The sequence below is a fragment of the Burkholderia sp. AcTa6-5 genome (assembly GCF_017815075.1).
Classification (GTDB): domain Bacteria; phylum Pseudomonadota; class Gammaproteobacteria; order Burkholderiales; family Burkholderiaceae; genus Burkholderia; species Burkholderia sola.
The window spans coordinates 171104-227722 of record NZ_JAGIQE010000011.1 but is presented as its reverse complement, the minus strand read 5'-3'; the positions used below and the strand labels follow the sequence as shown (position 1 = coordinate 227722).

At 68.6% G+C, this 56619-nt stretch carries 53 protein-coding genes and 1 pseudogene (1 of these 54 running past the window's edge); 34 read left to right on the top strand and 20 right to left on the bottom strand.

Going from position 1 to position 56619, the window contains the following annotated elements; genetic code table 11:
* Positions 1 to 343 precede the first annotated feature (343 nt).
* Positions 344 to 1225, top strand: a complete 882-nt coding sequence (locus J8I33_RS17330) for a Dyp-type peroxidase (protein WP_209938308.1) — start codon at positions 344 to 346, stop codon at positions 1223 to 1225.
* 105 nt (positions 1226 to 1330) lie between these two features.
* On the opposite strand, the gene J8I33_RS17325 is transcribed toward J8I33_RS17330, so the two are convergent.
* Positions 1331 to 1732, bottom strand: a complete 402-nt coding sequence (locus J8I33_RS17325; RefSeq protein WP_069618571.1) for an OsmC family protein — start codon at positions 1730 to 1732, stop codon at positions 1331 to 1333.
* Positions 1733 to 2279: 547 nt separating this feature from the next.
* On the opposite strand from J8I33_RS17325, the gene J8I33_RS17320 reads away from it, so the two are divergent.
* The 6 genes and pseudogenes from J8I33_RS17320 to J8I33_RS34505 all read left to right on the top strand — a co-directional run.
* Positions 2280 to 3341: a helix-turn-helix domain-containing protein gene (locus J8I33_RS17320; protein ID WP_209924737.1), complete on the top strand. Its 1062-nt coding sequence runs from the start codon at positions 2280 to 2282 to the stop codon at positions 3339 to 3341.
* Positions 3290 to 4606, top strand: a complete 1317-nt coding sequence (locus J8I33_RS17315) for an Nramp family divalent metal transporter (protein WP_209938306.1) — start codon at positions 3290 to 3292, stop codon at positions 4604 to 4606. Before J8I33_RS17320 ends, J8I33_RS17315 begins: the two co-directional genes overlap by 52 nt.
* Positions 4607 to 4686: 80 nt before the next feature.
* A complete protein-coding gene (locus J8I33_RS17310; protein ID WP_050017370.1) occupies positions 4687 to 5277 on the top strand; it encodes a phosphatase PAP2 family protein in 591 nt (196 codons plus the stop codon).
* A 305-nt stretch (positions 5278 to 5582) separates the two neighbouring features.
* On the top strand, positions 5583 to 6371 hold the full coding sequence (locus tag J8I33_RS17305; protein WP_050017369.1) for an SDR family oxidoreductase: 789 nt from the start codon (positions 5583 to 5585) through the stop codon (positions 6369 to 6371).
* A gap of 37 nt (positions 6372 to 6408) precedes the next feature.
* Complete coding sequence (locus J8I33_RS17300) at positions 6409 to 7425, top strand: NADP-dependent oxidoreductase (protein ID WP_124553944.1); 1017 nt, start codon at positions 6409 to 6411, stop codon at positions 7423 to 7425.
* Between the two features lie 84 nt (positions 7426 to 7509).
* Positions 7510 to 7623, top strand: a pseudogene (locus J8I33_RS34505) (thioesterase); the annotation flags it as partial.
* A 43-nt stretch (positions 7624 to 7666) separates the two neighbouring features.
* On the opposite strand, the gene J8I33_RS17295 reads toward J8I33_RS34505, so the two are convergent.
* The 4 genes from J8I33_RS17295 to J8I33_RS17280 all read right to left on the bottom strand — a co-directional run bounded on the left by J8I33_RS17295 (position 7667) and on the right by J8I33_RS17280 (position 12144).
* Positions 7667 to 8719 carry an AI-2E family transporter gene (locus J8I33_RS17295; RefSeq protein ID WP_050017367.1) on the bottom strand — a complete coding sequence of 351 codons (1053 nt, stop codon included), beginning with the start codon at positions 8717 to 8719 and terminating at the stop codon, positions 7667 to 7669.
* Between the two features lie 232 nt (positions 8720 to 8951).
* Entirely contained in the window at positions 8952 to 9536 is a 585-nt protein-coding gene (locus J8I33_RS17290; RefSeq protein WP_050017366.1) for a YSC84-related protein, read from the bottom strand.
* 64 nt (positions 9537 to 9600) lie between these two features.
* Entirely contained in the window at positions 9601 to 9987 is a 387-nt protein-coding gene (locus J8I33_RS17285) for a DUF883 family protein (protein WP_011548207.1), read from the bottom strand.
* Positions 9988 to 10272: 285 nt separating this feature from the next.
* Positions 10273 to 12144: an ExeM/NucH family extracellular endonuclease gene (locus tag J8I33_RS17280; RefSeq protein WP_209938305.1), complete on the bottom strand. Its 1872-nt coding sequence runs from the start codon at positions 12142 to 12144 to the stop codon at positions 10273 to 10275.
* A 206-nt stretch (positions 12145 to 12350) separates the two neighbouring features.
* Here J8I33_RS17280 and J8I33_RS17275 point away from each other — a divergent pair, with 206 nt between their 5' ends.
* From J8I33_RS17275 to J8I33_RS17240, 8 genes are all read left to right on the top strand, one after another.
* Positions 12351 to 12704 carry a YciI family protein gene (locus tag J8I33_RS17275; protein ID WP_209938299.1) on the top strand — a complete coding sequence of 118 codons (354 nt, stop codon included), beginning with the start codon at positions 12351 to 12353 and terminating at the stop codon, positions 12702 to 12704.
* A gap of 125 nt (positions 12705 to 12829) precedes the next feature.
* A complete protein-coding gene (locus tag J8I33_RS17270; RefSeq protein ID WP_011548204.1) occupies positions 12830 to 13249 on the top strand; it encodes a YciI family protein in 420 nt (139 codons plus the stop codon).
* 26 nt (positions 13250 to 13275) lie between these two features.
* Entirely contained in the window at positions 13276 to 13692 is a 417-nt protein-coding gene (locus J8I33_RS17265) for a VOC family protein (RefSeq protein ID WP_050017363.1), read from the top strand.
* Positions 13689 to 14957 (top strand): RNA polymerase sigma factor, encoded by a 1269-nt coding sequence (locus tag J8I33_RS17260; protein ID WP_209938297.1) that lies wholly within the window; start codon positions 13689 to 13691, stop codon positions 14955 to 14957. Before J8I33_RS17265 ends, J8I33_RS17260 begins: the two co-directional genes overlap by 4 nt.
* Positions 14958 to 15221: 264 nt before the next feature.
* Complete coding sequence (locus J8I33_RS17255) at positions 15222 to 15644, top strand: rubrerythrin family protein (protein WP_006479492.1); 423 nt, start codon at positions 15222 to 15224, stop codon at positions 15642 to 15644.
* A gap of 122 nt (positions 15645 to 15766) precedes the next feature.
* Positions 15767 to 17104: a heterodisulfide reductase-related iron-sulfur binding cluster gene (locus J8I33_RS17250; RefSeq protein WP_050017361.1), complete on the top strand. Its 1338-nt coding sequence runs from the start codon at positions 15767 to 15769 to the stop codon at positions 17102 to 17104.
* Between the two features lie 28 nt (positions 17105 to 17132).
* Entirely contained in the window at positions 17133 to 17714 is a 582-nt protein-coding gene (locus J8I33_RS17245) for a DUF3501 family protein (RefSeq protein ID WP_209938295.1), read from the top strand.
* 725 nt (positions 17715 to 18439) lie between these two features.
* The gene (locus J8I33_RS17240) at positions 18440 to 19381 is read left to right on the top strand and encodes a transposase (protein WP_050017951.1); all 942 of its coding nucleotides are present in this window, start codon (positions 18440 to 18442) and stop codon (positions 19379 to 19381) included.
* A 123-nt stretch (positions 19382 to 19504) separates the two neighbouring features.
* On the opposite strand, the gene J8I33_RS17235 is transcribed toward J8I33_RS17240, so the two are convergent.
* On the bottom strand, positions 19505 to 21046 hold the full coding sequence (locus tag J8I33_RS17235; RefSeq protein WP_124553952.1) for a mannose-1-phosphate guanylyltransferase/mannose-6-phosphate isomerase: 1542 nt from the start codon (positions 21044 to 21046) through the stop codon (positions 19505 to 19507).
* Between the two features lie 431 nt (positions 21047 to 21477).
* Between J8I33_RS17235 and J8I33_RS17230 the strand changes: the two genes are divergently transcribed.
* From J8I33_RS17230 to J8I33_RS17185, 10 genes are all read left to right on the top strand, one after another.
* Positions 21478 to 22851, top strand: coding sequence for an undecaprenyl-phosphate glucose phosphotransferase (locus tag J8I33_RS17230; RefSeq protein ID WP_050017977.1), 1374 nt, complete (start codon positions 21478 to 21480; stop codon positions 22849 to 22851).
* A gap of 74 nt (positions 22852 to 22925) precedes the next feature.
* Positions 22926 to 24338, top strand: a complete 1413-nt coding sequence (locus tag J8I33_RS17225) for a UDP-glucose/GDP-mannose dehydrogenase family protein (RefSeq protein WP_124553954.1) — start codon at positions 22926 to 22928, stop codon at positions 24336 to 24338.
* Positions 24339 to 24368: 30 nt separating this feature from the next.
* Positions 24369 to 24812 (top strand): low molecular weight protein-tyrosine-phosphatase, encoded by a 444-nt coding sequence (locus J8I33_RS17220; RefSeq protein ID WP_006482944.1) that lies wholly within the window; start codon positions 24369 to 24371, stop codon positions 24810 to 24812.
* Entirely contained in the window at positions 24806 to 25984 is a 1179-nt protein-coding gene (locus J8I33_RS17215) for a polysaccharide biosynthesis/export family protein (protein WP_050017954.1), read from the top strand. The genes J8I33_RS17220 and J8I33_RS17215 overlap by 7 nt, the downstream gene beginning before the upstream one ends.
* A gap of 51 nt (positions 25985 to 26035) precedes the next feature.
* The gene (locus tag J8I33_RS17210) at positions 26036 to 28261 is read left to right on the top strand and encodes a polysaccharide biosynthesis tyrosine autokinase (protein WP_050017955.1); all 2226 of its coding nucleotides are present in this window, start codon (positions 26036 to 26038) and stop codon (positions 28259 to 28261) included.
* Positions 28262 to 28323: 62 nt separating this feature from the next.
* A complete protein-coding gene (locus tag J8I33_RS17205) occupies positions 28324 to 29283 on the top strand; it encodes a glycosyltransferase family 2 protein (RefSeq protein ID WP_089489122.1) in 960 nt (319 codons plus the stop codon).
* 43 nt (positions 29284 to 29326) lie between these two features.
* Positions 29327 to 30472, top strand: coding sequence for a glycosyltransferase family 4 protein (locus J8I33_RS17200; RefSeq protein ID WP_050017957.1), 1146 nt, complete (start codon positions 29327 to 29329; stop codon positions 30470 to 30472).
* Positions 30473 to 30482: 10 nt separating this feature from the next.
* Positions 30483 to 31949, top strand: coding sequence for a glucose-6-phosphate isomerase (locus tag J8I33_RS17195; protein ID WP_050017958.1), 1467 nt, complete (start codon positions 30483 to 30485; stop codon positions 31947 to 31949).
* Positions 31946 to 33130: a glycosyltransferase family 4 protein gene (locus tag J8I33_RS17190; RefSeq protein WP_209938291.1), complete on the top strand. Its 1185-nt coding sequence runs from the start codon at positions 31946 to 31948 to the stop codon at positions 33128 to 33130. The genes J8I33_RS17195 and J8I33_RS17190 overlap by 4 nt, the downstream gene beginning before the upstream one ends.
* Positions 33130 to 34296: a glycosyltransferase family 4 protein gene (locus J8I33_RS17185; RefSeq protein WP_050017960.1), complete on the top strand. Its 1167-nt coding sequence runs from the start codon at positions 33130 to 33132 to the stop codon at positions 34294 to 34296. Before J8I33_RS17190 ends, J8I33_RS17185 begins: the two co-directional genes overlap by 1 nt.
* A gap of 133 nt (positions 34297 to 34429) precedes the next feature.
* Here J8I33_RS17185 and J8I33_RS17180 read toward each other — a convergent pair whose 3' ends face one another.
* Complete coding sequence (locus tag J8I33_RS17180; RefSeq protein ID WP_209924744.1) at positions 34430 to 35665, bottom strand: MFS transporter; 1236 nt, start codon at positions 35663 to 35665, stop codon at positions 34430 to 34432.
* Positions 35666 to 35817: 152 nt separating this feature from the next.
* Here J8I33_RS17180 and J8I33_RS17175 point away from each other — a divergent pair, with 152 nt between their 5' ends.
* A complete protein-coding gene (locus J8I33_RS17175) occupies positions 35818 to 36288 on the top strand; it encodes a helix-turn-helix domain-containing protein (protein WP_124631283.1) in 471 nt (156 codons plus the stop codon).
* A gap of 162 nt (positions 36289 to 36450) precedes the next feature.
* Here the strand turns inward: J8I33_RS17175 and J8I33_RS17170 are convergent, their stop codons facing one another.
* Positions 36451 to 37224: an AraC family transcriptional regulator gene (locus tag J8I33_RS17170; RefSeq protein WP_124553961.1), complete on the bottom strand. Its 774-nt coding sequence runs from the start codon at positions 37222 to 37224 to the stop codon at positions 36451 to 36453.
* A 25-nt stretch (positions 37225 to 37249) separates the two neighbouring features.
* On the bottom strand, positions 37250 to 37591 hold the full coding sequence (locus J8I33_RS17165; RefSeq protein ID WP_209938283.1) for an FKBP-type peptidyl-prolyl cis-trans isomerase: 342 nt from the start codon (positions 37589 to 37591) through the stop codon (positions 37250 to 37252).
* 593 nt (positions 37592 to 38184) lie between these two features.
* Between J8I33_RS17165 and J8I33_RS17160 the strand changes: the two genes are divergently transcribed.
* Positions 38185 to 39102 carry a metal-dependent hydrolase gene (locus J8I33_RS17160; protein WP_209924747.1) on the top strand — a complete coding sequence of 306 codons (918 nt, stop codon included), beginning with the start codon at positions 38185 to 38187 and terminating at the stop codon, positions 39100 to 39102.
* Between the two features lie 445 nt (positions 39103 to 39547).
* A complete protein-coding gene (locus tag J8I33_RS17155) occupies positions 39548 to 41038 on the top strand; it encodes a sigma-54 dependent transcriptional regulator (RefSeq protein ID WP_050017964.1) in 1491 nt (496 codons plus the stop codon).
* A gap of 28 nt (positions 41039 to 41066) precedes the next feature.
* On the opposite strand, the gene J8I33_RS17150 is transcribed toward J8I33_RS17155, so the two are convergent.
* The 3 genes from J8I33_RS17150 to J8I33_RS17140 all read right to left on the bottom strand — a co-directional run bounded on the left by J8I33_RS17150 (position 41067) and on the right by J8I33_RS17140 (position 43309).
* The gene (locus J8I33_RS17150) at positions 41067 to 41453 is read right to left on the bottom strand and encodes a GtrA family protein (protein ID WP_089489124.1); all 387 of its coding nucleotides are present in this window, start codon (positions 41451 to 41453) and stop codon (positions 41067 to 41069) included.
* A gap of 582 nt (positions 41454 to 42035) precedes the next feature.
* Positions 42036 to 42419 (bottom strand): hypothetical protein, encoded by a 384-nt coding sequence (locus J8I33_RS17145; protein ID WP_209938281.1) that lies wholly within the window; start codon positions 42417 to 42419, stop codon positions 42036 to 42038.
* A 107-nt stretch (positions 42420 to 42526) separates the two neighbouring features.
* A complete protein-coding gene (locus J8I33_RS17140) occupies positions 42527 to 43309 on the bottom strand; it encodes an ABC transporter substrate-binding protein (protein WP_050017967.1) in 783 nt (260 codons plus the stop codon).
* A 234-nt stretch (positions 43310 to 43543) separates the two neighbouring features.
* Between J8I33_RS17140 and J8I33_RS17135 the strand changes: the two genes are divergently transcribed.
* Both J8I33_RS17135 and J8I33_RS17130 read left to right on the top strand, forming a co-directional pair.
* Complete coding sequence (locus J8I33_RS17135; protein WP_124593257.1) at positions 43544 to 43963, top strand: MbcA/ParS/Xre antitoxin family protein; 420 nt, start codon at positions 43544 to 43546, stop codon at positions 43961 to 43963.
* A 29-nt stretch (positions 43964 to 43992) separates the two neighbouring features.
* Positions 43993 to 44661, top strand: coding sequence for an RES family NAD+ phosphorylase (locus tag J8I33_RS17130; protein ID WP_089489125.1), 669 nt, complete (start codon positions 43993 to 43995; stop codon positions 44659 to 44661).
* Positions 44662 to 44680: 19 nt separating this feature from the next.
* On the opposite strand, the gene J8I33_RS17125 is transcribed toward J8I33_RS17130, so the two are convergent.
* Positions 44681 to 45412, bottom strand: a complete 732-nt coding sequence (locus J8I33_RS17125) for a metallophosphoesterase (protein ID WP_124680563.1) — start codon at positions 45410 to 45412, stop codon at positions 44681 to 44683.
* Between the two features lie 135 nt (positions 45413 to 45547).
* On the opposite strand from J8I33_RS17125, the gene J8I33_RS17120 reads away from it, so the two are divergent.
* The gene (locus J8I33_RS17120) at positions 45548 to 46201 is read left to right on the top strand and encodes a DUF1345 domain-containing protein (protein ID WP_050017971.1); all 654 of its coding nucleotides are present in this window, start codon (positions 45548 to 45550) and stop codon (positions 46199 to 46201) included.
* 6 nt (positions 46202 to 46207) lie between these two features.
* Here the strand turns inward: J8I33_RS17120 and J8I33_RS17115 are convergent, their stop codons facing one another.
* Positions 46208 to 46876 (bottom strand): glutathione S-transferase, encoded by a 669-nt coding sequence (locus J8I33_RS17115; RefSeq protein WP_209938328.1) that lies wholly within the window; start codon positions 46874 to 46876, stop codon positions 46208 to 46210.
* Between the two features lie 97 nt (positions 46877 to 46973).
* Positions 46974 to 47681 (bottom strand): class I SAM-dependent methyltransferase, encoded by a 708-nt coding sequence (locus J8I33_RS17110; RefSeq protein WP_124639104.1) that lies wholly within the window; start codon positions 47679 to 47681, stop codon positions 46974 to 46976.
* A 313-nt stretch (positions 47682 to 47994) separates the two neighbouring features.
* On the opposite strand from J8I33_RS17110, the gene J8I33_RS17105 reads away from it, so the two are divergent.
* On the top strand, positions 47995 to 49647 hold the full coding sequence (locus J8I33_RS17105) for a DUF3459 domain-containing protein (protein ID WP_209938321.1): 1653 nt from the start codon (positions 47995 to 47997) through the stop codon (positions 49645 to 49647).
* Positions 49648 to 49721: 74 nt separating this feature from the next.
* Here the strand turns inward: J8I33_RS17105 and J8I33_RS17100 are convergent, their stop codons facing one another.
* From J8I33_RS17100 to J8I33_RS17080, 5 genes are all read right to left on the bottom strand, one after another.
* A complete protein-coding gene (locus J8I33_RS17100) occupies positions 49722 to 50306 on the bottom strand; it encodes a thiamine phosphate synthase (protein WP_209938279.1) in 585 nt (194 codons plus the stop codon).
* Positions 50307 to 50328: 22 nt separating this feature from the next.
* Positions 50329 to 51672 carry a hemolysin family protein gene (locus J8I33_RS17095; RefSeq protein ID WP_050017974.1) on the bottom strand — a complete coding sequence of 448 codons (1344 nt, stop codon included), beginning with the start codon at positions 51670 to 51672 and terminating at the stop codon, positions 50329 to 50331.
* A 76-nt stretch (positions 51673 to 51748) separates the two neighbouring features.
* A complete protein-coding gene (locus J8I33_RS17090; protein WP_050017975.1) occupies positions 51749 to 52528 on the bottom strand; it encodes a HAMP domain-containing sensor histidine kinase in 780 nt (259 codons plus the stop codon).
* Positions 52529 to 52595: 67 nt separating this feature from the next.
* Positions 52596 to 53519, bottom strand: a complete 924-nt coding sequence (locus J8I33_RS17085) for a DMT family transporter (protein WP_050017976.1) — start codon at positions 53517 to 53519, stop codon at positions 52596 to 52598.
* A gap of 37 nt (positions 53520 to 53556) precedes the next feature.
* On the bottom strand, positions 53557 to 54414 hold the full coding sequence (locus J8I33_RS17080; protein WP_124631286.1) for a LysR family transcriptional regulator: 858 nt from the start codon (positions 54412 to 54414) through the stop codon (positions 53557 to 53559).
* A gap of 113 nt (positions 54415 to 54527) precedes the next feature.
* Between J8I33_RS17080 and J8I33_RS17075 the strand changes: the two genes are divergently transcribed.
* On the top strand, positions 54528 to 54911 hold the full coding sequence (locus J8I33_RS17075; RefSeq protein WP_050018281.1) for a tautomerase family protein: 384 nt from the start codon (positions 54528 to 54530) through the stop codon (positions 54909 to 54911).
* Between the two features lie 139 nt (positions 54912 to 55050).
* Positions 55051 to 56619 carry the 5' portion of a CHAD domain-containing protein gene (locus J8I33_RS17070; RefSeq protein ID WP_209938263.1) on the top strand. It continues 81 nt past the right edge of the window, so the window shows 1569 of its 1650 coding nt (coding positions 1–1569); the start codon lies at positions 55051 to 55053; its stop codon lies beyond the right edge, outside the window.

Genomic DNA, 56619 nt, shown 5'->3' with positions numbered 1-56619 from the left:
AGCCGGCGCGGACGGCGGGCTGGATCAGCTGCGCCGCGAGACCACGTTCGGGAAGGTTGCTGGCATTCGGAACATCTGCACCTCCCTGAAGTGAACGGTTGAATGAAAGGACGCCGAAAAGACGTGCAGCGATTTTATCAGGACAGTCGCGCGCGCCGCAACGTCTGACGAATACGGCGTTGCTGCGTCGATACGGTGAGTATTCCGGGTTTTGGCCCCTTTTCGCGTACGTTGCGCGATGGCGGGTGCGGAGCCGGCGCGCGCATCGATTACACTTCCGCGTCCGCGGCGCGCGACGACGCGCGGCCGCCCGGATTCACTCCGAACCATTCCCGAGGATACGATGAGCGACGTTCAGCAAGGCATCCTGGCTCCGATCGATACGGTAGCCCGATACCTCACTTTCACGATGTCGAACGACGGCAATATCGCCGCGGCGCTGGCCGCGCTGCGCGAGATCGTCGACGGACGCGACACGGTGGTCGGTTTCGGACACGCGCTGGCCGCCTGGCTCGGGCACCCGGTGCCGGGCCTGACCGACTATCCGGCGTTCTCGGTGAACGACCGTACGCTGCCGATGACGCCGGCCGACGTGTGGGTCTGGCTGCGCTCGGACGACCGCGGCGAGATCGTGCTGCGCGCGCGGGCGATCGAACGCGCGCTCGCGCCGGCGTTCGCGCTGCAGGAGGCCGTCGATGGCTTCCGCTATTCGAACGATCGCGACCTGTCCGGCTACGAGGACGGCACCGAGAACCCGGAAGGCGACGACGCGGTGGCCGCGGCGATCGTCACGGGGCAGGGCGCGGGGCTCGACGGCTCGAGTTTCGTCGCGGTGCAGCAGTGGGTGCACGACTTCGACCAGATGGAGCGCATTCCGTCGGGCGACATGGACCACATCATCGGGCGTCGCCGTTCGGACAACGAGGAACTCGACGACGCGCCCGAATTCGCGCACGTGAAGCGCACCGCGCAGGAAAGCTTCGCGCCCGAGGCGTTCATGCTGCGCCGTTCGTCGCCGTGGTCGGACACGCGCCGGGCGGGCCTGTACTTCGTCGCGTTCGGCTGCTCGTTCCGCGCATTCGACGTGCAGATGCGCCGGATGAGCGGCGCGGAAGACGGGATCGTCGACGGCCTGTTCCGCTTCACGCGGCCGCTGACGGGCGCGTATTTCTGGTGCCCGCCGATGAAGGACGGCAAGCTGGACCTCGCCGCGCTCGGACTGTAAGCGCCGGGCGGGATCGACGAACGGGCGGGTCGCGCCGGAATGCGCGGCCCGCCCGTTTCGTTTTTCAAGCTTTCAAGCGGCAGTGCGTGCGGACTGCCGCGTGCGTCAGTTCAGCGTCGTGTCGATCCGCGTGCCGCGCTTGATGAACTGCGTCACCGGGGTTTTCTCGCAGATTTCCGCGAGACGCTGGCGCTGCGCGTCGTCGAGCGGGCCGTCGAGCGTCACGACGCGGCGCACGTACTGCACGCCTTCGCGATCGGCATGCAGCTCGGTGCGCACCGCGATGCGCGCGGCCGGCCACGTCTTGCGCTGCATGTACATACGCAGCGTCGCCGCCGTGCATTGCGCGAGCCCGGCCAGCACGAACTCGTACGGCGCCGGCCCGCGATCCTGGCCGCCTTCGCGCGGCGCTTCGTCGCCGGTCAGCGCATGCGTGCCGGCCTGCAACTGGACGACGTAGTCGGGCGCGTCGGCATCGAGGACGGCGGCGGCGTGGATCAGGGACATGGCAGGTCTCCGGGAAGCAAATAAAGGAAAGCGGGCGCCGCGTGGCGGCGTGCAGCCGTCAGCATACCGTTCCGGCCGCGCGGGCGCGCGCAGCGCGCTACGCGTCGGCGATGCCGGCGCTGCTGCGCACGCGCGCGGCGATGCGTTCGCACGCGTTCGATGCACGTCGATGCCGTTCGCGTCGATACGCGAGCGTTCGCTTTGCCGATGTAACGCAATCGAACACGCACGTCATTAAGCATGACGGCTGCAATAATCGGCCGCATCGCATACGCGATTCTGTATCGGCATACCAGCGGCATGCGGCAGCCTGTAGTAATCCGCCATCATGCTGTCCCCGTCGGCCATTTCGCGCCAAAGGCGCTACCCGTTCGGCTAAGATGCCGTCGCTTCATATTTCGGGATAGCCGTCCTGTCGCACGCATTCAAACCAAATATAAGCCTGACAGTTCGACGGTATTAGAAGAAGTCGAACAAGTCGGGGGCTTGGCCAGTGAATGCAGCAGATCAGCGGTGGGTCATTATCTATTTGAGTACGGGGTTTTCGTTGGCCCAGGCCGCGCGTCTCGGCGAGGCCTTCAACCTGGCGAATCGCCTGCATGGGTACGGCGTGGATTACCAGCTCAAGTACGTATCCGAAAGCGGAGGACTGTTGCAGTCGTCGTCCGGCGTGAGAATCGCGGCCGATCCGCTCGGCGACGAACACAGCCGCCGCGCGCTCGCGTTCTTTCATCTTCATGGCGACCGCGCGGCCGTCAACTGGGACGACGCATTGCAACGGCGCCTGGCCGACATTCGCCAGCATGCGCGCTGGATCGTCGACGCGATGGACCTGCCCGCGCTCGCCGCCACGCAGCGGCCGTCGTCGATCGACGCGCGGCCGGGCAGCGCCCGGCGCCGCGCCGCCACGACCATCGAATCGCGGGCCGGCGAGACCGACGTGTTTGCCGCCGCGCTCGACATGTTCCGTGCGGACCTCGGCGATGGCGCCGCGCGGGAGATCGCCAGCAACATGGCGCGGCCGGTCGAGCAGCGCTATGTTCAGTCGATGTGGGCGTTCCGCGAACTGAGCGCGAGCCCGTCGATCCGGATGTCCGCGCAGCGGCTGCGCGCGCAGAGCGTGAACCGCATCTCGATCGCGAACGCCGCGCAGGCGGCCGCGATGAGCGAGCGCAATTTCCTGCGGCGCTTCAAGAAGGAAATCGGCGTGACGCCGACCGAGTTCGTCCAGCACGTGCGGCTCGAACGGGCGTGCCACATGCTGATCCATACGACGCTGCCGGCCGACAAGGTCGCGCGGCGCACCGGGTTCGGCAGCGGCGAGCGGCTCGCGAAGCTGTTTCGCCAGCGCCTGCTGATGTCGCCGACCGAATTTCGCGTCGCCGAGCGGGAAAAAATCCTCGCGCACGACGCGGCGTCGCCCGACCCGGATGACGGGCCGGCCGCTGCGTGCTGCGTCGGCGAGGGGGCGGAATGCGACGCGTGCGCGACCGCGCGCGGGAAAACGGGACGGATACCCGTAGAATCGTCGTGTCGCGACCTCGATTCCCGGTTTCCATGCCCTTCCTCCCCTCTACCGCCACCGCCCCTTTCTGCCCGTCGGAAGTAAAGGGCAGCATCACGATCGACGCGGCCGCGCCGCGCTGGCAGAAGCTCAAGCGTTTCTTCGGCCCCGGCCTGCTGGTCGCGATCGGCTACATGGATCCCGGCAACTGGGCGACCGATATCCAGGCGGGCTCGCAGTTCGGCTATTCGCTGCTGTGGGTCGTCGCGTTCTCGAGCCTCGCGGCGATCTTCCTGCAGATGCTCGCGGCGCGGCTCGGCCTCGTCGCGGGCAAGGATCTCGCGCAGGCCAGCTACGACCGCTACGGCCGGTTCGGCCGCGTCGTGCAGTGGATCACCGCCGAAGTGTCGATCATCGCGTGCGACATCGCGGAAGTGCTCGGCTGCGCGCTCGCGTTCAAGCTGCTGCTCGGCGTGCCGCTCGCGTGGGGCGTCGTGCTCACCGCGCTCGACACGGTGATCGTGCTCGGCCTGCAGGGCAAGGGGTTCCGGCAGATCGAGGCGATCGTGCTCGGGCTGATCGCGACGATGGCGTTCTGCTTCGTCGCGCAGGTGGCGATCACGCCGCCCGACTGGCACGCGGTGATCGGCGGGCTCGTGCCGGGCGACCCGGGCCGCGATCGCAAGGACGCGATCGTGCTCGCGCTCGGCATCGTCGGCGCGACGATCATGCCGCACAACCTGTATCTGCATTCGTCGGTCGTGCAGACGCGGCATGTGGTCGGCGGCGCGCGCGGCGTGATCCGCGACACGCTGGGCCTCGTGCGCATCGATACCTGCGTGTCGCTGTTCGTCGCGATGCTGGTCAACGCGGCGATCCTCGTCGTCGCGGGCGCCGCGTTTCATGCGACGGGCCAGCACAACGTGACCGACATCGAACAGGCGTACCGGCTGATCACGCCGATCGCCGGCGGCGCGGCCGCGCTGTTGTTCGGCATCGCGCTGCTCGCATCGGGGCAGAGCTCGACGCTGACCGGCACGATCGCCGGTCAGGTCATCATGGACGGCTTCCTGCATACGAAGATCCCGTGCTACCAGCGCCGGCTGATCACGCGCGGGCTCGCGCTCGTGCCGGCGCTGATCGGCGTGCTGTGGCTCGGCGACGGCTCGGTCGGGCAACTGCTCGTCTGGAGCCAGGTGCTGCTGAGCCTGCAGTTGCCGTTCGCGATGTGGCCGCTGATCCGCTCGGTCAGCGACCGCAACACGATGGGCGACCACGCGATCGGCCGCGGGATGCAGGCGGCCGCATGGGCGCTGTTCGCCGTGATCACCGGCACGAACCTGCTGCTGATTACCGGTGTCGCGGGCTGATACAGCCTGTCACAGGCTGACACAGGCGTGCGGCGCGCATGCGGTAAACTGCGGCCTTTCGATCGACCCCGAAGTCCGTTATGTGGAGTGAAATCAGCAATATCGGCGATGCCGCGCTGACCTTGCCGATCGCGCTGACCTGCGCGGCATGGCTCGTGCTGACCGACTGGCGCCTCGCCGTTCGCTGGGGCGTGCTGCTGGCCGCCGGCATGGGCGTCGTCGGCGCGACGAAGATTCTCTATGCCGGATGCGGGATCGAGCTTCCGCAATTCGATTTCCGCGTGATCAGCGGCCATACGATGCTGTCGACGTCCGTGTGGACGGTCGCGCTGTCGATGCTGTGGCAGGCGTTCCGGCCGGGCAGGGCGCCCGGCATCGCGGCCGGGCTGGCCGTCGGCGCGATCACGGCCGTCGCGCGCGTGTTCGATCATTCGCACACCGTGCCGGAAGTCGTCGCCGGCTGGATGCTCGGCGCGCTGGTCGCGCTGGTGTTCCTGCGCGGCTACGACGGCGCGCGGCAGCGCGCATTCTCGCCGCGTGTCGCGGCGGCCTGCCTGCTGCTGGTGTCGGGCATCGCGTACGGGCACCGCGCGCCGTTCCAGCAGATGATCGACACGCATTCGCCGCAGCTCTGCGCGTTCGTGCGCGCGCCGTCGGGCGACCGGTTCTGACCGGTGCCGATGGCGGGTGCGCCGGCGCCGCCTTTCTGCCGCTGGGGTTCGTCCGGCTCATCGATCGGGTGCATTCGCGTACGCTGGCCGTCGTTCAACCGCGGACAGCCTGCCCGGCCGGGCACGCGTGCGTCGCGTTCGTCGCGTTCGTCTCGATATACTCGCGGAAACCGTGTGGCGCGTCGTCATGTCGGCGCACCGGCCATCGGCGCACGTCGGCCGGCAGCGGCACTGAAGGCGCGGAAAGCACGCACACCCCGTCGCAGCAGCGTTCCGCGACGACGATTCAAGACAGGAGCAGACACATGACAATCGTTTCTCCGCGCCTCGCCGGCAAGTGCGCATACATCACGGGCGCCGCGGGCGGCCTCGGCCGGGCGATCGCGCGCCGGATGGTCGAGCAGGGCGCGCGCGTGTTCGTGACCGATATCGCGGAAGCGGCGGTGCTCGACGCGTTCGCGCAGGAGCTCAACGCGGGCCACGCGACGCCGGTCGCGTTCGCCGCGACCCAGGACGTGCGCGACGAAGCGCGCTGGCAGGCGCTGCTCGTGCAGGCGACCGATGCGATGGGCGGCCTGTCGGTGCTCGTCAACAATGCGGGCGTCGGCTCGATCGGCTCGCCCGCGCAAATCGAGCTGGACGAATGGCGCCGCGTGATGGCGATCAACGTCGAGAGCATCGTGCTCGGCTGCAAGCATGCGCTGTCGTATCTGGCCGAGAGCCATCCCGCATCGATCATCAACATTTCGTCGGTCGCCGCGTTCAAGGTCGAACCGGATTTCACCGCGTACAACGCATCGAAGGCGGCGGTCGCGTCGCTGACGAAGTCGGTCGCGATCGATTGCGCGCGCCGCGAGATCGACGTGCGCTGCAATTCGATTCACCCGGCGTTCATCCGCACGGGGATCGTCGAGCCGCTGTTCCAGTCGCTCGGCGAACGCGACGCGACGCGCAAGCTCGCGCGCGGCATTCCGCTGCGCCGGCTCGGCGAGCCGGACGACGTCGCGCATGCGGCCGTGTATCTCGCGTCCGACGAGAGCCGCTTCGTGACGGCCGCCGAACTCGTGATCGACGGCGGCATGTGCGCGGTCTGACGCGCATCCCGAACCACAACGATTGGAGGAGAACAGCATGTCGACACCCGTGAACCGCCAGCTGCTATTGAAGACGCGCCCGGAAGGGCGGGTCGGCCGCGAACATTTTTCGCTCGTCGAGACGCCGGTGCCGGCGCTCGCCGACGGCGAGGTGCTCGTGCGCGTGCTGTATCTGTCGATGGACCCGACCAACCGCGTATGGATGAGCGACGTGCCGCAGTACCTGCCGCCCGTCGCGATCGGCGAGGTGATGCGCGCGCTCGGGATCGGCCGCGTGATCGCGTCGCGTAACGCGGGGTTCGCGGAGGGTGACCTCGTGCAGGGGCTCGTCGGCTGGCAGGACTACGCGGTCGTGCCGGCCGAGCAGGCCGCGCAGCTCGTGAAGCTGCCCGCGCAGTCGGGCCTGCCGCTGCCGACGCTGCTCGGCGCGTGCGGGATGAGCGGGTTGACCGCGTACTACGGGCTGACCGACATCGCGCCGGTGCAGCCGGGCGAAACGCTGGTCGTGTCGGCGGCGGCCGGCTCGGTCGGCTCGATCGCCGGGCAGATCGGCAAGATCCACGGCGCACGGGTGGTCGGCATCGCGGGCGGCGCGGACAAGTGCCGCTACCTGACCGAGACGCTCGGCTTCGACGCGGCCGTCGACTACAAGGCCGACGATTTCCGCCAGCAACTGAAGGCGGCGACGCCGGACGGCGTGCACGTGAACTTCGAGAACGTCGGCGGCGAGGTGATGCGCGCGGTGTTGTCGCGGATGGTGATCGGCGGGCGCGTCGCGCTGTGCGGCGTGATCTCGAACTACAACAGCGGCCGCGCGGCCGACGACGTCGGCGTGCTGATCTCGAAGCGGCTGACGATGCGCGGCTTCCTGATCCTCGACTACCGCAAGAGCCGCGAAGCCGTGCAGACGCTCGCGGGCTGGCTGCGCGACGGCCGGCTCAAGGCCGAGGAAACCGTGGCCGACGGTCTCGAAAACGCGCCCGACGTGCTGAATCGCCTGTTCGACGGCGACCATCGCGGCAAGCTGGTGCTGCGCGTCGATCCGGACGCGTGACGGGCGTGTCCCGCCTGTCGGATCGGGCCGCGGGCGCGTATCGAGCGAGCCAAGTTCGATCAATCCGGCCGCAGTTGCACATGGCTGACGCCGGGCCGCGCGCATCGCGTCGGCCCGTATGGCGGCGTGATGACGGATGCGGCGGATGAAGCAACGGGCGCCGTGGCGCCCGTCGTGATCCCTATCCGTCATCCTTGACCGGCGAGGTCCGCACGCATGCGGATCGCCGGCCGGCCGCGCGTCATTCGCCCTGTTCGGCGCGCGCGTAGATGTCCCAGCTCGCCATGAACAGCGCGGCGACGAGCGGCCCGATCACGAAGCCGTTGATGCCGAACAGCGCCATCCCGCCGAGCGTCGAGATCAGCACGACCCAGTCGGGCATCTTCGTGTCCTTGCCGACGAGGATCGGGCGCAGCAGGTTGTCGACGAGGCCGATCACGCCGACGCAGAACGCGACGAGGATCACGCACTTCCATACCGCGCCGATCATCAGGAAGTAGAGCGCGGCCGGCACCCACACGAGGCTCGCGCCGATCGCGGGCAACAGCGACAGGAACGCCATCAGCGCGCCCCACAGCACGACGCCCTCGATCCCGAGGATCCAGAAGATCAGCCCGCCGAGCGCGCCCTGGACGAGCGCGACCGCGATGTTGCCCTTCACGGTCGCGCGCACGACCGTCGTGAATTTCGCGAGCAGCAGGTTCTTGTGCTCTTCGTCGAGCGGCAGCGCGCGGCGCACGCGGCGGCCGATCTCGCCGCCGTCGCGCAGCAGGAAGAACACCATGTACAGCATCACGCCGAAGCTCACGACGAACTGGAACGTGTTCTGGCCGATGCTGAGCGCCTGGGTGGCCGCGAACTGGCTGATCTGCGCGGCGCCGTCGGTCAGCTTCTTCTGGATGCCCGGGATGTTGGTCAGCCCGTATTTCTGCAGCAGGTTCTGGATCGACGTCGGCAGCGCGTGGATGATGTCATGGAAGTACTGCGAATAATTCGGCTGCGCATCCTTGAGTTCCTGGTACACGTACGCGATTTCCTGTACGAGCGTCGCCGTGACGAACACGAGCGGCAGGATCACGATCAGGATGATCAGCGACATCGTGACGAGCGCGGCCAGATTGCGCCGCTTGCCGAAGCGTGCGGCGAGCCAGCGCTGCACGGGCTGGAACAGGATCGCGAGAATGGTGCCCCAGAAGACGGCGCCGGAGAATGGCGCGAGGATCCAGCAGAGTCCGACGGTGACCGCGAACAGCAGGAAGTAGAAGAATTTTTGGTGATCGTGTCCGCTATCCATGGGTACATTCGCGCAGATTGATGCGTGGTTTGATTGAATCTCGTTGCCCCGCGCGCGATCGGTTCGCGAACGTCAGGTTCGCGGCGCAATGCGCGGCCGGGCGGCCCATGCGGAGTATGCCCGCAAAGGTGCCGCCATCATAGCCGCTGCGTGAGACACATGCGAAAACGCCGCGGCCGGGGCCGCGGCGCTGCCGGGAAGCGAACGCGGCGCGAGGCCGCGTGCCGGATCGTCAGATGTTGAGCTTGGTGACCTTCGTGCCGTTCACCGACAGGTCGCCCATCAGGCCCGCGTTGGTCAGGACCAGCACTTCCACCGGTGCGGTAGCCGTGTTGGAGTCGACCGCGCCGTTCGCGCCGACCTTCACGACCGCGACCGACGCGTCGGCGCCGGCCGACCAGCCGTCCGACTTGCGGAACGAGTCGAGCGCATCCTGCGTCATGAACAGGAACACGACCGCCTTCGATTGCGCGCCGGCCTGCAGGCCGACCGACAGCGACGACGTGTTGTAGTAGCCGACGGTGCTGCCGCCGACGCGCAGCGCGCCGTTGCCGGACTGGGCGCCGACGATGAAGCCGGCTTGCAGCACATTCGGGAACACGAGGACGCCGCGTGCTTTCGAGACCAGGTCGCGCGAGCCGGGCACCGTCGAATACAGGCGCGACAGCGTCGCATTCACGCTGGCGTCGATCGACTCGCGCTTCGACGCGCTGGCCGCGGCGCTATCGGGTTTGCCGGACGTGGTCGTGCAACCGGCGAGGGCGAGGCTGCCGAGCATCACGGCGGCGGCGGCTTTCATGGCGAGGGATTTCTGCATGGCGTTTCTCCTTCGTTGTCTGATGGGTGACGGGCGAGGCGGGCGGCGGTACACGCCGCCCCGTTCAACGGCGGGAAAGGAGCAGGCCCGCAACGAACGCAAGGCCCGCGACGACGCCGGCGGTTTGCCACGGGTTCTCGTGCACGACTTGCGACACGCGTTCGGCCGAATCGCGCAGCCGGGCGGCCGCGCTGCCCGACGCATAGTCGAGCGCGCCGCGTGCTTCATCGAGGCGGGATTGCACGCGCTTGCGCAGTGCGGCGATATCGCCATCGCCATCGTTTTTCAGCAGATCTTCCAGTTCGTCGACTAGCCCGCGCAGATCGTCGGTCACGTCGGCATGCAGATCGCGGGCAGCCGCGCGCGTCGTGCGGCCCACGCGTCGGCCGGTGCGACGGATATCGGACAGCCCGCGGTCCAGCTTGTGTTCGATCGAGTCGGTAAGCGCCATGATGTTTATCCTCCTTTGATTCCAGGCAATTTGAAGATAAGACGAATCGCTGCAACTGATGTGATTCACTTGATCCGATTGAGTTTCGAGACAAATTTTCAATTCGTCGGCAGGATCGCCGGGAAACCCCGTCGCGCGGGGCGGCGCTGCGGTTGAAAAAATTTCGCGCGTCGGGGCGATACAGCGTGTCGAGCAGCGGATCGCAGTGAAGGTGCGGTAAATATGGCGCCGCCACCGGCATCAGGTAAATAGTGCCGTTGCAGGTTGAGCGCTGATGCAAATGCACTACTCGACGCCCGGTCGAGGCGCACGATTCGTGCCTGATGCCGGCTGCGGGCCGGTATCGTTCAGTGCGACGTCGATGACGACGGGATCGTGGTCCGACGAGCGGTAGGCGTCCGGTGCGTAATAAGCCGACCGTCGCGTGCGCGTTTTGTAATCGGGCACGGATTGCAGCGCGACCGGTTCGTCCGCATTGATGTGCCAGAACCGCACGGCCTTCACGCGCGCGGCGAGCGGCGGCGTGGCGAGCGCGTGGTCGAGATTGCCGGCTTCGCCGCGAAATACGTAGCTGTACGCAGTATCGCCGACGAAGTGCGCAACCAGGTTCGCGTAGCCGCGCGCTTCGAGCGTGCGGACCGGGTCTTCCTTTGCATAACTGTTCAGATCGCCGATCAGCAGCACGCCGTCGGCCGCGACGCCCGTCGGCGACGTGGCGAGCCAGTCGGCGACGCGTGCGGCCGCCCGCGTGCGCGCCGCATTCCAGCAGCCCTGGCCGTCCGACTGGTCGAGATCGGCGCCGCTCGCGTGCGGGCAGTTCTTCGACTTCAGGTGATTGACCGCGACCGTGAACGCACGCGTGCCGCCGATGCGCCGGAATGTCTGCGCGAGCGGCGGGCGGTGCCGGCCGCCGAGCGAGACGGTGGCGGCGCGCCCGACCGGCTCGATCGTGCGGCTGTCGTACAGCAGCGCGACCGCGATCGCGTCGCGGCCCAGGCGCGCGGTGCCGGGATCGACCGCGCGCCAGCCGTCGCCGAGTTGCGCGGCGAGCCGACGGATGGCGCTCGCGTCGCCGTGGCCGTTGTTCGCGATTTCCATCAGCCCGATCACGTCGGCGCGCAGCGCGCGCAACGCCGCGACGATCTTCGCTTCCTGCCGCGCGAACGCGGCGGGCGTTTTCGCGCCGCGGTTGGCCGGCGCGTCGAATCCGCCGCCACGGCCGTCGCCGTTGAAATAGTTGAAGACGTTGAACGACACGATGCGCACGTCGGCATCGGGATGCCGGGCCGGCGCCGCGGTGCGCGGGTTCGCGGCGGCATTGAATACGGGCGCCGCGCCGGCCACCGGTTGCAGCCGCCATGTACCGTAGCGCAACTCGAGCACGCCTTCGACGCCGCGTACCGTGTAGCCCGCGCGCAGCGTGTTGGCGGCGTTCAGCGCGGGCGGCGGATAGCGGACGGTCGCCGGGTCGCGGCGGTTCGAACCGTCGTCGAGCACGAGGCGATTCAATGCGTTGGCCGCTGCCTGCGCGGCAGCGTCGGCCGGCGGCGCGACCTGGGTCGGCACGCGCAGCCGGCCGTTGCTCAGCACGATGCTGCCGTAGCGGCCGAGTTCGTAGGTATCGCTGACCGTCAGCGTTTGCGGCAGGCGTACGCGCATGGCTTCGTGCGCGGCGAGGACGGCGGGCGACGCAACCGGCAGCGCGAGCGCGGCCGGCGTGACCGTCTGCCCGCGTGCGCAGACGGCCACGCGGCCCGACAGCGTGAGCTGCGTCCGGCCGTATTTCTCGTCGACCTTGCCGGTCAGACGCACGAGATCGCCGGGTTCTGCGCGCGCATTCGGTGCGTAGACGAACAGGCCTTCCGGAACGCCCGGCCGGTGTTGCCGTTGCGCGTCGGCCTGCTGGACGAAGAAGCCGCCGAGGCCGTCGGCGCCGCCGAACGCCGCGGTGACGACCGCTTCGATCGACGTCGTTTGCCCGGCGAGCCGCGACGGACCGCCGGTGCGGCGGATCTCGGCGATCGCCGTGGCGGGGCCGCCGCAACCGCTGCCGACCGGCAGCGCGGCGGGGGTCGACCGCGCGCAGAAGGCCACGGACAGCACGGCGGACAACACGAGGAACAGCGCGACGGCAAGCAGGGGGAGCGGGCGTGACATGGGAAGGTCCACAGGATGAAAATCCGACAGTTCGGGACCGCATCTTGAAGGCAAAATGTCAGGCTGCGGCCGAAATGGCCGTTCGGCCATTGCCGGTTGGCCAACGATGCGGCAAGCCGCCCCGCGGCTGTTACGCTTTCGCACCGGGCGTCGTGTGCCGCTCGTCCGCTGCATGTCGCCGCACCCCGTTCCCACAGGAGAAATCCATGTCTTACATGCTGTTGATTGTCGAACCGACCGAGCAGCGCGCCGAGCGCACGCTCGACGAAGGCCAGGCGCTCTATGCGCGGATGGTCGATTTCGCCGAGTCGCTGAAGGCGCGCGGCGTGCTGCGCGGCGTCGAGTCGCTGGAACGGTCCGAGCGCGGCACGCGCGTGCAGGTGCGCGACGGCGAGACGCGTCTGCTCGACGGGCCGTTCGCGGAGGCGAAGGAGATGGTCGGCGGCTTCTTCCTCGTCGACGTCGACACGCGCGACGAAGCGATCGAAATCGCGCGCCAGTGCCCGGCCGCGCAATGGTGCACGGTCGAGGTGCGCGCGGTCGGCCCGTGCTTTCTGTGAGCGTCGCGACTCGGTATTTACCCTGATTTGTCGTGGCGCGTGTCGATCCGGCCGTCTTCCGCCCGTCGTCCGGGTAAGGCGCCACGGAACGGGCGCCGCTTTCCACCGACGACAAGGAGTGAACGATGCGATTCATGATCATGATCCGGGCGAATGCCGTCAGCGAATCCGACGCGTTGCCGGACAACCGGCTGGTCGAGGCGATGACGGTCTATCACGAGGAACTGGCGAAGGCCGGCGTGCTGCTCGACGCCAACGGCCTGAGGCCGAGCGCCCACGGCTGGCGCGTGCGCTACACGGGCGGCAAGGGCACGGTGATCGACGGCCCGTTCGCCGAAACGAAGGAACTGATCGCCGGCTACACGCTGATCCAGGTGCGCTCGCGCGACGAGGCGCTCGAATGGACGCGCCGGTTCCCCGCGCCGTTCGGCGCCGAGCTCGATTGCGAGATCGAGGTGCGGCCGCTGTTCGAGCTCGACGACCTGACGCCGAGCGACGCGGTCGAGCGGTTCCGCGATCTCCACGTCGGCCGCAGCCACGCCTGAATCCAATCTCACCGGGAGCACCCGTCATGCACAAGATGGTTTTCATCAACCTGCCGGTAGCCGACCTGCCGCGCGCGAAGACGTTCTACCAGGCGCTCGGCTTCGAGGTCGTGCCGGCCTATACCAACGAGCAGGCCGCCTGCATCAAGATCAGCGATGCGATCTTCGCGATGCTGCTCGTGCGGCCGTTTTTCCAGACCTTCACCGACAAGACCATCATCGATCCGGCGACGCACATCCAGGTGCTGTCGTGCCTGTCGTGCGATAGCCGCGCCGAAGTCGACACGCTCGTCGCGAAGGCGCTGGCGGCCGGCGGGGCCGCGCCGCAGGCGCCGCGCGAGTACCCGAACATGTACGGCCACGGGTTCACCGATCCGGACGGCCACACGTGGGAACTGATGGCCATGCCGCTGGAGGCGTCCGCCCAGGGGCAGGCGTCGTGACGCATGAGGCGACGCATCGTGCGATCGAAGCGGTCTGGCGAATCGAGGCGCCGAAGATCATCGCGCGCGCCGCGCGCGTGGTGCGCGACGTCGGCGTGGCCGAGGAACTGGCGCAGGACACGCTCGTCGCGGCGCTCGAGCACTGGCCCGTCGACGGCGTGCCCGACAACCCGGCCGCCTGGCTGATGACGGCCGTGAAGCGTCGCGCGCTCGACCGGGTCCGGCAGGAGTCGCTTCATTTGGCCAAGCGCGACCAGCTTGGCCACGAGATGGACGCGCTCGAAGCGCACGTCGTCCCCGACATCGCCGATGCGCTCGCCGACGCGCGCGACGACGACATCGGCGACGATCTGCTGCGGCTGATCTTCACGTCGTGCCACCCGGTGCTGTCGACCGACGCGCGCGTCGCGCTGACGCTGCGGCTGCTCGGCGGGCTGACGACGGGCGAGATCGCGCGCGCATTCCTGACGCCGGAGCCGACGATCGCGCAGCGGATCGTGCGCGCGAAGCGCACGCTCGCGGCCGCGCACGTGCCGTTCGAGGTGCCGGCCGCCGATGCGCGGCCCGCGCGGCTCGCGTCGGTGCTCGAAGTGATCTATCTCGTGTTCAACGAAGGCCATGCGGCGACGGCGGGCGACGACTGGATGCGCCCGGCGCTGTGCGACGAGGCGTTGCGGCTCGGCCGCGTGCTGGCCGGCCTCGCGCCGGACGAAAGCGAAGTGCTCGGGCTCGTCGCGCTGATGGAGTTGCAGGCGTCGCGCATGCATGCCCGCGTCGACGCGCAGGGCCGGCCCGTGCTGCTGCTCGACCAGGACCGCAGCCGCTGGGATCCGTTGCTGATCCGGCGCGGCCTCGCGGCGCTGGAGCGGGCGACGAAGCTCGGCGGCGTGCGCGGGCCGTATGCGCTGCAGGCCGCGCTTGCCGCGTGCCACGCGCGGGCGCGGCACGCGGCGGACACGGATTGGGCGCAGATCGTCGCGCTGTATGACGCGCTCGCCGAAGTCGCGCCGTCGCCGGTCGTCGAGCTGAATCGCGCGGTCGCGGTGGGGATGGCGTTCGGGCCGGCCGCCGCGCTCGAACTCGTCGACGTGCTGCGCGACGATCCGGCGCTCGCGCGCTATCACTGGCTGCCGAGCGTGCGCGGCGATCTGCTCGCGAAGCTCGGCCGCGCCGACGAGGCGAAGCTGGAATTCCGCCGCGCGGCGGAACTGACGCGCAACGAGCGTGAGCGCGAATTGCTGCTGAAGCGCGCGATGGATGCGTGACGCGTGACGCGCGCGGCGCCGCCGCGCACCGCACACTACCCGCCGTCCCGTCCGCTCCCGCGCACCGCATGGCGCCCGTCTTCCCGCCATCCGCCGCACACCGCCCCCCGACACTATCGCCCGCATTGAAAAAGCCTATTGGGGGATGCGAACGCGAGCGCCTAGATTGAAGAGCACGACGCGCGCCCGGCGCACGCATCGTTCCCCACATATCTGATCGGCCCGGCGTCGCACGCGGCCGCGCCGACTCGAACGGAGGCGCAAATGGCTCAACTCAAGGGCAGCAAGACCGAAGAGAACCTGAAGGCCGCATTCGCGGGCGAATCGCAGGCGAATCGGCGCTATCTGTATTTCGCGTCGAAGGCCGACGTCGAGGGGCAGAACGACGTCGCCGCGCTGTTCCGCTCGACCGCCGAAGGCGAAACCGGTCATGCGCACGGCCATCTCGAATACCTGGAAACCGTCGGCGATCCGGCCACGGGCCTGCCGTTCGGTTCGTCGCGGCTGAATCTCGAATCGGCGATCGCCGGCGAAACGCACGAATACACCGACATGTATCCGGGCATGGCGAAAACCGCGCGCGACGAGGGGTTCGACGAAATCGCGAACTGGTTCGAGACGCTCGCGAAGGCCGAACGCAGCCACGCGAACCGCTACACGAAGGCGCTCGACAGTCTCGTCGACTGACGGGCCGCCGCGGGCCGTACGGCATCGCCGTGCGACCGGCACGCGGCCGGCTGTTCGTTCATCGCCGCCCGCATCGTGCGGGCGGTGCGCTTGCGCACATGCGCGTCATGCGGGAGCGCCCCATGCCCCACAAGGAAGGCAGTCTCGAAGCGCCGACCCGGCATCCGCTCGACTGGCAGTCCGAAGCGTTCTACGACCAGGCCGAGATCGATGCGGAAATGACCCGCGTATTCGACATCTGCGCCGGCTGCCGGCGCTGCGTGTCGCTGTGCGGCGCGTTTCCGGCGCTGTTCGACCTGGTCGACGACACGCCGATGGGCGACGTCGAGGACGTGCCGAAGGAAGCGTTCGGCAAGGTCGTCGACCAGTGCTATCTGTGCGACCTCTGCTACATGACGAAATGCCCGTACGTGCCGCCGCATGCATGGAACGTCGACTTCCCGCACCTGATGTTGCGCGGCAAGGCCGCGCGTTACAAGCGCGGCGAAGCGACGCTGCGCGACAAGGTGCTGTCGAATACCGATGCGCTCGGCCATTTCGCCGGCATTCCGGTCGTCACGCAGACGATCAACGCGGTGAACCGCACGCCGCCCGCGCGCCACGCGCTCGAAGCGGCGCTCGGCGTCGATCGCCATGCGTGGCTGCCGGAGTTCGCGCCGCGCACGTTCCGGCGCGCAGCCGAGCGCTCGGCGAACCCGCCCGTGCGCGACGGCGAACGCACGCCCGGCAAGGTCGCGATCTACGCGACGTGCTACGTGAATTTCAACGAGCCGGGGATCGGCCACGACCTGCTCGCGATCCTCGCGCACAACGAGATCCCGTACGAACTCGTCACGCGCGAAGCGTGCTGCGGGATGCCGCTGCTGGAGCAAGGCAACCTCGCCGGCGTCGCCGCGAAGCAGGCGGTGAACATCCCGGTGCTCGAACGCTACGCACGTGAAGGCTATGCGCTGATCGGCGCGATCCCGAGCTGCGTGCTGATGTACAAGAGCGAGCTGCCGCTGATGTTTCCCGCCGACCCGGCCGTGCGCGCGGTGGCCGACGCGTTCTGGGACCCGTTCGAATACGTGATCGCGCGCCATCGCGACGGGCTGCTGAAGACCGATTTCAAGACCGGCCTCGGCAGTGTGTCGTATCACGTGCCGTGCCATGCGCGCGTGCAGAACATCGGCCGCAAGACGGCCGATGCGCTGTCGCTCGTGCCCGATACGCGCGTGACCGTCGTCGAGCGTTGCTCGGGCCACGCGGGCACGTTCGGCGTGAAGAAGGAATTTCATGCGGACGCGATGCGGATCGGCACGCCGGTGTTCAAGGCGATGGCCGAGCCGCGGCCGGACGTCGTGTCGTCCGACTGCGCGCTCGCCGGCCATCACATCGTGCAGGGCATCGACGAGAACGGGCTGCCGCCGGCGCCGCTCGCGCATCCGCTGACGCTGCTGCGGCGCGCGTACGGCATCTGAGCGGCGGCCGACCATCACGAGGACTTCCATGACGCTGACCCGCGACTCCCTGCTGACGCTCGAAGCGTACGCGAAGATCCGCAAGGCCGAACACGCGCGACTCGTCGCGTACAAGCGCCGCCGCGCGGTGGCGCTCGGCAACCACCTGCGTTTTATGTTCGAGGACGAGACGACGATCCGTTATCAGATCCACGAGATGCTGCATATCGAGAAAATCTTCGACGAAGCCGGCATCGAAGGGGAACTGGAAGCGTATCTGCCGCTGGTGCCCGACGGCACCAACCTGAAGGCGACGATGCAGATCGAGTACGAGCACGAGATCGAACGGCGCGCGGCGCTCGCGCGGCTGATCGGTGTCGAGGATCGCGTGTACCTGCGGGTCGACGGGCACGCGAGCGTCTACGCGATCGCCGACGAGGATCTCGAGCGCGACAACGCGGAGAAGACGTCGGCCGTGCACTTCGTCCGCTTCGAGTTCGATGCGCCGATGCGCGCGGCGCTCAAGGGCGGGGCGGCGCTGTCGATCGGCTGCGATCATCCGGCCTACACGATGCCCGCGCAGCGCATCGACGCGGACGTGACCGCGTCGCTGGCAGGCGATCTGCGCTAGCGCCGCCGTCGTCGCGAGCCGCGCAAGCCGGCTTCCCCCTTTCCGTTCGGACCCGAAACAGCCGCGTCGCAGCCCTGCGGCGCGGCCGCTTGCCGGTTGCGGCGAAAATGTAACAAGCGTGACGGATTTGCATGCGGGGACAGAGTGGGCGCGCGGCGTCAGCGTATTTTCATTCCTCGCAGCGAAACAATAAAAAGATTGTGCATCGAGATAATTTGATTCAGGTCAAATTGAATGATTTACCGATTCGTGAATAACTTGTTACGAATTTTTCCCTGATTTACCGATTCCCCGTAACCCTTCCGGAAGAGCTTGCCGGCTAGGGTCGGAGCAGGCGGAAACTGCCGTTTCAGCGCATTCTTCAGACGCTGCGGAGCCCCGCCAGACGGGCCTTTGCAGCCGTCGGCATAAAGATCCCGCAAAAAAATTCAAGCGTAAATGGATTGCTCGCCGATGGCAGGTTGTTTCAGTGCGTAACATTAAGTCATTGTCATATTGAGATAAACCCTGAGGATGGTATGCTTCGTGCACAAAAATTCCCACATTGGAGTGAGACCGCGATTTGTGCGCCATTGCCGGGAATCGCGGCACCGTGAAAGTGCGGTGTCGCCCGGTATGCACAACGCCGGATAACCATAATGTGCAACCTGGCCGCCCCGCGACGCGATGTGTCGTGACGGCGCCGCCAATCGCAGCCCCGGCCTGGCTGCGTGGAGAGATTGACTATGTTCTTCGATGAGCTTAACGATGAAGAGTGGTTTCGCCTTTCAGCGCTGATCGCCGATGAACCCATCAGGCTGAACCGTCGTGGGCGTCCACGTGCCGAACCGCGCGTCGTCGCGAACGCGGTGCTCTGGATCCTGACGACCGGCGAAGCCTGGTCCAAGCTGCCCGGCCGCTATCCGTCCGGGCCGACGTGCCGCCGTCGCTACGAGGAGTGGCTCGCGAACGGCACGCTGCTGAAGATGATCGACGTGCTGACCCAGTTCAGCGGGCGCACGTTCGCGTATATTCCGCCGCCGCCGGAGGCCGTCGTGCCGGCCCGCCGCGCGGAGCCCGCGCCCGACAACGACCGTCTGCGCGGCGTGTTCTGGCAGAACCCCGAGTCGTGGCAATTGCCAGGCGCGCAGGCAAACGTTTGGCAGGGCGAGGGTGCGTCGCTGAGCGCGATGGCGGACGACCCGATGGACGGCCGCGCCGACGTGTCGTTTACCGTGCCCGGTGCGCCGGCCGCGGAGTTGCGGCATGCGCGGGCGTCGGCCGCGAGCTTCGCCGCGGCCGAGCCGCAGGTCGACGAGTATCGCGGCTATACGATCAGCGGCATCGCGCAGCCCGTGCAGAACCTGATGTATCGCGCGTGGGCCGAGATCTCGCAGGACGACCGTCGGGTCGAACGCTCGGGCCTGATCGGCCCGCGCTTCACCGACGCCGAGGCGGCCGAGCAGTACGCGCTCGACTGGGCGCGCCAGTGGATCGATCGCCACGGTGCGAGCGACGCACCGGCGCGCGAGCCGCAGGGCGAAGTGCTGGCCGGCTTGTCGGCGCTGGCGCGCGCGGAATCGGACATCAAGCGCTTCATCGCCGAGCGTCGCGCGGGCGCGTTGTCGGAAAGCCGCAACGATCCCGTGCAGGCGGAGCGTCGCGAGTACGCGTACCGCGTGGGCTGATCGCCGTTGCCGTGTCACGCGCGGGCCGTCGTGTGCCACGACGCCCGCGCGGAAGTCCCGTGTCTCCATGTCTGCCTTGCTCGGGCGCCGCTGTGGAAGCGGCGCCCTTTATTGCATGACGCGTTACTGCCGGCCGTAGGTATCGTCGAAGCGGACGATGTCGTCCTCGCCGAGATACGCCCCTGATTGCACCTCGATCAGCTCGAGCGGCATCTTGCCCGGGTTTTCCAGGCGGTGCGACACGCCGAGCGGAATGTACGTCGATTCGTTTTCGGACAGCAGGAACGTTTCGTCGCCGCGCGTGATGCGCGCGGTGCCGCGCACGACGATCCAGTGTTCGGCGCGGTGGTGGTGCATCTGCAGCGACAGTTGCGCGCCCGGCTTCACGACGATGCGTTTCACCTGGAAGCGCTCGCCCGTGTCGACCGAGTCGTAGTGGCCCCACGGACGATGCACCTTGCGGTGATCGGTCGCTTCGGTGCCTTGTCGCGCCTTGATGTGCCCGACGATCTTCTTCACGTCCTGCACGCGCGATTTATCCGCGACGAGCACGGCGTCGGGCGTTTCGACGACGACCAGGTTTTGCGTGCCGACGCACGCGACGAGCCGGCTTTCCGAATGCGCGAACGTCGAGTCGGCGCCTTCGAACAGCACGTGCCCGCGGCCGACGTTCCCGGCGTCGTCCTTCGGCGAGATCTGCCAGATCGCGTCCCACGAGCCGACGTCCGACCAGCCCGCGTCGAGCGGCACGACGACGCTTTCGCACAGTTGCGGCAGGCTCGCGAGCGGTTCCATCACCGCGTAGTCGATCGAGTTCGACGGCGACGCGGCGAACGCATCGCGATCGACGCGGAAGAAATCGCCGTCTTCCTTGCCCTGTGCGACCGCCTGTTCGCAGGCCGCGTAGATCTCGGGTTCGAGCTGCCGGATCGCCTTGAGCCAGACCGACGCGCGCACGATGAAGATCCCGCTGTTCCACCAGTATTCGCCCGACGCGACGTACTGCTGCGCGAGTTCGAGATGCGGCTTCTCGACGAAACGGTCGAGGCGGCGTACGTCGAGGCCGCCCGTGCCGGCGTCGCCGAGCGGCGCGCCGACGCGGATATAGCCGTAGCCGGTTTCCGCGTGCTTCGGCACGATGCCCATCGTCGCGATCTTGCCTTGCGCCGCGCAGTGCACGCCGGCCGCGACGGCCGCGTGAAAGCGCGGCACGTCCGCGACCGCATGGTCGGCGGGCATCACGGTCATCACCGCGTCGTTGCCGCCGGCGACGAGCCGCAACGCGGCGAGCGTCAGCGCGGGCGCGGTGTCGCGGCCGAGCGGCTCGAGCATGATGGTCGCGTGCTTGGCCGTCAGGCGCAGCTGTTCGGCGGTCGTGAAGCGGTGATCCTCGCCGCACACGATCAGCACGTCGTCGTTCAGCGGGTGATCGGCGATCAGGCCGTCGAGGCGCAGTGCGGTGGACTGCAGCAGCGAATGATCGCCGAGCAGGCCGATCAGCTGTTTCGGAAAGCGCTCGCGCGACATCGGCCACAGGCGCGTGCCGGAACCGCCGGCGAGAATCACGGGCTGCACGGCGAGGCGGGTACCGACGGCGGGCGTGCCGACGGCGGGTGCGGCGGAAGAAGAATGGCGCGTTTCGGCGACCACTGCCGGAGCATTCATGATGACACTCTCCACGGTTGAAGTCAGTGCCTGTCGTTGTAGCATGAAGTAAATCGACAATAAAACCGGACCCAATGCCGGATATCCGCCGCGCCGTCATCTGGAAGAACTTTCCGCGGTAGCACCGGCCGCAAATAAAAAAATAAAAAATAATTCCCGGCGCCAGCCTGCCGCGCCCGCCCGCAAAGGGCGAGCGGAAAGCGTAAAGATTCAGAAAAAATCCCCGATCGAGCCCGATTCGGGAAATCATGCCGATTTAATTAAAAAAGATCGCGGCAAGAATTTCCGATTATTTTTCGAAATACTTGTGCGCTTGAGGATGAATTTTCTTGTCGCTTCAATAGCGTCATGCAACGTTTGAATCGAATGTGCGGCACGGGTCGCGCAAGGCGCTGTTCGGCAAACGCCTGTTCAAAGAAGAGGAAACAGACATGTTGAGCGTGCTGGCGAGAGTCATCGATATCGCGATGGTCGTGACGGGCGCGCTGATCGCGGCCGCGTTGCACGACGGCAGCATCGGGCTCAGCGACCTGCAGCGCACGACGGTGCTGTTCGACTGCCTGCTGGTCGTCGTGTTCTTTCCGGCCATCGGCATCTACCAGTCGTGGCGCGGCAAGCGTCTCGTCGGGCTGGTGGTGCGCGTGGCGTTCGCGTGGCTCGCGGTCGAGCTCGCGGGCATCCTGATGAGTTTCAGTTTTCACCAGTCGGGCGACCTGTCGCGGCTGTGGCTCGGCTACTGGGCGCTCGTGACGATGGCGCTGCTCGCCGGCTCGAAGACCTGCGTGCACGTCGTGCTGCGGCAGTTGCGCCGCGGCGGCTACAACCTGAAGGCGGTCGCGATCGTCGGCGGCACGCCGGCGGCGCGGCGGCTGATCGCGCAGATGCGGGCGCGGCCGGAAGCCGGCTTCAACCCTGTGTGCGTGTACGACGAAAGCGAGGCGCCGGGCGAAGTCGCGCTCGACGACGTGCGCATCGAGCGGCAGTTCGAATCGCTGGTGTGGCTGGTGCGCAGCCGCGCGATCAGCGAGCTGTGGCTCACGCTGCCGATCACGGAGGAGCGCCGGATTCACCAGATCGTGACGGTGTTCCGCCACGACTTCGTGAACATCCGCTTCATCCCGGACGTGCGCACGCTGTCGTTCTTCAACCAGGAAGTGGTCGAGGTGCTCGGCGTGCCGGCGATCAACCTCGCGGCGTCGCCGATCACCGACGTGCGGATCCTGCCGAAGTTCGTGTTCGACCGGCTGTTCGCGCTGGCGGCGCTCGCCGCGCTCGCGCCGGTGATGGTGCTGATCGCGGCGCTGATCAAGCTGACCTCGCGCGGGCCGGTGTTCTTTCGGCAGAAGCGCAAGGGCATCGACGGGCACGAGTTCGAGATCTACAAGTTTCGCTCGATGAAGGTGCACCAGGAAGTGGCCGGGCAGGTCACGCAGGCGACCAAGAACGACTCGCGCGTGACGCCGGTCGGCCGGTTCCTGCGGCGCACGAGCCTCGACGAGCTGCCGCAGTTCATCAACGTGCTGAAGGGCGAGATGTCGGTGGTCGGCCCGCGCCCGCATGCGCTCGCGCACGACGACATCTACAAGGATCTGGTCAAGGGCTACATGTTCCGCTACCGGATCAAGCCCGGCATCACCGGGTGGGCGCAGATCAACGGCTATCGCGGCGAGACCGACCAGATCGAGAAGATGATGGGCCGCGTGAAGCTCGACCTGTACTACATGCAGAACTGGTCGTTCTGGCTCGACATCAAGATCGTCGTGCTGACGCTGTGGAAAGGCTTCACCGGCAGCAACGCGTACTGACACCGACGCGCTGCGTCGCACAGGCATTCCGGTTTTCCGAATTTCGAATCATTGGTCAAGGGGTCCGACACATCATGAATCTGACTATCATCGGCAGCGGTTACGTAGGGCTTGTCACCGGCGCCTGTCTCGCCGACATCGGGCACGACGTGTTCTGTCTCGACGTCGACCAGGCAAAGATCGACATCCTGAACAACGGCGGCGTGCCGATCCACGAGCCGGGCCTGAAGGAAGTGATCGCGCGCAACCGCTCGGCCGGCCGCCTGCGCTTCTCGACCGACATCGAGGCCGCGGTCGCGCACGGCGACGTGCAGTTCATCGCGGTCGGCACGCCGCCCGACGAGGACGGCTCGGCCGACCTGCAATACGTGCTCGCGGCGGCGCGCAACATCGGCCGCTACATGACCGGCTTCAAGGTGATCGTCGACAAGTCGACGGTGCCGGTCGGCACGGCCGAGCGCGTGCGCGCGGCGGTTGCCGAGGAGCTCGCGAAGCGCGGCGGCGACCAGATGTTCTCGGTCGTGTCGAATCCGGAATTCCTGAAGGAAGGCGCGGCTGTCGACGATTTCACGCGGCCGGACCGCATCGTGATCGGCTGCGACGACGACGTGCCGGGCGAGCGCGCGCGCGAGCTGATGAAGAAGCTCTACGCGCCGTTCAACCGCAATCACGAGCGCACGCTGTACATGGACGTGCGCTCGGCCGAGTTCACGAAATACGCGGCGAACGCGATGCTCGCGACGCGCATCTCGTTCATGAACGAGCTGGCGAACCTCGCCGACCGCTTCGGCGCGGACATCGAGGCCGTGCGCCGCGGGATCGGCTCCGATCCGCGCATCGGCTACCATTTCCTGTACGCCGGCTGCGGCTACGGCGGCTCGTGCTTCCCGAAGGACGTCGAGGCGCTGATCCGCACGGCCGACGAGCACGGCCAGTCGCTGCAGATCCTGAAGGCCGTGTCGTCGGTCAACGCGACGCAAAAGCGCGTGCTCGCCGACAAGATCGTCGCGCGTTTCGGCGAGGACCTGAGCGGCCGCACGTTCGCGCTGTGGGGCCTGGCCTTCAAGCCGAACACCGACGACATGCGCGAGGCGCCGAGCCGCGAGCTGATCGCCGAGCTGCTGTCGCGCGGCGCGCGCGTCGCCGCGTACGACCCGGTCGCGCAGCAGGAAGCGCGCCGCGTGCTCGCGCTCGATCTCGCCGATCACCCGAGCTGGCTCGAGCGCCTGTCGTTCGTCGACGACGAGGCGCAGGCTGCGCGCGACGCCGACGCGCTCGTGATCGTCACCGAATGGAAGGCGTTCAAGAGCCCCGACTTCGTCGCGCTCGGCCGCCTGTGGAAGGCGCCCGTGATCTTCGACGGCCGCAACCTGTACGAGCCGGAGACGATGAGCGAGCAGGGCATCGAGTACCACCCGATCGGCCGGCCGGGCTCGCGCCAGGCCGTCGCCGCGCGCGTGCCGGGCGCCGCGCGCGCGAGCGCGTAACCCGTTTTTCGTCACTCGTTACGAGACGCCATGTTCCGGAACATCCTGATCGTCTGCCACGCGAACGTCTGCCGCAGCCCGGCGGCGGAAATGCTGTTCAAGTCGCACGCCGCGTCGCGCGGCGGCCCGCGTCCGACGTTTCATTCGGCCGGCGTCCACGCGAACGACGGCGACGGCATCGATCCGGTGATGCGGCAACTGCTGGCCGAGCGGGGCGTCGATGCGACGACCCATCGCTCGCGGCGGCTGTCGCGCCGGATCGTGCGCGACGCCGACCTGATTCTCGTCAGCGAGCGCCGACAGATCGCGGCCGTCGAAGCGGTCGATCCGTTCGCACGCGGCAAGGTCCACCTGCTCGGCAAGTGGGAAGGGGCCGAGATCGCGGACCCGCACGGCGGCCCCGAGGCCGACTACCGCGAGAGCTACTCACTGATCGAACGTCTGGTTCAAGGATGGCTACAGAAACTATGCTGAAACGCCCGATGCGCCCGGTGGCGCTTGCCGTCGCGCTGACGACTTTCCTGTCAGCCTGTGCAACCGCGCCCGGCAACTACCTCGACTCGTCGAACCTGAAGGACGAAGGCCGGCAGGAAGCGGCCGAAACCTATCCGGTTCATTACATCGACGCCAAAGTGGTGATGGACCAGCTGCAGAAAGCACAGGTCGATCATCCGCTGCCGCCCGGGCGCTATACCGATCCGTCGCAGTACACGTATCGCGTCGGCCCGCAGGACATCCTCGGCGTCACCGTGTGGGACCACCCGGAGCTGACGACGCCGCAGGGCCAGTCGTTCTCGAGCGGCGGCAACACGACGCAATCGGTCGCGGGCGCGTTGCAGCAGCCGTATACGACCGCGCTGCCGGGCCAGGCCGATCCGTACGGCCAGACGGTTGCCGCCGACGGCACGATCTTCTTCCCGTTCGTCGGGCGGATTCGCGTGGCGGGCAAGACGGTCGCGCAGATCCGCGACGAGATGGCGTCCAGCCTGTCGCGCTACGTGAAGAATCCGCAGCTCGACGTGCGCGTGCTGTCGTTCCGCAGCCAGAAGGTGCAGGTGACGGGCGAGGTGAAGCAGCCGGGCCCGCTCGCGGTGAGCGACGTGCCGCTCACGCTCGTCGACGCGATCTCGCGCTCCGGCGGCTCGACCGCCGAAGCCGACCTGCAGCGCGTGCGCCTGACGCGCGACGGCAAGCTGTACACGCTCGACGCGAACGGCGTGCTCGATCGCGGCGAGGTGAAGCAGAACGTGATGCTGCAGCCGGGCGACATCGTCAACGTGCCGGATCGCAGCGACAGCCGCGTGTTCATCATGGGCGAGGTCAAGACGCCGGTCACGGTGCCGATGCTCAAGGGCAGGCTGACCATCGCCGATGCGCTGACCGCGGGCGGCGGGATCCTCGACACCGATGCGAACCCGCGCAAGATCTACGTGATGCGCGGCATGCGCGACAACCCGACGAAGCCCGAAGTGTTCCGCCTCGACATGACGCAGCCCGATGCGCTGATGCTGTCGAGCCGCTTCCCGCTTCAGCCGCTCGACGTCGTCTACGTCAGCACGGCCGGCTCGGTGCAGTTCAACCGTGTGCTGCAGCAGGTGCTGCCGACGATCCAGACGATCTTCTACATGCGGCAAATCACGCGCTGATAGCCCGCCGGGGCGGCGTCCGCCCCCCCGGCACCACTCAAGCGGGAACGAATGGTGAACACGCAAGCGAAACACTCCTACGCGGACCTGACCGCGAAGACCGAGGAAGAGGACTTCGTTCTCGGCCAGTTGCTCCAGGTGATCATGGACGACATCTGGCTGCTGATCGGCATCGCGGTGACGGTCATCGCGCTCGCCGGCCTCTACTGCTTCATCGCGAAGCCGGTCTACCAGGCGGACGTGCACGTGCGGGTCGAGGGCAACGACAACACGTCGCAGGCGCTCACGCAGACGCAGACGGGCGCGTCGATCAACAGCGGCCCGCAGCAGGCGCCGACCGACGCGGAAATCGAGATCATCAAGAGCCGCGGCGTGGTCACGCCGGTCGTCGAGCAGTTCAAGCTGAACTTTTCGATCGCGCCGAAGACGCTGCCGGTGCTCGGCAGCCTCGCCGCGCGCCTCGCGACGCCGGGCGAGCCGTCGCGGCCGTGGCTCGGCCTGAAATCGTACGCGTGGGGCGGCGAGCTCGCCGACGTCGACTCGATCAGCGTCGTGCCGGCGCTCGAAGGCAAGAAGCTGACGCTGACGGCCGGCCCGAACGGCACCTATTCGCTGGTCGACGAGAACGGCACGCGGCTGCTGGCCGGTCGCGTCGGCGAAGCGGCGCAGGGCGGCGGCGTGACGCTGCTCGTGCAGAAGCTCGTCGCGCGCCCCGGCACGCAATTCACGGTGGTGCGCTACAACGATCTCGACGCGATCAGCGGCTTCCAGGCCGGCATCCAGGTGAGCGAGCAGGGCAAGCAGACGGGCGTCGTGCAGATTTCGCTGGAAGGCAAGGATCCGGACCAGACCGCCGCGATCGCGAACGCGCTCGCGCAGTCGTACCTGAACCAGCACGTGGTCGCGAAGCAGGCGGAAGCGACCAAGATGCTCGACTTCCTGAAGGGCGAGGAGCCGCGCCTGAAGGCCGACCTCGAACGCGCGGAAGCCGCGCTCACGCAATACCAGCGCACGTCGGGTTCGATCAACGCGAGCGACGAGGCGAAGGTCTACCTCCAGGGCAGCGTGCAATACGAACAGCAGATCGCCGCGCAGCGCCTGCAGCTCGCATCGCTCGCGCAGCGCTTCACCGATTCGCACCCGATGGTGATCGCCGCGAAGCAGCAGCTCGCGGAGCTGCAGGGCGAGAAGGACAAGTTCAGCAACCGCTTCCGCAGCCTGCCGGCGACCGAGGTGAAGGCCGTTCAGCTGCAGCGCGACGCGAAGGTCGCCGAGGACATCTACGTGCTGCTGCTGAACCGCGTGCAGGAGCTGTCGGTGCAGAAGGCCGGCACGGGCGGCAACATCCACCTGATCGACTCGGCGCTGCGTCCGGGCGCGCCGGTCAAGCCGAAGAAGGTGCTGATCCTGTCGGCCGCCGTGTTCCTCGGGCTGATCCTCGGCACGGGCGTCGTGTTCCTGCGTCGCAACCTGTTCCAGGGCATCGAGGATCCCGACCGCATCGAGCGCACGTTCAACCTGCCGCTGTACGGGCTGGTGCCGCAAAGCGCCGAGCAGGTGAAGCTCGACGCGGCCGCGGAGAAGGGCGGCAGCCGTGCGCGGCCGATCCTCGCGAGCCTGCGTCCGAAGGACCTGAGCGTCGAAAGCATGCGCAGCCTGCGCACCGCGATGCAGTTCGCGATGATGGACGCGAAGAACCGCGTGATCGTGCTGACCGGCCCGACGCCGGGCATCGGCAAGAGCTTTCTGACGGTCAACCTCGCGGTGCTGCTCGCGCATTCGGGCAAGCGCGTGCTGCTGATCGACGCCGACATGCGCCGCGGGATGCTCGACCGCTACTTCGGCCTGACCGTGCAGCCGGGCCTGTCCGAGCTGCTGAGCGATCAGTCGCCGCTCGAGGAAGCGATCCGCGAGACGCCGGTGCAGGGCCTGTCGTTCATCGCGGCCGGCACGCGCCCGCCGAATCCGTCGGAGCTGCTGATGTCGACGCGCCTGCCGCAATACCTCGAAGGGCTCGGCAAGCGCTACGACGTCGTGCTGATCGATTCGCCGCCGGTGCTGGCGGTGACCGACGCAACCATCATCGGCCGCATGGCCGGCTCGACGTTCCTCGTGCTGCGCTCGGGCATGCATACCGAAGGCGAGATCGCCGATGCGATCAAGCGCCTGCGCACCGCGGGGGTCGACCTGGAAGGCGGGATCTTCAACGGCGTGCCGCCGAAGGCGCGCGGCTACGGCCGCGGCTATGCGGCCGTGCACGAATACCTGAGCGCTTGATCGCATTTCACGACACCGGGCCGGCGCGAGCGGCGCCTGCCCGGCCGACTGGAGAATCCTTGATGAAAATTTCCGTGCTCGTTCCGACCTATCGGCGTCCCGCCGACCTCGCGCGCTGCCTGCTGGCGCTGCAGCGGCAGCAGCGGCTGCCCGACGAGGTGATCGTCGTCGCGCGCCCGGAGGACGACGCCACGCACGAACGGCTCGCCGATCCGGCGGTCGGCGGCGCGCTGCCGCTACGCATCGTGCCGGTCGAGGTGGCCGGCCAGGTCGCCGCGCTGAACAAGGGGCTCGACTCGGTGAACGGCGACATCGTCGCGATCACCGACGACGATGCGGCGCCGCACGCGGACTGGCTCGCGCGCATCGAAGCCGCGTTCCTGTCCGACCCGCGCGTGGGCGCGGTCGGCGGGCGCGACTGGGTGCACGAGAAGGGCCGCTTGCTCGACGAATCGCGCGAGCTCGTTGGCCAGCTCACGCTGTCGGGCAAGATCATCGGCAATCATCACCTTGGCGTCGGCGGTGCGCGCGCCGTCGACATGCTCAAAGGCGCGAACATGAGCTACCGCCGCGCGGCGATCGAACGGCTGCGCTTCGACACGCGGCTGCGCGGCGCCGGCGCGCAGGTGCACAACGACATGGCGTTCAGCATGGAGGTGCAGCGCGCGGGCTGGACGCTGCTGTACGACCCGGCGATCGCGGTCGACCATTTCCCGGCCGAGCGCTTCGACGACGACCGGCGCGATGCGGCGTCGCTGAACGCGATCAGCAACGGCGCGTACAACCTGCAACTGACGCTGCGGGAGCATCTGCCGCCGGTACGGCGCGAGATCGCGTGGTGGTGGTGGACGCTGGTCGGCACACGCGTCTATCCGGGCTTTGCGCACGTGCTGCTGGCGCTGCCGACCGCGCGGCGTGCCCGCGTGCTCGCGCACTGGCGCGCGGTGCGCCGCGGCGCGCGCGATGCGCGTCGCACCGATCTTGCCCCCCATCGTGCGGCGATGCCGCCGGTGACGTCTTGAACGGCCTGCGCGCCTCGCGCGCGGCCATGCCCGGAGGGCTCGCATGACCACGAAGGCTGCAACGAACGTTCACGTCCATCTGTTCTACGGCGCCGATCCGCGTACCTACCGGAAAGGCGACGACATCGGCTGCCTGTACGGCTATCACCACGCCGAATCCGACGAATTCCGGCTGACCTATTCGCAGGACGGCCGCGAGAACCGCGTCGTGAGCCTCGCGCGCCGCGCGCTGAAGGCGGCGCTCGGCTTCGATATCGTGCATGCGTGGCGCAACCGCGCGACGTTGCTCGCGACCGACGTGATCTGGACGCATACCGAGCAGGAGCATCTGGCCGCCGCGCTGATCCTCAAGCTCGCCGGCGCGCAGGGCAAGCGCCCGCTGCTGCTCGCGCAGAGCGTGTGGCTGTTCGACAAGTGGGGCAGCTTCGGCGGCCCGCGCCGCTGGCTGTACCGCAAGCTGCTCGCGCGCGCCGACGCGCTGACCACGCTCGCCCGCGACAACGCCGACCTGTGCCGCCGCATCCTCGGGCGCGAAGCCGAGTTCGTTTATTACGGGCTGAACACGCAGGATTTCCCGCCGGTCGAGCCGCGGCAATGGCAGCCGAACCGGCCGCTGCGGATCGCCGCGATCGGCAACGACCGCGATCGCGACTGGCGCACGTTCCTCGCCGCGTTCGGCGGCGACGAACGCTACGACGTGCGGCTCGCGACGCGCCGCCGCGTGCCGCGCGAATGGCATGCGCCGAACGTGAAGATCGGCCCGGCGTCGGGGCTCGCGAAGCAGCACGAACTGTACGCGTGGGCCGACGTGATCGTCGTGCCGCTGCGGCCGAATTTCCATGCGTCCGGCATCACCGTGATGCTCGAGGCGGCGGCCGTCGGCAAGCCGATGATCGTGTCCGACGTGGGCGGCCTGAGCGACTACTTCCCGCACGATACGGCCGCCTATGTGCCGGCGTTCGACGCGCAGGCGATGCGCCAGGCCGCCGACCGCTTCGTCGCCGATCCGGCGGCGGCGCTCGACTGCGCGCGGGCCGCCGCCGCCTGCCTGCGCGAGCGCGACCTGACCACGCAGGCGTTCGCCGAGCAGCACGTGCGGATCACGCGCGACATGCTGCGCCGGCGCCGCACGCCCGCGGCGGCCGGCGTCGCGATGCCGCTCGCCGATTCGCACCCTTCGTCGCAGTGAGCGCGGATCGATGAGTACGATTGCCGCCGAACGCGCGCCGTCGCGCACCCGCAGCTGGTTCGCCGAACCGAAGCACTGGGCCGGGCAGGCCGGGCTGTGGACGTTGACCGCCGCGCTGATCGCGATCCACCAGGGCAAGGTGCTGACGCTCGCGTTCCCGGTGCTGGCCATCGGGGTCGGCATCTGGCTGTATTTCAAGAGCCCGGCGCGCTATGTCGGCTTCATGTGGTGGGTGTGGTTCTTGAGCCCGGAAGTGCGGCGTCTGGCCGACTGGTCGAAGGGCGCGTTCACGCCGACGAGCCTGATCCAGGTCGCGCCGCTCGCGGTGACGATGATCGCCGGCCTGGGGCTCATCCGGCATTACCGCGTGCTCGCGCAGCGACGCGGGATTCCGGTGCTGCTGATCCTGTTCGGGCTCGTGTATGCGTACCTGGTCGGGATCGTGTCGAGCGGCGTGATGGCCGCAACCTACGACCTCGCGAACTGGCTGTACCCGATCCTGATCGGCTTTCACATCATGGTGAACGCGCGCAACTATCCGGAGTATCGCGACGTGCTGCTGTCCACCTTCATGTGGGGCATGCTCGTGATGGGCGTGTACGGCGTCGTGCAGTACTTCGTGATGCCGCAGTGGGACGTGCTGTGGATGGTCGGCTCGCAGATGGGCTCGCAGGGTGAGCCGGTGCCGTACGGCGTGCGCGTGTTCAGCACGATGAATTCGTCCGGGCCGTTCGCGTTCGCGATGATGGGTGCGCTGGTGTTCGTGCTGGTCGCGCCGCAGAAGATCCGCTGGTTCGCGGGCGCGGCCGGTTTCGTGTCGTTCGCGCTGTGTCTCGTGCGCTCGACCTGGGGCGGCTGGGTGATCGCGCTCGCGATCCAGCTCGTGCAATCGAGCAACCGCGTGCGGATGCGGATCCTGATCAGCGGCGTCGTGCTGGTCGGGCTGTGCGTGCCGCTCTTGACCGTCGGCCCGGTGGCCGACCGGCTCGGCGCGCGCCTGCAGTCGATCACGAACCTGAAGGACGACCGCAGCTACGACGACCGCAACAAGTTCTACGCGACCTTCGCGCAGACGGCGTTCACCGACGTCGCCGGCGAAGGGATGGGCGCGACCGGCGCGTCCACGAAGCTGTCGAGCGACAGCGGCGAGCTCGGCAAGTACGGCAGCTTCGACAGCGGCGTGATGAACGTGCCGTTCGTGCTCGGCTGGCCCGGCACGCTGCTGTATCTCGCCGGCGTCGTGATGCTGTTCGGCCGCACGCTGCGCGCGGCGTTCAAGCTGCGCCAGGACAAGTTCGTCGGCGCGTGCCTGAGCCTGTGCCTGTCGACCTTCGCGATGCTCGTATTCACGAACTCGCTGATCGGCACCGGCGGCCTGCTGATGTTCACAGCCATTTTTTCGATACTTGCCGCGGCGCACTGGCAGAAGGCGCAACGCCTGCTGGCCGCCGCGCGTTCACGGGGAGGCGACCATTGAGAATCGCGATCGTCACGCACGTCGTGCGACATAACGACGGGCAGGGCCGCGTCAATTACGAAATCGCGCGCGCGGCGCTGGCCGAACACTACGAGGTCACGCTGGTCGCGTCGCATGTCGCGCCCGAGTTGCTGGCCGATCCGCGCGTGCGCTGGGTGCCGGTGAAGGTCGGCGGCTTCTGGCCGTCGAATCTCGTCAAGCAGCAGGTGTTCGCGCTGAAAAGCGCGGCGTGGCTGCGCGCGCACCGTGGCGAATACGACGTGCTGCACGTGAACGGCTTCATCTCGTGGATCAAGGCCGACGTGAATACCGCGCACTTCGTGCACGGCGGCTGGTTCAAGAGTCCGTACTATCCGTTCGGACCCACCAAGGGGCTGTGGTCGGCCTACCAGTACGTCTATACGCGTGTGAATACCGTGCTCGAGCGCTGGGCGTACAAGCGTTCGCGCGCGATCACGGCGGTGTCGCAGAAGGTGGCCGACGAGATCGCCGGGCTCGGCATCGACAGCGGCAAGATCAGCGTGATCTACAACGGCGTCGACGGCAGCGCGTTCGCGGGCGCGCAGGCCGATCGCGCGGCGTTCAAGCTGCCGGCCGACGCGTTCCTGCTGCTGTTCGTCGGCGACCTGCGCACGCCGCGCAAGAACCTCGGCACCGTGCTGAAGGCGCTGACGAAGCTGCCGGCGAACGTGCATCTGGCGGTGGCAGGCTATCTGCCCGGCAGCCCGTATCCGGAAGAAGCGCGCGCCCTCAGCATCGATTCGCGCGTGCATTTCCTCGGGCTCGTGAAGAACATGCCGACGCTGATGCGCTCGGTCGACGCGTACGTTTTTCCGTCGCGCTACGAAGCGATGAGCCTGTCGCTGCTGGAGGCGATGGCGGCCGGTCTGCCGGTCGTCACCGCGCGCACGGCGGGCGGCGCGGAAATCATCACGCGCGAATGCGGGATCGTGCTGGAGGATCCGGACGATCCGGCCGCGCTCGCGCAGGCGATCGGCGCGCTCGCGGCATCGCGCGACACCTGTCGCGCGATGGGCGACGCGGCCCGCGAACTGATGACCCGTTTCGGCTGGGCGCACATGGGCGCCCAGTACGTCGCGCTTTACCGGCGCATCGGCCAACCCACGCAGCCGTCCGCGTTCGAGCGGGTCGAGCATGCAATCACGCAGGAGCAACCGTGATGTCCCACTCTTCCCGGCCGATCAAATCGTTGCAGATCGGCATGCACTGGTTCCCCGAACGCGCGGGCGGCCTCGACCGGATGTACTACTCGCTCGTCGGCGCGCTGCCCGGCGCGGGCGTCGAGGTGCGCGGGCTCGTCGCCGGCTCGCCGAAGGTCGCCGACGACACGGGCGGCGCGATCCAGGGCTTCGGGCCCGCGTCGCAGCCGCTCGCGCGCCGGATGCTCGCCGCGCGGCGTGCGCTGCGCGACGAGATCCGCAGCGAACGGCCGGACGTGATTTCGTCGCACTTCGCGCTGTACACGTTCCCGGGCCTCGACGTGACGCGCGGGATTCCGCAGGTGTCGCACTTCCAGGGGCCGTGGGCCGACGAAAGCCAGGTCGAGGGCGCCGCGTCGCTCGGGCAGCGCGCGAAGCGCTATCTCGAACAGGCCGTCTATACGCGCTCGTCGCGGTTGATCGTGCTGTCGCAGGCGTTCGGCCAGATCCTGACGCACCGCTACGGGATCGATCCGTCGCGGGTGCGCGTGATTCCCGGCTGCGTCGATACCGCGCAGTTCGACACGCCGCTCACGCCGGCCGAGGCGCGGCACAAGCTGCAACTGCCGCAGGACCGGCCGATCGTGCTCGCCGTGCGCCGGCTCGTGCGGCGCATGGGGCTGGAGGACCTGATCGACGCGATCGGCATCGTCAAGCGCCGTCACCCGGACGTGCTGCTGCTCATCGCCGGCAAGGGCAAGATCGGCGAGGAACTGCAGCAGCGCATCGACGAAGCGGGGCTGCAGGACAACGTGAAGCTGCTCGGCTTCGTGCCCGATCATCATCTCGCGGCGCTGTACCGCGCGGCGACGGTCAGCGTCGTGCCGACGGTCGCGCTCGAGGGCTTCGGGTTGATCACCGTCGAATCGCTGGCATCCGGCACGCCGGTGCTGGTGACGCCGGTCGGCGGGCTGCCGGAGGCGGTCGCCGGGTTGTCGAACGATCTCGTGCTGCCGTCGACGGGCGCCGATGCGATTGCCGAAGGGCTCGGCGGTGCGCTGTCAGGGGCGATCACGTTGCCCGACGAGGTCGCGTGCAAGCGCTATGCGCGCGATCATTTCGACAACGCGGTGATCGCGCGACGCGTGGCTGGCGTGTACGAAGAGGCGATTCAGGCGGCAGGCTGAACGCTCGCGGCGCGCAGCGGAGCCGCAGCGCGACCGAAAGCCGGACCGGCGCGCGTGCGCGGCCGGTTCGCATGCCGGCCGCCCGTCTGGGGCGGGCCGGCTTTTCCCATTCCATCCGCACGACCGGTGCGCATCATGCGCGCCGCAGCGTCGCGGCCCATACGCCGAGCGCGGCCACGCTCACCCCCGCGCCGAGCACGCACACGCCTGTCCATCCGGCGCGCGCATACATCATCGTCGCCGCGATCGCACCGAGCCCGCTGCCGGCCGAATAAAACAGCATGTAGCAGCCGACGAGACGCGCATGCGCGTCCGGCCGCGCGCCGAGAATCATGCTCTGGTTGACGACGTGCACGGCCTGTCCGCCGACGTCGAGCAGCACGATGCCGACGATCAGCAGCGCAATCGACGTAGTGCCGAATGCGAGCGGCAGCCACGCGCACGCGAGCAGCGCGAGTGCGGCGCCGGTCGTCGCTTCGCCGCGCCCGCGATCCGCGAGCCGGCCCGCGCGCGCGGCGGCCGCCGCACCCAGCGCGCCGACGAGGCCGAACGCGCCGATCTGCGTGTGCGACATCGCGTGCGGCGGCGCGCTCAGCGGCAGCACGAGCGCGCTCCAGAAGATGCTGAACGCCGCGAACATCAGCAGCGCGATCGTGCCGCGCACGCGCAGCACGCGTTCTTCGCGCAGCAGCGACACCATCGAGCGCAGCAGCGCCGCGTAACCGATGCGTTCGCGCGGTGCGTGCCGATCCGGCAACAGCCGCGACAGCACGACGAGCATCGCGATCGCGAGCACGCCCGATACGAGATAGACGGCCCGCCACCCGGCGATGTCGGTGACGACGCCCGCCACCGAGCGCGCGGCCAGCAGCCCGACCACGACGCCGCCCTGCGCGGCACCCACTACGCGGCCGCGTTCGCCTGCGCCGGCGAGCGCGGCCGCGCACGCGATCAGCCCTTGCGTCATCGCGGTGCCGAGCAATCCGACCGCGACCATCCCGGCCAGCAGCGCGACGCGTGTCGACGCGGCAGCCACGCCGATGCAGGCCGCGGTCAGCAGCAGAAGCTGCACGGCGATCAGGCGCTTGCGGTTCAGCAAGTCGCCGAGCGGCACGACGAACAGCAGCGCGAGCGCGCAGCCGAGCTGCGTCGCGGTGACGACGCCGCCGACGGCGGCCTGCGACACGCCGAAATCCCGCGCGATCGAATCGAGCAGCGGCTGCGCGTAGTAGACGTTCGCGACGCTCGCCGCGCAGCAGACGGCCAGCAGCGCGACGCGCGCCGACGACAGGCGGCCGCCGTCGGCCGGATGGACCGCGTCGGTTCGCGCGTTCGATGCAACGGTGCCGGAACGGCAGGATGACTCCATGGTTGCCTCACGCAATGGAGTTGCAATTTGAAATTTGTTTGGAGTGTAGGGAAAGTGGTTTTAAAATGCAACTTGTTGGGTGGCGGGCCAAAGGCCCGCGCACGGATGGCCGGCATGCCTGCGAAGGCGCCGGCGCAATTGTGGAGAGGAAGATGGCCAGGCAGAAAAGTCTTGCGGATTCGCCGTGCCCGGTGGCGCGCGCGACCGATATCGTCGGCGATCGCTGGGCGTTGCTGATCGTGCGCGACGCGTTCGACGGCGTGCGCCGCTTCGGCGATTTCCGCGCGAGCCTCGGCGTCGCGAGCAACATCCTGTCCGACCGGCTGAAGCGGCTGGTGGACGCCGGCGTGTTCGACGTCGTGCCGGCGTCCGACGGCACCGCGTATCAGGAGTACGTGCTGACCAAAAAGGGCGAGGGGCTGTTTCCGGTCATCGTGATGCTGCGGCAGTGGGGCGAGGTCAACCTGTTCGCGCGCGGCGAGCCGCATTCGGTGCTGGTCGACCGCGGCACCGGGCGCGCGATCCGCAAGCTCGCGCTGCGGCACGACGACGGCCGGCCGGTGAAGGCGGCCGAGACTATCGTGAAGAAGATCGGTGACGAAGCGGGCACGACGCGTCGGTGAGCGCGGTGCGCGGCGACCATCGGCTGGACGCGCGGCGCGTTTATGCGCGGTACGGCCTCGCACGGAACGGACAGCGGCGGTCGAAGCTCATTCGGCCGTAATGCCACGGCGCGAGCGAGCGCCGCATCCGCTATCGCGGGAAAACCGGCGTCGCTGGGCCGTTCAGTGCCGTCCGCCACGCCAGCGTCCCGGCGCGACGCCGAAGCGCTTCGTGAACGCATGCGTGAACGTGCTTTGATCGGCGAAACCGACGCTGCCCGCGATGTCGACGAGCGAATGCCGGCCGTCGGCGAGCAGCACGACCGCTGCGTCGAGCCGCAGCCGCTGCAGGTAGCGATGCGGCGTCTCACCGAACGCGTCGACGAACAGTTGATGAAACCGGCGCATCCCGTAGCCGCAGTGCGCGGCGAGATCGGCGATGCGCAGCGGATCGGCGAGCCGCGCGCGCAGCCAGCGGTCGATGCGCGCGAAATCGAGGCCCGACGCGGGCGCGGCAATGCCGGCATCGTCGAGCAGCGCATCGCACAGGCGTGCGGCGGCCTGCCACTGGAAACGGTGCGCGGCCGCCTGCCGTGCGTCGCCGGCCGGCGCATCGTGCTGCACGGCGACGGCCGCGACCTGCGCGACGAGCGACGTGAGCGCCGGGGCGATCGACACGGCGCGCGCATGGTCGAACAGCCGCTGCGGCACCGCGAGCGATGCGGCGGGCAGGTCGATCACGAGCTGGCGATTGTCGCCGAGGCCCGCGTAGTCGTGGCGCGCGCCGGCCGGAATCAGCCAGGCCGCGTGCCGGTCGATGCGCCGGCCGACCCCGTCCACTGCCATCACCATCGCGCCATCGACGCCGAGCACGACCTGGTGGAAGTCGTGCACGTCCGACGCTTCGCACGTGGCGTAGCGGCGCAGCGCGATGGCGGGGGAGGCGATGCGTTCCATCCGAAGGAAGCGGCCGGATGCGGGGTCAGACGTCGAGCAGTTCGACTTCGAACACGAGCGTCGCGTTCGGCGGAATCACGCCGCCTGCGCCGCGCGGGCCGTAGCCGAGTTGCGGCGGAATCGTCAGGCGACGCACGCCGCCGATCTTCATCCCTTGCACGCCTTCGTCCCAGCCCTTGATGACCATGCCGCCGCCCAGCACGAACGCGAACGGGTCGTTACGATCCTTGCTCGAATCGAATTTCTGACCATCGGTCAGCCAGCCCGTGTAGTGGACGCTGACGGTCTTGCCGGCTTGCGCTTCCGCGCCGGTGCCTTCGGTCAGGTCTTCGTACTTGAGGCCCGATTCGGTCGTGATGACGGACATGATTTCTCCTGAAAGAGCGTGACGTAAAACCGCTATTGTAGGCGAGCGCGCAGCGGGCCGGCGCGTGCGGATTTCGCGCCGCCGTACGCGTGTCGGCAAGCGTGTCGCCCAGCGTGGCGGAGCGCCGCGCGCGGGATCGCCCGACACGCCATTGGAACGCGCGTTTGAATTTTTCGCGCGTCGCGGCGCCGAGGTTGCACCACGCGAGGGCGCCGAGTGTATGAATCGATGCGACCGGCACGCGTTGCCGCAGGCTGCACGACCGTTGCCGGATTCCACGGCACGCCCGCCACACGAGGCTTGCGGGCGGGCGGCGCGGCGCCGAACCGGTTCCGGCGCGTCACCCGTACGCCAACCCGCGCGTTCGAATCGCGACCTGTCCGGGCGCCGCTCGCGCGCCGTTTTTTACGCCGTTCCGACCGTGCCCTGTTTGGAAGCGCGCATCTACCGCGCGGCTTGCGTGCGCCGGCGCGCGCGGCCTATCTTTACATCTGTCGATGTCAGGATTTGGCGGCGCGCGATGTGCCGCCCGGGCTTGCGCCGGCTGCGTCGGACGATGCGCCGGGCCGCTCCGCAACAGGAGAACGATGAACATGAAGTCAGCCGCTTCCGCCACCGCAGCCGGCATCATGCCGGTGCGTCGCGACCTGCGCTTCGACCTGCCGGTCGACCGCGCGAAGGACTGGCATGGCCTCGGGTCCCACGTGACCCATTTCTTCAACGCGCTATCGCTGCTGTTTCCGGCCGGCGAGCGTTTCTTTATGGATTCGGTGCGCCACTATCGCGACCGGATCGACGATCCGGTGCTGAGGCAGCAGGTGCTCGGCTTCATCGGCCAGGAGGCGATGCACACGCGCGAGCACGTCGAATACAACGAGCTGATGCAGGCGAACCGGCTGCCGGCGCGCAAGCTCGACAAGCGCGTGTGGACGGTGCTCGGCTACCTGAAGCGCAAGCTGCCGCATTCGATGCAGCTCGCGCACACGGTGGCGGCCGAGCACTATACGGCGATGCTCGCCGACTGGCTGCTGAGCGACCCGACGCGCCTGGCCGGTTCGGTCGAAGGCTACCGGCAGATGTGGCTGTGGCACGCGCTGGAGGAAACCGAGCACAAGGCCGTGTCGTTCGACGTGTGGAATGCCGCGATGAAGCCGGGGCTGCGCCGTTACCTGATCCGCATCGGCGTGTATCTGCTGACGACGCTGACGTTCTGGCCGACCGTGTTCCTGATCCATGTCACGCTGCTGTGGCGCGATCGCGGCGCCGGCCATCACGTGCGCGGCCTGCTGCGGGTGCTCGCGTTCCTGTACGGGCCGCGCCGCGGGCTGTTCCCGCGCATCGCCGGCGAATGGCTGAGCTTTTTCCGGCCGGGCTTCCACCCGTGGGATCACGACAATCGCCACCATCTCGCGCGGGTCGACGCGCTGGCCGCCCGCTACGGCCAACACGGCGGCACGCCGGCCGGCCGCGGCCGCGCGAACGCGCCGGCGCCGCTCGCGTCGGGCCGCTGACCGGGCCACCCGCCGCACGGCGGGGCGCCGCGCATGTTGCGTGCGTGCATCATCTGACTGCTTCCGACGATTGACGCAAATCAACCGGAACCGGTTGCCCGGGCGCCCGCCTGCCTGGCCGAGCGGTTGCGTACGCATGCGCCGGCACGCCGATCAGACGTGCGCCGCGTCGCGCGCAATCGCCGCGCGCCAGCGCCGGCGCGGCTGTGCGCGCACGGCGCCGGCCCTTTCCACTCGCGCGCCGTGCCCGCCTCCGGGATAACACCCATCCAGCCGCAGGCCGGCCGCATCGATATACCGTTCATGGCAACGTCGACCTCGGGCGCGATTCATGCGCAGGGGGATTTTATTCGGACGGAAATACGGCCAATATGTCGGTTCGATCGTGTCCGTCGTACGCGGCGGTGAGCCGGCGCGCGATACCAACGCCAAGCGGGGAACAACGATGGTTGCAAGGTCACCCGACGCAAACGGGCAGGCGGCGCCCGAGATGACGGACGTGTCCGTCACCGCTCCCGAGGCCGGACGCAAGCTGTTCGTGATCATGCGCACGCCCGACGAGCCGTTGCTCGCACAACTGCGCGGGCTCGGCTGGGAGATCGCGGTCGCGAAGACGGCCGGCGCCGCGCAGAACATGACCTCCGGCGTGAGCGTGGCCGCCGGGCTGGTCGATTTCACCGGGTTCACGTCGCGCGACTATCCCGCGCTGAAGATGTGCCTGAGCCAGCCGGCAATCGGCTGGATTTCCATCGCGCAGGCCGGCATCACGATCGGCCCCGCCGTGCGCGAACTGATCCGCAGCTATTGTTTCGACTACGTGACGCTGCCGCTGCCGTACGAATGGATTTCGCACGTGCTCGGCCATGCGCGCGGGATGGCCGCGCTCGATCGCGTCGACGGCGCCGCCTATGCGGCGTCGATCGGCGAACACGGGATGATCGGCAATTGCGAGGCGATGCAGCAGTTGTTCAGCACGATCCGCAAGGTCGCGAAGACCGACGCGAGCGTGTTCATCTCGGGCGAGTCGGGCACCGGCAAGGAACTCACGGCGCTCGCGATTCACGAGCGCTCCGGCCGCGGCAAGGGGCCGTTCGTCGCGATCAATTGCGGCGCGATTCCGCATCACCTGCTGCAGTCGGAGCTGTTCGGCTATGAACGCGGCGCGTTCACCGGCGCGAACCAGCGGCGCGCGGGCCGGATCGAATCGGCGAACGGCGGCACGCTGTTTCTCGACGAGATCGGCGACATGCCGGTCGAAAGCCAGGCGAGCCTGCTGCGCTTCCTGCAGGAAGGCAAGATCGAGCGGCTCGGCGGGCAGGAATCGATCGCGGTCGACGTGCGGATCATCTCGGCCACGCACGTCGATCTCGACGGCGCGGTCGAGGCCGGGCGCTTCCGCGCGGATCTCTATCACCGGCTGTGCGTGCTGCGCATCCACGAGCCGCCGCTGCGCGCGCGGGGCAAGGACATCGACATCCTCGCGCACTACGTGCTGCAGAAATTCAAGGCCGACAGCGGTCGCAAGATCAGCGGCTTCACGTCGGCCGCGCTCGACGCGATGCGGCGCTACGAATGGCCCGGCAACGTGCGCGAACTGATCAACCGCGTGCGGCGCGCGATCGTGATGGCCGAGAGCCGGCTGCTGACGCCGCACGATCTCGGGCTCGAGACGCCCGGGGAAACCGAACCGGTGACGCTCGAACAGGCGCGGTCGCTGGCCGAGCGCACCGCGATCGAGAACGCGCTGCTGCGCAACGACCACCGGATCAACAAGGCCGCCGCCGAACTCGGCATTTCACGCGTGACGCTCTACCGGATGATGATCGAGCACGGGCTGAACGATCACGACAACACCGGCGGCAACGGCGGGAATGGCGACAGCGGCGGGCACGACGGCGCGCCGTCGGACGACGCGGGGCATCAGCGGGTCGGATGAGCGGCGCGCGCGATGCGTGCGCCGCGGCTCACCGATAGGTCCACAGCCGATGCAGCACGAACGTGACGGGCGGCACGCACAGCACGACCGCGACGATGCTCCATGCGCGGGCGAGCCCGAGCGCGTCGGTTGCGTGCGCCAGCAGCATCGTCGCGGCGAGGCCGGCCATCGCGACCGCGAGAAAGCGCACGAAGTTGCCCCACGTCACCGGCGACGAAAAACTCCACAGCGTGTTGGCGAGATACGAGAACGCGGTCGAACAGACGAACGCGGTCGCGTTCGCGATGACGGGCGTCGCGTCGAACAGCGCGAACATCGCGGCGGCGATCAGCGCATGCAGCGCGGTCGAGCCCAGGCCCGACACGCCGAAGCGGATCAGTCTCGCGCGCTCGGCGGCATGGAAGGTACGGATCATCGTGGGCGGGGGGCGCGAGGTTGCGTGAAATCGCGTGAAGCGGTGTCGCAGTATAGCCATGCGATCGGCCGCCGCGTCCAGCGTCCGGCAGCGACGGGCGGTGCGTCTTGCCGCAGCCGGGCATGTAAAGCGCATGAAACATTTCGCGTTGGCCCCCACGCGAATTTCCGCGACGAACCGGGTCGATCGGCCAGTCCGCCGCCGGTAAAAATTCCGCGCTCCATTGTTCAGCCTTATTCCGCAAGGCCCCGCCGTTGCGCGGCCGGCGCGTGCCGCGGCGCCGATGTTTCAGTTTCGTAACTTCCGGCATTCCACGCCCGTTCCGGCCGCCAGCCGGTTCGGTCACCGCCTTGTCCGGCCGGGCTTGCGCAGCGCTGGCCCGCTCCTTGCGATGAAGGGCATGCGAGAGTCGACGGCGCGAGATCCGTCCGGTCAGGCAGCGAAAGCCGCCGCGATCGACCAGGATGCAGTCCGCGGGGATGCGGCGGCCGGGCGCGGTGCAGCGGGCCGCGTCACGGCGAGCAGGAAACGTCGTCGCCCGATCGCCGGGGCATCGGCATCGTCCGGTTGCCGGAACAAACATCAGACAGCAAACGGGGTAGAAAAATGATCGATCATCACACGCCGCGGTCCGCAGGCCGCGATCGCAGTGATTCGGGACATCGCCGCTCGAACGTCGCGCTTGCGGCCGACCGGCATGCGACGACAGGCCATCTCTCCGCGCCCGGTGCGAGGCGGGTCCGGCTGCTTGCCGGTCATCCGCGCCGGGTCGGCACTTTCCTGCACGCGAATCCGATCCGCATGGGCATGTGCACACGGGCGCCGATACCGCGACGTCCGATCTTCGCCTATTGATGCGAGCGGCACGACGTTCGTTCGCACGGCCATCATTTCCGCGAACGATTGATCCGTTGTCCGAATGATGGTCGACGCATCGTGCTGCGCGCGATGCAGGAAGACAGGCATTCGATGCAACGGCGAACCACGCGCCGCCGTTGCCATCCGGTTGAAGGGGAGGGGCGGTCGGACGCGCGCGACGGAAGCAGTAATCCGTACGCGCGCGACGCCGTTTTTCAACCGCCGTAGATGTCGAAGTCGAAGTACTTCGACGCGAGCCGCTTGTAGGTGCCGTCCTTGACCATGTCGGCGATCGCGCGGTCGATCTTCGCCTTCAGGTCGGTGTCCTCCTGGCGCAGGCCGATGCCGGCGCCGATGCCGAGCACCTTTTCGTCGACGAGCTCGGGCCCGACGAACGTGTAGTTCGCGCCGCGCGGCGATTTCAGGAATCCGATCGCGGCCTGCACTTCATCCTGGAGCGCCGCGTCGAGGCGCCCGGCGATCAGGTCGGCATACACGCCGTCCTGGTTCTGGTACGACACGACGTTCGCGCCTTGCTTGCCCCAGTACGCCTTCGCATACGTCTCCTGCGTCGTGCCCTGCTCGACGCCGATCGATTTGCCCTTCAGCGATTCGGCGGTCGGCAGCAGCGACGAGCCTTTCTTCACGACGAGCCGCGTCGGCTGATTGTAGATCTTCGTCGTGAAGCCGATCTGCTGCGCGCGCTGCGGCGTGATCGACATCGACGACAGCACCGCGTCGAACTTCTTCGCTTTCAGCGCCGGAATCATCCCGTCGAAATCGTTCTCGAGCCACACGCATTTCGCTTTCAGGCGCGCGCAGATCTCGTTGCCGAGATCGATGTCGAAGCCGACGAGCTTGCCGTCCGGCGCCTTCGACTCGAACGGCGCGTAGCTGGCGTCGGTGCCGAAGCGGATCGTGGTCCAGTCCTTCGCGACGGCGGGGCCTGCGGATACCGCGAGCAGGGCGATCGAAACGGCGGCAATCAGTCTCTTCATGGTGCGTTCCTTGGCGTGGTGCATCCGGGTTCTGGGCGACACGGTTTCCACGGACACGACCCGCGCCGTGACGCGGTGTCCGCACGGTCATTAACGCAGAAAATAAAATAAGAGTCCAGAATGGACAAAAAATATCGATTGAGCGGATCGGTATGACGATCGATGGGTGCGACCCTTGCAAAAATACGAGAATGGACTAATCTTGTTAGTAAATTCGTTTCGAGACTAACGATCATGTCACAGCCCGCGTACGAGTCGCATTCCGCCGTGCCGCACGCTTCGGTCGCGCAGATGTCGGCCGCCGGCCTGCGCGCGTTTTTCAACATCGCGCGCGACTGGGACCTGACGATCGACGAGCAGATCGTGCTGCTCGGGTCGCCTGGCCGCTCGACGTTCTTCAAGTGGAAGGCCGCGCCGGAATCGGCCCGCCTGCCGCGCGATACGCTCGAGCGGCTATCGCTGTTGCTCGGCATCTACAAGGCGTTGCAGATCCTGCTGCCGCAGCCGGCCGCGGCCGATGCATGGGTCAAGCGGCCCAACGACGCGGCGCCGTTCGGCGGCAAGCGCGCGCTCGACCGGATGCTGGCCGGCAACGTCGGCGACCTGGTGGCCGTCCGGCAATATCTCGACGCGATGCGGGGTGGCTGGGCGTGACGACACCGATCGAAGTCACCCGGTGGCCCATGACCACCGTCGACTGGGCGCCAGCCTATCGCGTGATTCCCACCCGTTTTCCGGCCATCAACCTGTTCGACCGCGTCGCGTCGGCGGACGATTTCGACGCGCTCTACGCACTCGAATCGCTGACCAACGACCGCATCCGCAACGAAGTCGGCACGCTCGACCTCGTGCCGCCGGCCGAGCGCCGCTACGGGCAGGGCTGGGGGCCGATCATGGCCGCGTTCACGCACCTGAATCCGCTGGGCAGCCGTTTTTCGGACGGCAGCTACGGCGTGTTCTACTGCACGCGCTCGCGCGACACGGCGATCGCTGAAACGCGCTATCACAGCGGGCTGTTCCTCGCCGCGACGAAGGAGCCGCCGATGCGCCAGCAGATGCGGCTCTATACCGTGTTCGCGCATGGCGACGTCGCCGACGTGCGCACGTGGCCGCAGCGCGATCCCGCGTTGCTGGACCCGGTCGACTACGGCGCGGGGCAGGCGTTCGGCCGCGCGGTGCGCCATGCCGGCGGCGCGGGGATCGTCTATCCGTCGGTGCGCGATCCGCGCGGCGAGTGTCTGGCCGCGTTCCGCACGACGCTGCTGCGCGACTGCCAGCATGCGGCTTATCTCGAATACAACTGGAACGGCTCGGCCGTCGATGCGGTGTTCGAACTGAATCAGGTCGGCTAGCGTTCGCTTGGCCGGCGCGTCAGGGCAGCGCCCAGTCGCCCGCGTGGCGCTCGCGCGCTTTGGCCTGCGTCATCGACCACGTGCGGCCGGTGCGCGGCTCGGCGAGCGTGAGCCGCCCGGCCGGCGCGAACGCACCCGTGTCGATGAACCATTGCGCGCCGATCCGCTGCGGCTCACGCACCGGCGTGTGTCCGGTGCAGGTCAGCGACAGCCCGGCCTGCAGCGCCGGATCGGCGAGCCCCTGGACGAGATCGCGGCCCCAGATCAGCCGCTCGCGCACGTCGTGCGGATAGCTGCCGGTATCGAGATCCGCGTCCGAGCCGAAGAATTCCGCATGCAGCACGTTGAAGCGCGCGGGGCCGTCGCCGATCACGCGCACGAGCGGCAGTGCGTCGACGCGCGCCGCATGCGCGCGCAGCCGTTCCGGCGGCAGGTCGGCGCCCCAGTCGCCGCCGATCCCGCGCCATGCGTCGGGCGGCAGCTTGCCGCGCGCGACGAGGCTCAGCACTTCCTCGTGATTGCCGCGCACGACGTGGCACCACGGCCGGTCGAGCAGGTCGAGCGCGGTGTCGGAGGCCGGGCCGCGATCGACGAGATCGCCGACCGAGAACAGCCGGTCGCGGGCCGGATCGAAGCGGACGTCGTGCAGCAGCGCGCGCAGCACGTCGACGCAGCCGTGCAGGTCGCCGACGACGAAGTCGCGGCCGGCCGTGTTCGCGGGATGGCGGCAGAGCAGGGCGGTGGCGGTCATTCCGTTATCTTAGGCGCTCCTTGGGCGCGCGCCCATCGCCACGTCACGACGGAATGAGGATAATCGGGGCGCGTTGCGCGCCGGCGCTGCCGCGCGCGCGGCCGAACCCTTTCCATCCGCTTTCGGAATCACACGATGACGCTTTATCCGCAGGTATTACGCAACCGGCCGCGCATGGTCGCGGCGTTCGTCGCCGGCGTGCTGTGCGCGGTGCTGCTGCCGCTTCCGCTGCGAGCCACCGCGCGGGCACTGATCGGCTGGGATTGCGCGGTCTGGTTGTATCTGGTGTTGATGTGGGTGCGCATGGTCACCGCGCATCATCACAAGGTGCGCGAAGTCGCGATCCGCGAGGACGAAAACGCGACGACCGTGCTGACCGTCGTGTGCCTTGCGACCGTCGCGAGCGTGGCCGCGATCGCGATCGAACTCGCGACCGCCAAGAGCGTCGGCTTTCGCGCGGGGCTCAGCCACTACGCGATTACGGGCGCGACGCTGTTCGGCGCGTGGTTCCTGATCCCGACGATCTTCACGCTGCACTACGCGCGGCTCTATTACGGCTCGCCGAGCAGCGACCGCGCGCTCCGTTTCCCGGACCGGAACCCGGAGCCCGATTACTGGGATTTCCTGTATTTCGCGTTCACGATCGCGGTCGCGTCGCAGACGGCTGACGTGTCGCTCGCGAATCGTTCCGCGCGGCGCTCGGTGCTCGCGCAATCGATCCTGTCGTTCTACTTCAACATGGCTGTGCTCGGCTTGTCGATCAACGTCGCGGCGGGGCTGCTGAGCTGACGCCGGTTATTTGAGCAGATCGTACCGGCCGCCGCGTTCCAGCGCCCGCTGGTACGCAGGCCGCGCATGGATCGTGTCGAGAAAGCGCGCGATCGCCGGATACCGGATGCCGCCGCCGCGCGCGGTCGCGGCTTCGAGCGGAAAGCTCATCTGGATGTCGGCCGCGCTGAAGCCGTCGCCGACGAACCAGCCGCTGCGCGCCAGCGTGCCGTCGACATGGCCGAGATGCAGGTCGATCTGCGGATCGACGAATCCCGACTGCAGCACCGCGGCGATCTTGCGCGCGATCGGCCGCGCGAAGAACGGCATCGGCGCATGCGCGATCCGCAGCGCGACGAGCTTGAGCAGCAGCGGCGGCATCGCCGACCCTTCCGCGTAGTGCAGCCAGTACGTGTAGTCGTGCCGCTCGGGCGAGCCGGGCGGCGGCGCGAGACGCCCGTCGCCGTAGCGGTCGACCAGGTATTCGATGATCGCGCCCGATTCGGCGAAGGTGCGGCCGTCGTCGGTCACGACGGGCGACTTGCCGAGCGGATGGATCGCGCGCAATTCGGCCGGCGCGAGCATCGTTTTCGGATCGCGTTCATAGCGCACGATCTCGTACGGCACATCCAGTTCTTCGAGCAGCCAGAGCACGCGCTGCGAACGCGAGTTGTTCAGGTGATGGACGGTGAGCATGTCGAGGCCGGAAGGGGGCGGGAACGACATCATACCGAGCGCATCCGTTGCGCACGCAAATAGCGTCGCGCGCGCCGTTTCGTGCCGCGCCGAACCGTCATGCGCGCCGCACCGCGATCCACGCGCCCCAGAACAGGCTCGCGAAAAAACGCAGCGGCGCGTCGAACCCCGCGTCGCGCAGCAGCGCGAACACGGCTTCCTCGGACGCGGGCGGATCGGCGCCCTGCAGGATCTTCGCGAGTTGCGCACGCACGGCGTCGGGCGTGGCGCCTTTCATGCGCCAGCGCTGCTGCCACGCGTCGAGCAGGCGCGGGTGGTCCGCGTAGCGGCGATGGTTGCCGGCGAGCACGAGCGGCGCGCCGGGCTTCAGGCGTCGCGCGATCGCGTGCAGCAGCGCGGCCTTCGCGTCGTCGCCCGGCACGTGATGCAGCACGCCGATCAGCGTCGCGCCGTCGAACGCGGGCACGTCGGGCAACGCGTCGACGCCGTCCTCGACGAACGTCGTACGCGCGCCGAAACCCGCGGCTTCGACGTTCGAGCGCGCAAGCGCGAGCATCGGCGCGGACGGGTCGACGGCCGTGAACCGCCAGCCCGGTTCGAGCGCGGCCGCGACGCAGATTTCCTGGCCCGTGCCGCCCGCGCCGGCGACGAGCATCCGCGCATCGGCCGCACCGATCGCCGACGCGAGCATGCATGCGGTGAGTTCGTGGCACGCGTCGTAGCCGGCGAGCGCGATGCGCGATTGCTCGGCGTATTCGTGTGCGCGTGACGGATCGAATTTCGCGGCGCTGGCGGGAAGCGACATGGCAGGTCCTCGGATCGGGGCGGACGACATGTCCGCGAACAGGACGCAGAGCGTATGTGCGCGCGGCCGGCGCAACAAGACGAGCAATCATTCCGGTATGCAGACTACCCGACTCGTCGGCGCGTGCCGGCCGGTTTCCCGTGCGATTTTCCAAGGGTCGATTCGCATTTAAAAATGTCTGACTACGATGCATCGACGTGGCGAATCCGGCGCATACTCGGTGCTCTCCCCCCGCCTGGCCTTCGCATGCCGGGCCCCGATGCGCTGCGCCATCGGCGCGGCCATGCCGCTCGGTACGCACGAGGAGCGCATGATGTCCGATTGTCCGCACGATCCGTACGCGCAGCACTACATCCATTGTTTGCCGTTTGGCGCGCAGCCCTGCGGCGCGCTGTGCACGACGCCGCGCACGCATTTCCGCGTGTGGGCGCCCGGCAGCACCCACGTCGAGCTCGAACTCGATACCGGCTACGGCCCGATGCTCGTCCCGATGACGAGCGCCGGCCCGAACTGGTTCGAGGTCTTCGTCGACTGCGGCGCGGGCGCACGTTACCGCTATCGTCTCGACGATACCGTGTCGATTCCCGATCCCGCGTCGCGCTCGCAGCCCGACGGGCTCGACGGCCCGAGCGAGGTCGTCGATCCGCGCGCGTTCACGTGGCGCAATACGTTCTGGCACGGGCGCGCGTGGGAAGACATCGCGCTCTACGCGATCCGCCCGCACGCGGTGGGCGGCTTCGACGGCGTGCGCCGCCGGCTGCCGCAACTCGCGCGCCTCGGCGTGACCGCGCTGGAGCTGCTCGCGTCGCCGCACGACAGCCTGCCGTTCGCGCCGCTCGCGGCCGAAGGCGGCCCCGACGCGCTGAAGGCACTGATCGACGCTGCGCACGGCTACGGTCTCGCGGTGCTGCTGGAACTCGACTACGCGCGCTTCGGCAGCGGCACCGACGCGCTGCGCCACTACGCGGCGCCGTTCTTCCATACGCGCGACGATCCGCTGCAGGCCGCGCCGCTCGCGCTCGATCATCCGGAAGTTTGCGATTTCTTCTGCGACAACGCGCTGTACTGGATCGACGAATACCGCTGCGACGGGCTGCGCCTGCGCGAAGCCGACCGGATCGGCGTGTCGTGGCTGCGCGAGATCGCGGATCGCGTGCGCGCCGCCGTGCCGGCCGACCGGCTGATCCACCTCGTGCTCGGCAGCGAGCGGCATCCGGCGCATCTCGCCGATACCCATTTCGATGCGCAGTGGAACGGCTGCGGCGAACGCGCGCTGCACCGGCTCACCGGGCGCGACACGTCGGCTCATGAGGGCATTTCCACGCACCAGTCGATTCACACGCTCGCCCGCGCGCTGACCGCGGCCGGCGCGGCGTACCAGCCGGCCGCATCGGCGGACGGGATGGCCGCCGACAGCGGACTGTCGCTGACGTCGCTCGTACTGTCCGACGGCGCATGGCGCGACAGCGGCCCGGGCGATTATGGGCAGGCGGCCGGCTTGGCCGCGCTCGCGCTGTCGCTGCTCACGCCGCAGATCCCGCTGATCTTCGACGAAACCGCGCGCGACATCGACCGTGCGCATTTCGTGCAGTCGGCGCTCGCGGTGCGCGCGAAGCTGATCGCGCCGAGGCTGTCCGATTGCCGGCCACAGGCAGCCCATGCGCTCAAGGCGGACGGCGACGGCGATGCCGACGCGCTGTGCGCATCATGGCGGCTCGCCGACGACGAGACGTTGACGATCGCGTTGAACCTGTCGCCCGATGCGGTGCCGTTCGACGCACCGGTCGGGCGGGTGGTGTTCGAGACGCCGGCACGCGCGCGCGACCGGGTCGAGGAAGGGGAGTTGCCGCCGTATTCGCTCGTCGCGTGGCTGACGGGCGACGTCAATCGCTACGCGCTGACGCACGACGTGCGTCGCCTCGACGACGGTTCATGGCGCGGCAGGCGTCCGAACCTGAACGCATGAGCCGATGAACGCGTGAGGCGGCGTGGCGGGGCGGTAAGCGATCGTGCGCGGCCGCGCTGCCGGAAAGCGCCGAATTACCAGAACCCGCGAATGCCCGCGATGCCGTACGCGCCGTGACGGCGCGCATCGTCGAGGTGCGCGCGCGTCATGCCGCCGAGCGCGAACACGGGCATCGCGGCCTGTGCGGCCAGCGCGTCGAATCGCGCCCAGCCGAGCGCTGGCGCACCGGGGTGGCTGAGCGTCGGCAGCACCGGCGACAGCGTGACGAAATCCGCGCCGGCGCGCGCGGCCAGCAGCAGATCGTCTTCCGAGTGGCACGCCGCGGACACCCAGCGTCCGGCCGGCAGCGGCCGCTGCACGGCGGCGCGCAACGCGGCGCCGTCGAGATGCCAGCCGGCGCCGTCGAGCCGCATCACGCCGGCTGCCTCGATCGGGCCGTTCAGCATCAGACGCGCGCCGGCCGCGTCGCAGCGCGCGAGCGCCGCGGCGGCCAGCGACGCGAACGCGGCCGCGTCGAACGATTTCACGCGCAGTTGCACGAGCGTTTCGCCGCGCGCGAGCACGGCCGACAGCCGGTCGAGGAACGCGGCCCGATCGGCCGCCGACGCGGACGCCGGTTCCGGCGTGATCACGCAGCAGCGCGGCAGCGGCCCATTCATCGCGCGATGCAGCGCGCGGCCGTCATTCGTCGGCCTCTTTCGCGATCTTCGGATAGACGCGCACGAGCACGATGCGCGGCCCGTTCATCTTCTTCACGACGACGTCGAAGCGGTCGAACGACACGCGCTGCCCTTCGGTCGGCAGGTCGCTCAACGCCTGGATCACGAGGCCGCCGACCGATTCCGCGCGGCCTTCGTCGATGTCGATGCCGAGCGCCTGCTCGAGCGACACGACGGGCAGGCTGCCCTTGCCCATCAGCGTGCCGTCGTCGAGGCGGCTCCAGTCGGCGTCTCCCTGGCGGAATTCGTCGTGGATCTGGCCGACCAGCGCGCCGAGCAGGTTGTCGAGCGTCAGGAAGCCGATCGGCTTCTCGCCCTTGTTGCCGACCAGCGCGAAGTGCGGCGCGCCCTTGCGGAAGCGGCGGAACAGCTCCAGCGCCGGCGTGTCGGGCTTCACGTACTGGACCGGGCGCACGTAGTCGGACAGATCCTCGAGCGCGGCGCCCGCGTGACGCGCGAGCAGCAGGTCCTTCAGGTGGATCAGCCCGCTCACCTGTTCGCGCGACGCATCCTCGAACAGCGGATAGCGGCTGAAGCGGTGCCGCGCGACGATCTCCATGTTGTCGGGCAGCGGCAGGTCGCGCCGCAGGCCGATCATTTCATGGGCCGGCCGCATCAGGTCCGACACGGTCATCGACGAAAAATCCAGCGAATGCGCGAGCGTATTCCACTCGTCGTTGCTGTACGTGCCGCGCGCCGGCTGGGCCGCATTGCCGGCCGCGCTGCGGCGGCTGCGCAGGATCAGCTTCAGCTCGTCGGTCGAATAGTGCGCATCGCCGCCGTGGTCGGCCGACAGCCCCGCAAGGCGCAGCACCGCGTTCGCGCTGGTGTTGAGCACCCAGATCGCCGGATACATCGCCCAGTAGAACGCGTAGAGCGGCAGCGCGACCCACAGGCCGACCTTCTCCGGCTGACGGATCGCCATCGATTTCGGCGCGAGTTCGCCGACGACGATGTGCAGAAACGAGATCAGCGAGAACGCGAACACGAGCGAGATCAGGTGCACGACGCGTTCGGACTCGACGCCGATCAGGTCGAGCAGCGGGCCGATCAGTTCCGCGAACGCCGGTTCGCCGACCCAGCCGAGGCCGAGCGACGCGAGCGTGATGCCGAGCTGGCACGCGGAAAGATACGCGTCGAGCCGGCCGTGCACGATGGCGAGGATGCGCCCGCGCAGGCCGTGCTTGCGGGCGAGGGTCTTGACGCGCGTCGCGCGGAGTTTGACGAGGCCGAATTCGGCCGCAACGAAGAACCCGTTCAGGGCCACCAGGAACAACGCGCCGATGAGCGCGAAGATCTGTAACAAAGAATCGCTCCGGTTATGACAGGCCCGTCAGTATAGAGCCAGAAAGGAATTCGTAATGTGTCGGGCGGGCGCTTGCTTACACCGGCGCCTCGCACGGAATCGAGAACGTGAGGGTGGCGCTCGCGCCGTCGACGAACACGTCGTGCGCGAACGTGCCGCCGTGCGCGAGGGCGACGCGCTGGCACAGCGCGAGCGCCCATGCGCTGCGTTTCGCGTCGCGCTCGTGCAGCATCTCGCGCCGCGCGAACGATTCGAACGCGTGCGGCTGCGCGGGATCGACGAGCACGCCGGCGTTGACGGTGCAGGTGGCGTGCGCGGTGAACTGCACACCGTCGCGCGTGCAGGCGAACGCGACGCGGCTGCCCGCGGCGCTGGCCTCGACGGCCGTCGTCAGCAGCGTCCAGAGCGCCTGCGCGACGCGTTCGCGATCGACGGTGAGCGACGGCTCGCCGTCCGGCAGCGTCGTGTCGAGCGCGACCTGGCGGGCGTCCGCGAGCGCGAAACGCACGAGCGCGATCGTTTCGTCGAGCAGTGCGCGCAGCGCGAACGGCCGAGGCGCGAGCGCGAGCGTGCGCGTTTCCGCGCGCGGCGCGTCGAGCACGCCATCGATCAGCGCGACCTGCTGGTCGATGCCCGTGCGGATGCCCGCGAGCGCGCGCTGCAGGTTCGGGTCGGCATTCGCGAGCTGGCGCTCGAGCACGTAGGCCCAGCTGTGCATCGCATTCAGCGGGCTGCGCAGGTCGTGCGACGCGGTGGAGAGCGCCTGGTCGCGCAGGAACAGCGCCGCCTGGGCGGCGTAGTGCGCTGCGCGTTCGCGCAGCAGGTCGGCGGCGGGATCGACGGAAGTGGACGTCACGGAGCTGGCCTGTCGGAAGCGGTTGGCGTGGAAGTCACGCGAATCGCCATTATAGGGACGGTGGGCGTCACGCCGGCAGCGCGTCCTCGTCCTTTTTCCGCGCGTCGCCGTTCGGCAGCAACTGGCACGCGAGCAGGCCGGCCAGCATCAGCGCGCAGCCGACGAGCGCGCGCAGCGTCAGCGTTTCGCCGAGCGCGGCCCAGCCGGCGATCGCCGCGAATACGCCTTCCATGCTGAAGATCACCGCCGCGTGCGCGGGCGCCGCGTCGCGTTGCGCGACGACCTGCAGCGTATAGCCGACCCCGACCGAGAGCAGCCCGCCGTACAGCAGCGTCGGCAGCGCCCCGCGCAGCATCGCGACGCTGACCGGTTCGACGGCGAGGCCGACCGCGAGACACGCGACGCCGCATACGGCGAACTGCAGGAACGCGAGCACGAGCGGATCGTGGCGCTTCGCGAGATGGCCGACCGCCATCACGTGCGCGGCGATGATGACGGCGCCCGCGAGCTGGAACCAGTCGCCGTAGAGCACCGAGAAGTGCTCGTCGATGCTGAGGAAATACAGGCCGATCGCGGCCAGCAGCGCGCCGAACCACGTGCCCGCGCCGATCCGGTGGCGCGCGAACACGCCCATCAGCGGCACGATCACGACGTATAGCGAGCTGATGAAGCCGGCATTCGCGATCCGCGTGTATTGCAGGCCGACCTGCTGCAGCGAGATCGACACGGCGAGCAGGCCGCCGAGCGCGACGCCCGGCAGCAGCAGCGCGGAGTCGCGCCGGATCGCCGCGAGCTGCGCGCGCGACGCCGGATTCAGCATCAGCAGCGGCACCAGCACGAGCGCGCCGAGCAGGAAGCGCAGCCCGGTGAACAGGAACGGGCCGATCACGTCGAGGCTCAGGCGTTGCGCGACGAAAGCGGAGCCCCAGATCGCGGCGGCGCCGAGCATCAGCAGGTTGGCGCGGAGGTGCTGGCGGGCGTCGGGCTTCATTGGGATTCGTCTGGAGATTGCGGTGGAGCCCGCTAGTTTACGCCGAGATTGCAAGACTGTCGGCGAACCTGCGCAGCGCGGCGGCGGCGCGGGCGTCGCGTACCCGCGAATACAGCACGACCTGCGATTGCGGCAGCGCCGGCAGCCCGAATTTCGCGCCGACGTCGACCAGCGTGCGCGGGGCGACGCGCCGCGCGAGCGGGCAGACGGCCAGCCCCGCCGCGGCGGCGGCCGCGACCGCCGCGACCCCGCCGCCCGTGAAGCGCTCGCGCCATGGCAGCCCCGCGCGGTCGAGCGCGCGCAGCGCGGCGGCGCGCACGCCGCAGGGGCCGGCCAGCACCGCGAGCGGCAGCGGCTCGCCGGCGCGCGGCGCCCAGTCGGGCGCGGCGAGCCAGGCCAGCGGCTCGGTGAAGAGCGGCGTGGCGTCGTCGCGCGGCGGATCCTCGCCGGGCTCGTGCCGCGCGATGACCGCGTCGAACCGCCGTTCGTCGTATTGCGGGAGCAGGCTCGTCGACGCCCCGAGATGCATTTCCAGCGACAGCCCCGGATCCTGCCGGTGGAGGCTCGTCAGCACGGCCGGCAGGTCGGGCACCGCGACGTGCTCGCTGACGCCGAGCGACAGGCGCACCGTGCCGGTCGAGATCGCGCCGAGCGCACGCTCGTGCGCGTCGAGCAGCGCGCGGGCGGCCGGCAGGAAAGTCTCGCCGTCGGCGGCCAGCTTGACGACGCGCGGCGTGCGCGCGAGCAGCGGCTTGCCGAGATGGGCTTCCAGCCGCTTCAGCTTCAGGCTGACGGCCGATTGCGTGGTGCCGAGCGCATCGGCGGCGCGCGTGAAGCTGGCGAGGTCGGCGACCAGCACGAACGCGCGGACGGCATCGAGATCGAGTACTTTCATTTCAAATGAAAATGGATGAAATATTCATCAATGACTGTTTATTATAGGTGCGCGCGCCTAACCTGATGCTGTGTTTTCGTTCTTCAACGTCACTCACCGACAGGAGCAGCACCATGCCATTCACCCGTATCGCCGTACGCGAAGGCAAACCGGCCGCCTACCGCAAGGCCCTCGTCGACGGCGTGCAACGCGCGCTGATCCAGACGTTCAACGTCCCCGAGGACGACATCTTCATGGTCGTGACCGAGCATGCGGCCGAGAACTTCGTGTTCGGCCGCCATTACCTCGATATCGAACGCAGCGACGATCTCGTGATCATCCAGATCACCGCGAACAACACGCGCACGCTCGAGCAGAAGCGCTCGCTGTACCGGACGATCGCCGACAATCTGTCGCAGCAGCCCGGCGTGCGGCAGGAAGACGTATTCATCAGTCTGGTCGAGGTGCTGAAGGAGAACTGGTCGTTCGGCAACGGCATCGCGCAATACGCGGCCTGACGTGCCGGCTTGACTTGCCACAGCGCGTCGGTGCCGGATCGGCGCCTGCGCGTGGGGGCGGCGTGTACTATGGAAGCTGCTTCACGAGCGACGCCGGCGCGGTCGATGCGCCGGCGATCCTTCATGTGCAGGAGCCTCCATGTCGCGTGTGCTGGAAATCGTGTTGTCGTTGTCGCTGGAAGGGTGGCCGGTCCAGGGCGCAAGCCGCACCCGTGGCGCGCAGCGCGATTTCGGCGCCGAACTCGTGCGTGCGTGGCGGATCTGCCCGCAGGTCCGGATGCGGCGCGGCCACGAGCGCGTGACGATCGAGCCGTGCCAGATCGAGGAGGCCGAGCGGAGCCCCGGCGCGAACTGGTGGACCTGGGTGGAATCGAACGCGCATGGCACGCGGGTCGTCGCATCGCGCACCGAGACGTTCGCCCCCGGCGTCACGCAGCGTGAGCTGTTCGACGCGGAGCACGCGGGCATCGTCGTCGCGGCGCCGCTGCCGGTGCCCACGACGGCCGGCGCAGCCGATGCCGACGCGCCGGCCGCCGACGCGCCGGCCGCCGACGCGCCGGCCGCCGACGCCGAGGGCATTGCGCCGGACACCGACGAAGCGCGGGCCCAGGCGTCGGCGCTGCGCATCGTCAGCGAACGGCGGCGCGGGCGCTGGGCCGACGACAGCGGCGTCGTGGTCGAGATGACGCTCGACGACATCATGCTGCATGGCGGCGGCGAGCCGCCGCGCCGCTACGTCGAGCTGCGTCTGGCCGCGCCCGACTGGGAAACCGTGGCCGCGCGCACGGCCGCGTTGCACGCGCTGTTTGCCGCGGCGCGCGAACTGAGCGGCGCGTGGCCCGCGTTCGTGCAACTGACGAGCGTGATCGACCGCGCCTGTGCGGGCGGGCCGGTGGCCGCCGCGCTGGTCAAGGCGCAGCCCGTCGACCTGACCGGCATCCGCACGCAGCGCGCCGCGCTGTTCGCGCTGGCCGGCGACATCACCGCGCAATGGCTCGGCAATGAATGCGGCGTGCTCGATCGCGACGATCCCGAATTCGTGCACCAGATGCGCGTCGCGCTGCGCCGCCTGCGCACGCTGATGCGCTTCTTCCCGCGCTTCACCGACCGTCAATGGAAGGACACGCTCGGCGTCGACCTGCGCTGGCTCGCCAAGCTGCTCGGCACGGTGCGTGACTGGGACGTGTTCGCGACCGAGAGCCTGCCCGCGCTGATCGCGGCCGACGGCGGCGGCAGCGACTGGGACGGCACGCTCGACGCCGCCCGTGCGCAGTCGATGGCCGCGCGCGTCGAACTGCGGCAGGCGCTGCATTCGGCCCGCTATGCGCGGCTGACGCTCGGCTGGCTCGAATGGCTGAGCGCGCTCGTGCTGCCGGCGGCCGACGGCGACGACGCGCCGTCGCTGCGGCGTCACGCGACCAAGCGCGTGCGGCGGCTGTTCGGTCATCTCTACGGATCGCCGTCGCTCACGTCGCTCGACACGGCGGCGCGCCACCAGGTGCGGATCGATGCGAAGCGGCTGCGCTACGCGCTCGAATTCTTCGCGTCGCTGGCGTCGCGCCGCACGCGCACCGAGACGGTCAAGACGTTGGCGCGCGTGCAGAGCGTGCTCGGCGAAGCGAACGACGCGATGGTCGCGCTGCACCATCTCGAGCAACTGTCGGCGCCGCCGTACCAGCTCGGTTTCGTGCGCGGCTACGGCGCCGCG

Coding starts and splice junctions, on each gene's coding strand:
- J8I33_RS17330 (WP_209938308.1), top strand. CDS start 344: ATGAGCGACGTTCAGCAAGGCATCCTGGCTCCGATCGATACGGTAGCC.
- J8I33_RS17325 (WP_069618571.1), bottom strand. CDS start 1,732: ATGTCCCTGATCCACGCCGCCGCCGTCCTCGATGCCGACGCGCCCGAC.
- J8I33_RS17315 (WP_209938306.1), top strand. CDS start 3,290: ATGCCCTTCCTCCCCTCTACCGCCACCGCCCCTTTCTGCCCGTCGGAA.
- J8I33_RS17310 (WP_050017370.1), top strand. CDS start 4,687: ATGTGGAGTGAAATCAGCAATATCGGCGATGCCGCGCTGACCTTGCCG.
- J8I33_RS17305 (WP_050017369.1), top strand. CDS start 5,583: ATGACAATCGTTTCTCCGCGCCTCGCCGGCAAGTGCGCATACATCACG.
- J8I33_RS17300 (WP_124553944.1), top strand. CDS start 6,409: ATGTCGACACCCGTGAACCGCCAGCTGCTATTGAAGACGCGCCCGGAA.
- J8I33_RS17295 (WP_050017367.1), bottom strand. CDS start 8,719: ATGGATAGCGGACACGATCACCAAAAATTCTTCTACTTCCTGCTGTTC.
- J8I33_RS17290 (WP_050017366.1), bottom strand. CDS start 9,536: ATGCAGAAATCCCTCGCCATGAAAGCCGCCGCCGCCGTGATGCTCGGC.
- J8I33_RS17285 (WP_011548207.1), bottom strand. CDS start 9,987: ATGGCGCTTACCGACTCGATCGAACACAAGCTGGACCGCGGGCTGTCC.
- J8I33_RS17280 (WP_209938305.1), bottom strand. CDS start 12,144: ATGTCACGCCCGCTCCCCCTGCTTGCCGTCGCGCTGTTCCTCGTGTTG.
- J8I33_RS17275 (WP_209938299.1), top strand. CDS start 12,351: ATGTCTTACATGCTGTTGATTGTCGAACCGACCGAGCAGCGCGCCGAG.
- J8I33_RS17270 (WP_011548204.1), top strand. CDS start 12,830: ATGCGATTCATGATCATGATCCGGGCGAATGCCGTCAGCGAATCCGAC.
- J8I33_RS17265 (WP_050017363.1), top strand. CDS start 13,276: ATGCACAAGATGGTTTTCATCAACCTGCCGGTAGCCGACCTGCCGCGC.
- J8I33_RS17255 (WP_006479492.1), top strand. CDS start 15,222: ATGGCTCAACTCAAGGGCAGCAAGACCGAAGAGAACCTGAAGGCCGCA.
- J8I33_RS17250 (WP_050017361.1), top strand. CDS start 15,767: ATGCCCCACAAGGAAGGCAGTCTCGAAGCGCCGACCCGGCATCCGCTC.
- J8I33_RS17245 (WP_209938295.1), top strand. CDS start 17,133: ATGACGCTGACCCGCGACTCCCTGCTGACGCTCGAAGCGTACGCGAAG.
- J8I33_RS17240 (WP_050017951.1), top strand. CDS start 18,440: ATGTTCTTCGATGAGCTTAACGATGAAGAGTGGTTTCGCCTTTCAGCG.
- J8I33_RS17235 (WP_124553952.1), bottom strand. CDS start 21,046: ATGAATGCTCCGGCAGTGGTCGCCGAAACGCGCCATTCTTCTTCCGCC.
- J8I33_RS17230 (WP_050017977.1), top strand. CDS start 21,478: ATGTTGAGCGTGCTGGCGAGAGTCATCGATATCGCGATGGTCGTGACG.
- J8I33_RS17225 (WP_124553954.1), top strand. CDS start 22,926: ATGAATCTGACTATCATCGGCAGCGGTTACGTAGGGCTTGTCACCGGC.
- J8I33_RS17220 (WP_006482944.1), top strand. CDS start 24,369: ATGTTCCGGAACATCCTGATCGTCTGCCACGCGAACGTCTGCCGCAGC.
- J8I33_RS17215 (WP_050017954.1), top strand. CDS start 24,806: ATGCTGAAACGCCCGATGCGCCCGGTGGCGCTTGCCGTCGCGCTGACG.
- J8I33_RS17210 (WP_050017955.1), top strand. CDS start 26,036: ATGGTGAACACGCAAGCGAAACACTCCTACGCGGACCTGACCGCGAAG.
- J8I33_RS17205 (WP_089489122.1), top strand. CDS start 28,324: ATGAAAATTTCCGTGCTCGTTCCGACCTATCGGCGTCCCGCCGACCTC.
- J8I33_RS17200 (WP_050017957.1), top strand. CDS start 29,327: ATGACCACGAAGGCTGCAACGAACGTTCACGTCCATCTGTTCTACGGC.
- J8I33_RS17195 (WP_050017958.1), top strand. CDS start 30,483: ATGAGTACGATTGCCGCCGAACGCGCGCCGTCGCGCACCCGCAGCTGG.
- J8I33_RS17185 (WP_050017960.1), top strand. CDS start 33,130: ATGTCCCACTCTTCCCGGCCGATCAAATCGTTGCAGATCGGCATGCAC.
- J8I33_RS17180 (WP_209924744.1), bottom strand. CDS start 35,665: ATGGAGTCATCCTGCCGTTCCGGCACCGTTGCATCGAACGCGCGAACC.
- J8I33_RS17175 (WP_124631283.1), top strand. CDS start 35,818: ATGGCCAGGCAGAAAAGTCTTGCGGATTCGCCGTGCCCGGTGGCGCGC.
- J8I33_RS17170 (WP_124553961.1), bottom strand. CDS start 37,224: ATGGAACGCATCGCCTCCCCCGCCATCGCGCTGCGCCGCTACGCCACG.
- J8I33_RS17165 (WP_209938283.1), bottom strand. CDS start 37,591: ATGTCCGTCATCACGACCGAATCGGGCCTCAAGTACGAAGACCTGACC.
- J8I33_RS17160 (WP_209924747.1), top strand. CDS start 38,185: ATGAAGTCAGCCGCTTCCGCCACCGCAGCCGGCATCATGCCGGTGCGT.
- J8I33_RS17155 (WP_050017964.1), top strand. CDS start 39,548: ATGGTTGCAAGGTCACCCGACGCAAACGGGCAGGCGGCGCCCGAGATG.
- J8I33_RS17150 (WP_089489124.1), bottom strand. CDS start 41,453: ATGATCCGTACCTTCCATGCCGCCGAGCGCGCGAGACTGATCCGCTTC.
- J8I33_RS17145 (WP_209938281.1), bottom strand. CDS start 42,419: ATGCCTGTCTTCCTGCATCGCGCGCAGCACGATGCGTCGACCATCATT.
- J8I33_RS17140 (WP_050017967.1), bottom strand. CDS start 43,309: ATGAAGAGACTGATTGCCGCCGTTTCGATCGCCCTGCTCGCGGTATCC.
- J8I33_RS17135 (WP_124593257.1), top strand. CDS start 43,544: ATGTCACAGCCCGCGTACGAGTCGCATTCCGCCGTGCCGCACGCTTCG.
- J8I33_RS17130 (WP_089489125.1), top strand. CDS start 43,993: ATGACCACCGTCGACTGGGCGCCAGCCTATCGCGTGATTCCCACCCGT.
- J8I33_RS17125 (WP_124680563.1), bottom strand. CDS start 45,412: ATGACCGCCACCGCCCTGCTCTGCCGCCATCCCGCGAACACGGCCGGC.
- J8I33_RS17120 (WP_050017971.1), top strand. CDS start 45,548: ATGACGCTTTATCCGCAGGTATTACGCAACCGGCCGCGCATGGTCGCG.
- J8I33_RS17115 (WP_209938328.1), bottom strand. CDS start 46,876: ATGCTCACCGTCCATCACCTGAACAACTCGCGTTCGCAGCGCGTGCTC.
- J8I33_RS17110 (WP_124639104.1), bottom strand. CDS start 47,681: ATGTCGCTTCCCGCCAGCGCCGCGAAATTCGATCCGTCACGCGCACAC.
- J8I33_RS17105 (WP_209938321.1), top strand. CDS start 47,995: ATGTCCGATTGTCCGCACGATCCGTACGCGCAGCACTACATCCATTGT.
- J8I33_RS17100 (WP_209938279.1), bottom strand. CDS start 50,306: ATGAATGGGCCGCTGCCGCGCTGCTGCGTGATCACGCCGGAACCGGCG.
- J8I33_RS17085 (WP_050017976.1), bottom strand. CDS start 53,519: ATGAAGCCCGACGCCCGCCAGCACCTCCGCGCCAACCTGCTGATGCTC.
- J8I33_RS17080 (WP_124631286.1), bottom strand. CDS start 54,414: ATGAAAGTACTCGATCTCGATGCCGTCCGCGCGTTCGTGCTGGTCGCC.
- J8I33_RS17075 (WP_050018281.1), top strand. CDS start 54,528: ATGCCATTCACCCGTATCGCCGTACGCGAAGGCAAACCGGCCGCCTAC.